Origin of the sequence: Brachyspira pulli (genome assembly GCF_036997785.1) — a bacterium.
Taxonomy (GTDB): domain Bacteria; phylum Spirochaetota; class Brachyspiria; order Brachyspirales; family Brachyspiraceae; genus Brachyspira; species Brachyspira pulli.
In genome coordinates this window covers 1-42,394 of sequence record NZ_JAWLQI010000026.1, presented here as the reverse complement: position 1 = coordinate 42,394, position 42,394 = coordinate 1, and the positions used below count along the sequence as shown (strand labels likewise).

Genomic DNA, 42,394 nt, shown 5'->3' with positions numbered 1-42,394 from the left:
TCTGTTTGAAAATTGACAAAATATATTTGTTTAGGTATATTATAATTTATAGTTCTATTTTTCCACCATTTTGTAAAGTATTTACAAACATTTCTTTTGCCTGAGCTAAAGGAGAAGCTTGCACTATAGATGTTACATTTTGCATTCCAGCTAATATCATATCAATATTATTTGTAGCTATTCCCTGATCTATAACATTAAAAAATTTATTTAATGATTTATCTCTTTCTTCAAATACTTTATCAAATAAATATCTATACGCTTTATATTTTGTTTTAATTTCTGCTAGACGAACTTCTTTTTCAGCTCTAATAGCTTCTATCTCTTTTTGAGTCTTTAATAATTCTTTAAAAGCATCAAATACTTCTTTACTATCAATTATGGCACCTAATCCTTGTACAGAAGTAGGAATTTTTGTAGGTATTTTACTTACCTTAATTAATTTTGTAGCTTGAGATATATTTTTTGACATAATGTATCCTTTTATTTATCTATTATTGGAGTATCTCTTATTTTTAGTAATTCCTGTGTTATAGCAATTAAAGAAAATATTTCTTTACTTTCTTTAGAATCTTTATTATTAATAATATATTCAACAGTTAAATTTTTATTGCATCTATTAATTGTATCTTTTGTTTTTTTATATTGATAATTAAATGCTTCAATTCCTTTATTTATTGATGATATGAGTTCATATGAGCTTTTTTTATATATTTGATTTTTTTGAATTGCTTCTTTTATTTTATCAATTGCATTTATTATTTTATATTCTTCCTCTTCTATTTCTTTTATCTTTTTATTTGCTGAAAGATGTGAAAATATAGGCATAACAACTAAACCAACACCAACACCAACTATAGGCCCTAAAGCTCCAAGCACAGCAGCACCTGCGGCCATTCCACCTCCGCCTGCTGCTACAGCACCTCCACCAAGTGCTGCTAATGCGGCATTAGCAGCGGCAGCTCCTGATAATGAAGATATTGCAGCTCCAGTTGATGCTGTTCCAAACGTACTAACTAACCATAATGCAGCAGGAGCAGCAGCAGTTCCTGCACTTAATGCTATACCGCTTTCCTTCATAGCATTCATTATAACATCTCCTGCTTCTAAACTGTTGGTTATATAATTCATATTTATACTAACTGCGGATAATTTTTCTTTTTTGGATTTTATTAATAGTTTATTAGAACTTATCATTTTGTTTATAATATCAATTTTAGTTATTGTTTTAGCAACGTTTTGAGCATTAATTTTAGTTTCTACTACATTTTGAAATATTGAAGTAAGTTCTTTATTTAATTTTTTATATTTATTTTCTAATCTTTTATATTTATTAAATGTTTTTTTATATCGTTCTTGAGCATTTTCTATTCTACCTGCAGCACCAAATGTAATTATATTCTTAAAACTCATATTAATCTCCATATTTACAATAAATCAAACATAGTTTTTAGTATATACAATTTATTTTGTTTATCAATGTTTTTAGCATATTTTTTTGGATTGTATATATTAATTATTTTTTCTTATGTCGTTAATAAAATAACCGATAATGTTTCAGAATAAGTATAACTAAACATAACTATTGAAATTTATCATTAATTATATATAATACTTATTCAAATTATTTAAAATTTTATAAAAAATGGATTATTATTAGATGTCAAATAAAAAGTTTAATTTAAGAATTCTTACAATCGCTTCTTGGGTATTATTATTTTTTGCTTGGATTTTCTTTTATGCTGTTACTCAAACACCAACAACAGTGTTTTGGGTAGTTTTAGCAATATCTTCTATTATTACTCTTATTACTTTAATAGTAGATAGGAAACATATTATATCTCTATTAAAGATGCGTTTTGTACATAAGGCTTTTTTTGGAATATTATCTTTAATAATAATTTTGGCAATACTTGTTGGTTTGTATATTATAAGTATAAACTTCCCAATGAGATTCGATTTAACTCAAAATAAATCGTATACAGTTTCACAGCAAACTATGGACGTTTTATCAAGAATAGACAGCCCTCTTTCTATTGTTGTGTTAAGATCTCCAAGTACAGATCCTACTTCACCAGATTGGAGAGCTGATTTATTATTAGAACAATATAAAAGAATAAATAAACATATCACAGTTGAATATATAAACCCTATAGAAAAACCTTCTGCTAAAAGTAAATATCAAATGACACAAGTTGGAGAAATAGTATTTACTTATGGTCAAAGTAAACAAGTTAGAGTTTATAGAAAAGATTTAACTACTCAGTCAAAAGTTACTTCAGACCCATTGTTTGTAGGTGAAGAAAAATTCACTCAGGCAATATATACATTATTAGACAATGAATCTTATGTAATATATTTTACTGTTGGACATGGTGAAAGACAGATACAAGACAGAGGCGGAGAAGGTTTATCTTACGTTAAAACTTATTTAGAAAATGAAAACTACAAAGTTAGAGAATTAAATATAATACTTGAAAATATTCCAACAGATGCAGCTTTGATTGTTATAGCAGCACCAGTTGAAACTTTCAGTGATTTTGAAATAGAGAAATTAAATAACTATGTAAAAACAGGCGGTAAATTACTTGTTTTATATGATAGTTTTATGGATAGAAGTAAGTTTAATTCTAATTTAGGTAATTTCCTATCAGATTGGGGATTCAAAACTAAAAACGATTATATAATAGATCCAGCTTCAAGTGTAGTTATACCAGTTAACGTTGTTCCTCAATACACTTCTCACCCAATAACACAAACACTTAAAGAAGGAAATGTATTTGCTTGTTTAGTTGTTGCTAGAAGTATATTAAGCGGTGAAAATCAATATAACGGCAGCTTTGAAAATATAATTACAACAAGTCCTAGAGGTTATGGAAAAGAAGAAGCTACTTTCGATTTATCAAGAGCTAGATTCAATCCTAAAACTGATATAATGGGGCCTGTACCTTTGGCTATTGCTGGTACTTATGAAATAGAAGGAAGAAAAGCTCCTGCAAGAATAGTTGTATTTGGTGATGCTACTTTTGCTTTGAATGCTTATATCAATCCTGAACAAGGTCAGTCTGTAGATGTAGCTTTTGCTGGTAACAAAGATTTATTTATGAATACTGTTGCTTATCTTTTAGAAGCTAGACAAAAAATTACTATAAGACCTAAAGAAGCTAGTATTAAGAATCTTACTCTTACAACTACTGAAACTAACTTCATAAGATACGTTGCTCAAATAGGTTTGCCTTGTTTATTTGGTATACTTGGCATATTAATATGGTTCTTAAGAAGAAGATAATTATTGATATAAATAACATAAAGGCATGCAGTTAATATAATATGAATAATATAAAAAAATTATATAAAAGATATTCATATTATATTAATTATGCATTATTAGTATTTATAAATGGTATATCCAGTGTATTAAATTATGTTTCTTCCATTTATGTAAATAGAAGTTTATCAATAGAAGATTTCGCTCATTATAATGGTATCATAAATATATATTCTATTATTGTTTTAACTGTTTCTAGTTTTAGTTATTATATAATGCATCATTATAGAAATGAAGAAGACGGTAAAACATATTGGTCTTACGGTTATTTCATGGCTTTTGTAATAACTATACTTTATATATTCTCAATACCATTAATGGATATATTTTTCAATATCAAAAATTATACTGCTCTTTTTATAATATCTATTGGTATATTTGCAACTATTTTAGGTATAGTATCACAGTCAATATTAAAAATTAATAATTATATAGCTTATGATTATATTGCAAGTTTAATAGCGATATTCATAGCTAAAATTATATTGCTTGCATATTTCATTATAACAGGATTAACATTAGAAAGAGCTGTAATATCTGTATCTTTATTTTGTATTTTATATTTGATTATTAATTTAATAGAATTAAAAAAACTTAAACTACCCTATTATATTAAAATTAATGAAATAAGAACTTATTTTTCAATTACAAACTTATCAAGATTTTTAATATATTTAATAAACATTGTTATTATAAATTTTATATTTAATTGGATATCATTAAGCGATGTTCTTATGGCTAATAGATATTTGGATAAGACAAGTGCAGGATACTACTCTACTATATCATTAGTAATAAAAATGTTTTTCTATATAGGAACTCCTATAGCTTCAGTAATGTTTTCTTATATATTAATAGCTAAAAAAGATAAGAAAAATAAAGAAAATAAAATACTTTATTATTCTATTGCACTTTTTGTATTTGCTTCATTTTGTTTATCAGTATTTTTAATTGTATTTGCTAAACAAATTGTGTTGATACAATTTACAAATAGATACGAAGCTATTATTCCATTAATTCCTCAAGCTGTAATTTTTGGATTTTCTTTAGGATTTACTGTGCTTACATTTAATTATGGTCTTGCTTATAAATTGTTTGCACCATTCTATGGATATTTAGTTATATTTTCTTATGTTTATTTTTCATTAAGAAATGGTCTTAGAACTTTTGAAAATTTTATGTTCGTAATGAAAGTATTTTTTATAGCATTACTTATATATAATATTCTAATTATAATAATACATAGAATAATTTTAAAGAGTAAAGAAAATAAAAAAGTAGAATAGAAAATTATTTATTATTATTCAGCACCTTTTTCAATAAGCATTTGAACTATTTTAGTATTATTATTTCTTTTTGCATAATATAAAGCAGTACGTCCATATCTATCTTTTATATTAACATTTGCCCCTGAATTTATTAATACTTCTGCTTTGGCTGTATTATCATTAAAAATTGCCAATATTAAAGCTGTAATATTTTCTAAATACATATTTTCCATATAAGATTTAAAATCTGCTTGAGCATCAATATTAACTCCAACTTCTATTAATTTTTTAGCTATTTCAGGATTTGTAGTAAGCATTAAAAGAGTAACATTTTTCACGTCCAAGTATCCTGTTTTTACTGTTATTTTAACATGAATATCAGCCTTGGAATCTATAAGTATTTTACTCATTTCATCATTATCATGTAAAAGTGAATATGCTAATGCTGTAAGTCCTAAATTATCTTGTAAATCAATATCAGCACCGCTTTTTATAAGTATTTTAGCTATTTCATTTTGTTTATGCAAAATAGATAAAATTAAAAATGTTAAGCCTCTGTCATTTTTTGCATTTATATTTACTTTTTTATTGTTTATGTAATTTAAGACTTCTTCTTTATTTCCACTTACTATATATGATAAAAATTCTTCTTCGGTTACATTATAAGAATAAAGGGAAGTAAAACTAAAAAATATAATCATTAATATAACTTTTTTTCATAGTCATGCCTTCATAAAAAACATATATATTTAAATATATACAAATGTAAGTATTTTTTCAATATATTATTTAAATTAATTTTCATATTATTAAAAAATAATTACTTATGTTTTAATAATAAATTTTATATTTATAGAAAATATATTAATGTTAAAAAATATTTTAATATTACAAAAATATTTTTTAATGTTTTGCTTTATTATTTTAAATATAAAAGAAAGTATTAAAAGTTTTTATTTATAGTAATATTTTTATTATTTAGCACCTTTTTCAATAAGCAGCTGCTCTATTTCGCTATTATCTCTATATCTTGCATAATCCAATGCTGTGTTTCCGTCTTTGTCTTTAGCATTAATATCAGCTCCCGATTCTATTAATAACTTAGCTAGTTCTGTATTATAATCAAAAATTACCCACATTAAAGGTGTAATATTTTCTAATTGTATATTTCTTGAATCATCATTTATAGATAATCTAGTATTAACTTTAGCACCAGCTTTTATTAATAACTCAGCTACTTCTTTATCTACATTAAATGTCAAAGGAGTAAAACCTTTTAAATATAATCCATCTGTCTTGAATGTTATTTTTGTATTTACATCAGATTTCTTTTCTATAAGCATTTTTGATAAATCTGTTTTCTCACTTTGTATAGCATGTATTAAAGCTGTAAATCCGGAATTGTCTTTTATATTAACATTAGCACATTTTTCTATTAGTATCTCTGCTATTTCATATCGCTCATAAAGAATAGATAAGATTAAAGGTGTAGCACCGTCCATAATATCTAAATTTATATTTGCTTTTTTATTATTTAAAAAATCTAAAACTTCTTCTTTATTACCATTTGTTATATGCGATACAAATTCTTTTTCATCTTTACTAAGTTCTGGATACAAAGCTTGAAAACTAAATAAAGTATACAATACTACCATCAATACAATTTTTTTCATATAAACCTCTTATTTAATATTCTATGCAAAATATATACTAATTGCATTGTTTTGTCAATTATATACTTCATTAGGGTATATAATTTTACGATGCTCGCATTTAATCACTTACACTATTTTTTGTATAGTAGTAATATTTGTATATTTAACTTTTATAGTTATTATAACTTCTAAACCGATAAACAATTAGCTGAAAACTTTAATTTAAATGACTTACAAATAAAAAAACTCTATCAGCTTTAGCTCATAGAGTTTTTAAAACTATATATTTTTTATTATTTAGCACCTTTGGTTATAAGTAACTGCTCTATTTTACTATTGTTTTTTTCTTTCGCATAATCTAATGCTGTTTTTTCGTTTTTATCTTTAGCATTGATATCAGCTCCGGATTCTATCAATAACTCAGCTATTTCAGTATTATCAGTAAAAATAAACCATATTAAAGGTGTAATATTTTCTAATTTTATATTTTTTCCATCATGTTTAAAAGAGAATTTAATATTAATGTCTGCACCAGCATTTATTAATAATTGAACTACTTCTTTATTTTCATTAATTACTAAAGGAGTAAAATTTTTCATATATACTCCATTTTTATTTAATGATACTTTTGTATTTACATCAGCTTTTTTTTCTATAAGTATTTTTGATACTTCTGTTCTATTGTACATTATAGAATATATTAAAGCTGTTAATCCTGGCTTGTCTTTTATATTAATATTTGCACCTTTTTCTATAAGCATTTTTGCTATTTCATCTTGCTCAAAAAGAATAGAAAATATTAATGGTGTAGCACCATTTTCTATTCTAGCATTTATATTAATTTTCTTATTATCTATAAAATTTGAAACTTCTTCAATATCACCAGATGCTATATACGATAAAAACAGTGCTTCATTTTCAGCTTTTTCTGGATACAGTGCATTAAAACTAAATAAAGTACACAATACTGCCATTAATACAATTTTTTTCATATAAACCTCTTTTTAAAAATATTTTAATATATATTATTATTTTCTCAATTTTATATTTATTAGTTATTATTTAAGCAATACAGAATTTATACTTAATTACTGTATTGCCTATAAATTATTTACACTATTGAATTATATAACAACTAATAAAAATTATTTATAAACTTTTTAAAGTGATAAATAAGTAGTTGATAACTTTAGTTGTCAGCTAGCTATCTTTCAGTAAGTTTATCGCTATAAATAATAATAGATTATTAATTAGCACCTTTTGCTATAAGTAACTGCTCTATTTTAGTATTGTTTTTTTCTCTAGCATAATCTAATGCAGTTTTTCCGCTTTTATCTTTAGCATTGATATCAGCTCCAGCTTCTATCAATAACTGAGCTATTTCAGCATTATCATTCAAAATAAACCACATTAAAGGTGTAGCATTTTCTAATTTCATATCTTGTCCAGGATATTTTGCAGTCAATTTTATATTAATATCAGCACCGGCATTTATTAATGATTGAGCTACTTCTTTATCTTCATTAAGTAATAAAGGAGTAAAATTTTTCATATATATTCCATTTTCATTTAATGAAAGCTTTATATTTACATCAGCTTTTTTTTCTATAAGCATTTTTGATACTTCTGTTCTATTTTTCATTATAGAATGTATTAAAGCTGTAAATCCTGATTTGTCTTTGATATTAAGATTTGCACCTTTTTCTATAAGCATTTTTGCTATTTCATCTTGCTTATAAACAATAGATAATATTAATGGTGTCATACCATCATCTAATTTGGCATTTATATTGATTTTTTTATCATCTATATAATTTGAAACTTCTTCAATATTACCAGATCCTATATACAAGAAGAACTGTGCTTCTGTTTCAGCGTTTGCTGGATACAGTGCATTAAAACTAAATAAAGTATACAATACTGCCATTAATACAATTTTTTTCATATAAACCTCTTTTTAAAAATATTTTATAAAATGTATATATTAATTGTATTATTTTGTCAATATGAATATTTTATTATCGATAATAAAATTCTGTATTATATATATTAATATGATAATATTGTGAATTATTATGTTATTAATATGCGTTTTTATGTAAATATAGTTAAATAATTAATGAAAAATAAATATTTTTTACATGATTATAATGTTATTAATAAAATAAAAGCTGACAACCGAAATAATCAGTCATCAGCTTTTTTATCAAGTTTTATAGAAAGAAATAATTTTTTAATTATGATTTCTTTCTTTTTAAGTCAATTTGTCTTTGAATTTCTTTTAAATTTTTTACATAAATTGTATTAGTTTTAATATCAATTTTACCTGTTTTTACCAAGTTATTCAATACTTTTTGAACATCAACTACTTTAACACCGCACCAGTTTGCAATATCATTTATAGTAGCATTTAATTCCTGAGGTTCATAATAATGATCTCTAGGAATGTTTTGAAGTTCAGCAAGTAAAAGCAAACAGTCATAAACTCTTAGATCTGTTTCATTTAATTGTAATATTAAAAGTCTTCTTTTAGCATCGAATATTCTTTTAGCGAACATTTTTGAAAGTTTAAGAGCCATTGCTGTATTATTTGCTAATATATTTTGGAAATTTTCTTTTCTTAATTCTAATAAAACAGTGGGTTCATTAGCTATTGCAGATGCACTTCTAGTAGTGTCTTCAAGTATGGCCATTTCACCAAAAAAATCACCTGGATAAACTATGTCTAATAATTTTTCAACATCTTTAATAACTTTAGTAATCTTTACAGAACCACTTTGAACCATGTAGAATTTATCGCCTTTTTCATATTCCAAGAATATAACATCATCAGTATTGTATTTTTTTGTATGAGAAGATAAATTATTATCCATATCAATTTTCCTTAATTAAAATTATAACCTAGAAGCATTAGCATAAGCCTCTTTAGAGAAATTATCCATAGGAGGCATTGAAATAACTTTTTGATAATATGCTTTGGCTTTAGTTTTATCACCTTTAGCTTCACAAGTTTTAGCCAAAAAGAGTATAGCTTCTTTTACATTTGCAGATTTAGGATATTTCTTTATAGCAGAAAGAAGCACTGTAGAAGCATTGTCATATTTATTTATATTGTAATAACATTTTCCCATATAGAAAATAGCATTCTCAGCTACAAGAGCATTTGTACTCTTTAATAAGCTATTAAATATTTTAATAGAATTAATATAATCATTATTATTGTATAATTCTACTGCTTTATTGTAATTTGGATCATTAATAGTAACATTCTGAGATTTTGCATCAGGTTTAGCACTTGATGAAATAGGTGCAGAAGTAGGAGGAGCTATATCACTATCATCAGTTATATCTAATTCTTCCTTACATTCTTCTATTTTCTCTTTAGCAGTATTATAGAATGATGAATCTTCATCAGCATATTGTATGTATCTTTTATAGGCATATAAAGCATTTCTATATTTTTTATTTTTGAAATAAAACTCTCCAATACCATACAAACCTTCTAAAGTATCAATAGTACCTTCACTTGTATCATTTTCAACTAATTCTCTAACCCTCTTATTTATCCTTCTAAGCTGAGTAGAAAAAACTTTTAACATTTTTATAATGATAGGTTTATTCTTTTCAATCAGACTTTCAAATTCTTCATAAGTAATAATAATAACAACACAATCTGTCAAACATTGAACAGTATCTTCTTGCGGATATGTTCCCAGTATACTTTTTACACCAAAAAACTCACCAATATTGATAAGTTCTCTAGTTTCATAGCCTGTTTCTTCTGACAAAAATATGCTTTGAGCCTGACCTTGTTTTAATATGTAAACTCTATCAGAAGTATCCCCAGTAAAGTATACTATAGAGCCTGCTTTATATACTCTTGTTTGCATTTAATTTGTCCTCAATTAATATTTATTCTAATTAATATATTTTAGAATAAAAGAGATAGTTTTTTACCTTAACTTTTATTCTATCACTTATAATACTTTTTTCAAGTTATTTTTTCTATTTTCTTGTTTTATTTATCATGTCTACTGTTTCTACATCAAGTTTTGTTCCCCTTGTTTTTAGATCATCAATTATAATTTTTATTTCATCATCAGACATATTCTGACCAAATTTGGCTTTTGCTGTGATGTTTTTTATATTTATAATACCTATTAACATGTTATTTTGGGCATAGTCAAACATTTTATCATCTATTGATAAATTATTATTATTTGGTTCATATTTCTTTACCAATTCATACAAAATACTCCTTCTTTCTTCTGTATCTTGTATGGTTTCAAATTTACCTTCAATAAATACAGAAAAGAAAAATTGAGTAGGTATCATTTTATTGTTCATAAATGTAGATGGTATATATGAATATACTTTTGAAGCTGTGAAAGAAATATTAGGATTATTTTTTAGAATTTCATATTTTCTTCCAGACATAGCACCATGAAAATATATTTTATTATCTTTGTAACAAAAACTAATTGGTACAGCATAAGGTATAGTATCTGGTAAAGCCATAACACCAAATTCTATATTATTTAGCATAGTTTCTATTTCATTCATATTTTCAAATATAAAATCTTTCCTTCTCATTCCATTTCCCTATTTATATTTTACATATAGTAATAAAAAATAATATATATTATATATACGGTTTATTGTGTTTTTTCTTTAATTATATTATTATAGTTATTGATTGTAATAAAACATATTTGGAGATTTATTGTGAAAATAGCTATTGCTCAAATTGAAATAATACCATCGATACCTTGTGATAATACAGTTAGAATCATAAGTGCTATAAGTTCTGCTAAAAAAAATAAAGCAGATATAGTAATATTTCCTGAATTAGCTGTATCTGGATATATGCTTGGTGATATGTGGGAAAGTGAAGGATTTGTAAGAGAATGTGAGGAGCTTGGTGAAGAAATTATCAAGGCTTCTAATGGCATATATGTTATTTTTGGAAATGTAGCATCAGATAAAACTAAGAAAAACTTTGATGGAAGAATAAGAAAATATAATGCCTTATTTGTAGCAAAAGATGGAAAGTTAATACATAACAATTCTACTTCCTACCCTTTTACAATAAAATCTTTACTTCCTAATTATAAGGAATTTGAAGATCCAAGACATTTCTTTAGTTTAAAAGACTTAGCTTTTGAAAATAATGCTGATATAAAAGAATATTTAAAACCATTAGAAATAGAATGCAATGGAGAAAAAATTAAACTTGGTTTGACAATATGTGAAGATGCTTGGAGCAGTAATTATTCATTTTCTCCTATAGATATAATAAATAGCAATAAAGATGTTGATTTATTTGTTAATATATCAAGTTCTCCATATACTTTAGTGAAAGATACTAAACGTCATAAAATGTATGGAGATATATCAAGTAAACATAATATTCCTTTAATATATGTTAATAATGTAGGAATACAAAATAATGGAAAAACAGTTTATACTTTTGACGGCGGAAGTTCTGTTTATGACAATAATGGTAAATTATTAATAACTGCGGATAGATATGAAGATAATTTGTATTATGTAGATATAGATGTAAAAAATAAAATATTCCCAAATCCTATAGAAATAAAAGAGGAAAATGAATATAAATTAATATACGATACAGTTATTTATGGTATAAGAAAATTTATGAAATCTATAGGAATCAATAAAGTAGTTATAGGTGTATCAGGCGGAATTGATTCAGCATTATCATCTGCTATGTATGTAAATGCTATTGGTAAAGATAATGTTCTTTTAGTAAATATGCCAAGTAAATTTAATTCTAATACTACAAAAAATCTTGCAAAAACATTAGCTGATAATTTAGGCTGTGCATATATGGTAGTTCCTATACAAGAATCAGTAGATTATACAGTAAAACAATTAGAAACCTCCCCTATTATAAAAGATGGAAAAGAAAGTAATTTAACAGTATCATCTTTTGTTATAGAAAATATACAAGCAAGGGATAGATCTTCAAGAATTTTAGCTTCTATTGCTGCTAGTTTTGGAGGTGTATTTACATGTAATGCTAATAAGACAGAAACTATGGTAGGATATTCTACTATGTATGGTGACGGAGCTGGCTTCTTTGCATGTCTTGCTGATTTATGGAAATATCAAATATACGGACTTTCTAATTATGTTAACAAAGAAGTATTTAAAAAGGAAATTATTCCTGAAGGTACTATAAATATTGTTCCAAGTGCAGAATTATCTACTGCTCAAGCTGTTGATGAAGGCAAAGGTGACCCTATAAAATATGATTATCATGATTATTTATTTAAATATTTAATGGAATCTTGGAATAGAGCCATATTAGAAGATATTGCTGATTTGTATATTAAAGGCGAACTTGAAGAAAAAATAGGCTGTCAAAAAGGTATTTTGAATAAATATTTTAAAACTGGCAGTGAATTTATAGATGATTTGGAAAGATGGTGGAAGCAATATATGGGAATGGGTATATCAAAAAGAATACAAGCTCCTCCTATACTTGCTGTAAGCAGAAGAAGTTTTGGGTTTGGAAATAGAGAATCACAAAATAGAGTTTATTATACAGCAAAATATTTAGCCTTAAAAAACAAAATACTTGATTTAAATTAATATTTATGTAAATTTTATTTTAAAATTATTGAGTATATAAATTTTTACTTGCAAAAAGCGATAATAAATGTTATATTTATATAGAGTAATTTATTTAAACTATATAAAAAAATAAATAGGAATTATATATAGTGGCAGCAAATATAATAGATAATAATATACGACAGGATATCCTTGATTATTCTGCTATACTTGAAACTACCGTGAAAGATATACATTCTTTCTTGGAAGAAGTAGGAAGAGTATATAGTTTTATCGGTGAAAAATTTCCTATGATAGAACAGGAAATGAAAAATGAAAACGAAAAAGCTAATAATTTGTTGTCATATTTTACTAATAAAGATAAGGGTGTAAAAAACTTTTCTAATGATTTGGAAGAAAACCAGGAAGATTTCTTTATGTCATTTGATAGAATGCAAGGGTTTATAGCTCAAGATAATGAGTTATCAGATTCTCTTGTTGAAGATGTTGGTAAGACAAGTAATATAATGGATTCTATAGAGCAAATAAGAATGCTTGCAGATCAAATTAAAGTATATTCTTTGAATGCCATTATAATATCATCTAAATATGGTGCCGGCGGTAGAGCTTTTGGAGAGATATCTAAAAACATCATTAAAATGTCTGAAACATCAAATGAACAAGCTGATCAGATGAATAGAATTGGTAAAGAGTTATTTGTAAGATTTGAGTCATTTAAAACTGAAATTTTAAAGACTAATGAATTACAAAGACAAAACTTTACTATCATGAGAGAACAGCTTGATAAAGAACATAATAATATGGTTAATTCCTTTGCTGTTTTTTCTAATATTATATCAGATATCATTTCAAGAGTAGATAACACTTATGATTTTATATTTGAAATAATGATGGTTCTTCCTCGTGAAGATATAGTTAGACAGCAGACAGAACATATAGTTGAGTCTATAAATTCTATAGTTTATGAAAACAGGAATTTCATTGATTTTTATGGTAAAGAAGTAGAATCAATGGATGCTGAAGAGCTTGAAAAAGAAGAAAATCAGACTTTAGAACACAAATTACTTGACTTATTGACTTTTGACGATGTAGTTTTGACATTAATAATAGAAAACTTTAAATCTATACATGAAGAAATAGATTTAACAAACTCTGATATTTATAAAAGTTTGAAAGGTTTAAAAGACGCTTTATCAGATATAACTTCAGATAGAACTACTATAGTTGAGTATATGATTGGAGGAGAAAGCGGTAAATCAGAATTTCCATTTACTGTTTCAGAATCATTGTTTAATGAGTATATGGGATTTATTAAACTTTATTTAGAGAATTTTAAATTATTCCTAACAAATAAATATAGAATATCAGACAGTAATATAGCTATTATAGACTCTATTGAAGAATTAGAGAGTATGTTCTTAGAAACTAAAAACATTGCTAAAACATTTAACTCGATTAACTTTTTGGCAAAAATAGAACTAGAAAAGAATAGCGATATATTCAATAACTCTCAAACTTTCTCAATAGAAAGCGTTGAATCAATAGCTACAAACATTACTGAAACAGTAGATGCTTGTTTGGAGCAATTCCATAATATTAAATCAGCAATATTTAGCTCTATTAATAAATTTAAATCTAACATTAATCAACAATCTACAGAGCATTCATTTATAGAATCTATGACAGAGAGTGTTAGTAAGCGTTTAGATGAATCAAAATATATTATTAATAATAATATTAAAAGATTAGATAGTTATGCTGATGAATTATTTGGACTTATAGATAAAACTTTAATAGATTTAAGTACATTAAGTACATTGCTTACAAAGATTAATGAAATAATAGAAATCTTTAATAGCATGAGAAATGTTATAAGAGATAAGAAAAATGAGTACTATAAAATATTAGGTATAGAAAACTGGAAAATAGAAAGTGATAAATATTTGGACATAGTTAATTCATATACAATTAAGAAAGAAAGAGCTATCGCAAACAGTATTTTATCTGGAGAAGAAGCTCCTAATGTCGATATAAGTATAGATGTAGGAGCAGATAGCGGTGACTTTACTATGTTCTAATAAAAGTAATGGAGGTGTTTGTCTATGTCAGTTATAGAAATAAATGACAATCTTAATATAAGAACTATGAGTAAATATTTTAAGAATGTTATAAAAAGTGCAAATTACAATGATGATATTACTGTGAAATTTAATTGTGAAGGTGATGCCCATATAGATTTAGCAGGTCTTCAAATATTGTATGCTATGAAAAAAGAACTTGCGAAAAATCAAAAAAATCTTATAGTAGAAGGCATGGATAATTTGTTTGTAGAATATTTAAAAATAATTAATGATAAAAATAATTAATGATATAAGAGGTTAAATGTATGGCTAAAACAATACTAATTGTAGACGATTCAAATACAGCTAGAGCATCTGTTGAATATACCTTGAAAAAGGGCAGTTATACTGTAGTGTCTGCAGATGATGGTACTACAGGATTGGAGGTATTAGGTAAAACTCCGAATGTTGATATGATAATAACTGACCTTAACATGCCTAAAATGGACGGTATAGAATTTATTAAGCATGTAAGAAAGGTAGATCAACATAAATATACCCCTATTCTTATGCTTACAACAGAATCTCAAGATGAGAAAAAAATGGAGGGTAAGGCTGCTGGTGCTAGTGGTTGGCTAGTAAAGCCATTTAACCCAACTCAACTTTTGGACGTTGTAAAACGTTTCTTAAATTGATTGTCAACCGTCTTATTATGAGCTAATAAGAATTTTATTAAAGGTAGAGGTGTAATACATGTTTGATAGTGATGAATTTATATCCATATTCTTAAGCGAAGCGAAAGAGATTGTAGAAGGGCTTGAGAATGATTTAGTTTTATTAGAGGATAATAAAAGTGATGAAGATCTTTTAAATAAGATATTTAGAAGTGCTCATACTCTTAAATCTTCAGCAGGTACAGTTGGTTTTACCACAATGAGTGAATTAAACCACGTTGCTGAAAATTTATTGGAGAAAGTAAGAAGTGGTAAATTAGATGTAACTCCACAAATGATAACAGTGTTATTGGAATTCTTGGACACTGTTAAATTGATGTTGCAAAATATCGTTGATGGAAAAAGTGAAACAGAAGGTGTTAATAATATAGATTCTTTAAAGGCTAAAATTAAAGCTATAGCAGATGGAAATGATCCTTCAACAGTATCCTCTACTCCAGCTCCAAAAGCAGCTGCAGCACCTGAACCTAAAAAAGAAGAGCCAAAGAAAGAAGAGGAAGCTCCTAAAGCAGAAAAGGAAGAGCCAGAAGCTGTTAAGAGCGGAAGTAATTCTTTCCATATTGATATGGGATTTAAAAATACTATTTTCGATAATGGTATAGACCCTCTTATGTTCTTAAATGACTTAAGAGCTATTGGTACTATCAGTAATTTGAAAATAGAATGTAATAGTCTTCCAAGTATTCTAAATCTTGAAGACCCTTATGTTTGTTATACACAGTTTTCTTTGGATTTTGATACTGATGCTCCAGAAGAACAAGTTCAAAATATATTCTTATTTGTAATAGATGATAATGATATTAATATCGTTAATACAAAAGCAGAAATAAAAGATGATGATGCTAAACCTGCTGAAGCAACTCAAGAAGTTCAAGAAACTCCAGCAGAAGAACAAAAGCATGAAGAAGCTCAAAAAACAGAAGAAAAAACTGCTGAAGCACCAGCTGCTGCATCTACTAATCAGCCAGCTGCTACTGCTGCACCAAAAGCTAAAGTACAAGCTCCTTCTACTGTAAGAGTTGATACAAGAAAACTTGATAGTTTAATGAACTTAATTGGAGAACTTGTTATAGCTCAGTCAAGAATAATGCAGCTTACTCAAAGTTTAGATATAGATAATGGATTAAAAGAGGCTGTAAGTTCAATGGATAGAACTTCAAGACAAATACAAGAAGAAGTTATGAATATCCGAATGATGCCTATAGGCCCTATATTTACTCAGTTCCATAGATATGTTAGAGACCTTAACTTGGAATTAAATAAAGAAGTTAAGTTAGTATTAAAAGGTGAAACAACAGAAATAGATAAAAATATGTTAGAGCAGTTATCTGACCCTCTTAAACATATTATAAGAAACTCTATGGATCATGGTATAGAAAAAACTAAAGAAGAAAGAATAGCAAGAGGTAAACCTGAATATGGTACTATTACTATGTCAGCTGCTCACCAAGAAGGTCACGTTGTTATAGAAGTATCTGATGATGGTAATGGATTAAATAAAGAAAAAATATTTAATAAAGCTGTAGAAAAAGGTTTGCTTTCAAGAGATGGAAAATATTCTGATATAGAAATATATAGAACTATATTCGCACCTGGTCTTTCAACTGCAGATAAAGTTACTGACATATCTGGTAGAGGTGTTGGTATGGACGTTGTTAGAGCTAATGTTGAAAAGATGAAAGGTAAAATAGAAATTAAATCAACAGAAGGTAAAGGCAGTACATTTATTATTAAACTTCCTTTAACATTAGCAATCATTGAAGGTATTACTTTTGCTTTGGGTAAACAAATATACATTATGCCTCTAATCTCTATCATAGAACAAATTAAAGTTAAAAATGAACAAGTTAAACCTTTTGAAGGTAAAGGTGAGATGATAAAAATTAGAGAAGAATACTTACCTTTAATCAGATTACATAAAGTATTTGAAATAGATACACAAGTTGAAAATATAGAAGATGGTATTGTTGTTGTTGTTGAAGCCGGTTATAGAAGATGTGCTATATTTGTAGATGAACTTTTGGATCAGCAACAAGTAGTTATTAAGTCTTTGGATTCAGCTTTCAGTAAACATGCTGGAATAGCTGGCGGTACTATACTTGGAGATGGTAGAATAGCTCTTATTATAGATATACAAGGGCTAGTTAATATGTCTTTACAAGGAAAAATAAACAACGGTGTAAAATAAAGGATTGAAATATGTTAGATAATCAAAAAATAAATGCTGCTAATATACCTCAAGTTGGTGGTACTGGTTTAGACCATGAAGAAAATCTTTCTACTGAACCAAGTCAACAATTTTTAGTATTTAAAATTGATAATGAAGAGTATGCTCTTGATGTTTTAAGTATTGATGGTATTGTTGGTGTTACTAATATCACTCCTGTACCTGGAAGCCCTAAGTTTATGAGAGGCTTAATGAATTTAAGAGGTAATATTTTACATATTGTTGATATAAGAATAAGGTTTGGATTGGACAGAAGAGACGATCACTCAATAGAAGATGATGTAATAATAGTAATATCAACTACTAATAGAAAATTCGGAATATTGGCAGATATGGTTAGTGATGTTATAACTGTTTACGAAAGTCAAATGACAGAAACACCAATAGATAATATGAGAGGTCTTCAAATCTCTAATGTTATTAGATTAGAAAATAAAATTATTATGGTTTTGCCTATAGATGAAATAATTAAATCTAATGATGATAGCAATAAAACAGTATAAAAGTAGTTAATGGGGTATGAAAATATGGATGATATGAATGCTAATATGCCTGCTTTAACTGATTCAGAATTTAATGAGTTAGTTAAAATTATTTATGATAAAACTCGTATACAGATGTCTAGTCATAAAAGGGCTTTAGTTACTTCTAGACTAAGTAAAAGACTTAGAGCATTGAATATGGATTCTTTTAGAGAGTATATAGATTTCGTAAAAAATGCTAAAGATGAGGAGTTAACAAATTTTGTAAATGCAGTTACTACAAATAAAACTGATTTTTTTAGAGAAAATAAACATTTTGAATATATGAAAAGTACTTTACTTCCAGAATGGGAGAAAAACTTTAAAGATGGAAAAGTTAAAAACCTTAGAATCTGGTCAGCAGCTTGTTCCACTGGTGAAGAGCCATATACAATACAAATGACACTTCACGAGTATTTTGGAAGTAATTATGATAGATATGATATAAAGGTTTTAGCTAGTGATATAGATACAAATGTACTTGCTCATGGAAGGGCTGGTATTTATAAAGAAGAATCTGTGGAACCTATTAACCCTAACCTTTTAAGAAAATATTTTTTGAAAGGTACTGGCGATAATGATGGATTATATAAAGTAAAAGATATACTTAAAAAGAATCTATTTTTCAGACAATTGAATTTCAAAGATGAAGATTTCGATATACATACTCAATTCGATTTGATTTTTTGTAGAAATGTTATAATTTATTTTGATAAAGAGTTTCAAAAGGAATTATTTAATAAATTCCATAGATATCTCAAGGATGATAGTTTTGTATTTATAGGACACTCCGAAACTTTATTTGGAGTATCAGATAAATTCAAATATGTGGCTAGTAATATTTATAAAAAGATTTAAGTAGGGGTAATAATAATGATAGATTTTCCAGCAGCGGCTAACAGTAATTTTAAAAGAATAACTATATACATAGGTGGATATTATGCATCTAAAGAACCCGCTGTAATTAAAACAGTTTTGGGTAGTTGTATATCTGTTTGTCTTTTTGAAAATAAGTTAAAATTTGGCGGTATGAATCACTTTATGCTGCCAGAAATGAGGGAGTGGGAAAACCCAGCAGAAGATTACAACAATACTAGATATGGTGTTTTTGCTATGGAGGTTCTGATAAATGAAATTATTAAACTAGGTGGTAAGAAAGAAAACCTTACTGCTAAAATATTCGGCGGCGGGCATGTTCTTTCTGGTATGACTAGTAATATTCTTCAAGTACCAGATAAAAATATTCAGTTTGCTAAAAAGTTCTTAGCAGATGAAAAAATACCTATAGTAAGTGAAGATATAGGAGGTTCTTGGCCTAGAAAAGTATTTTTCTTTAATACAGAAAATAGAGTTTTAATGAAAAAGCTTGAAGGTAAAACTAAAGAATTCTCAGCAGAACAAGAGATTAAATATTCTAAAAACTTACAACATAAGCTTGAGGAAAAATCAGATATCACATTGTTTTAATATATTAATAATTATTAAGGATTTTTTATGGCTACAAAAATTAAAGTATTAGCTATTGATGATAGCGCATTAATTAGACAATTACTAACAAAGATAGTGAACTCAGATCCTGCTTTGGAAATGGTTGGTACAGCAGCTAATCCAATTTTGGCTGAAAATAAGGTAAAAAATCTTAAACCAGATATTATTACCCTAGATATTGAAATGCCAGAAATGGATGGTATAACTTATCTTAAAAAGTTAATGTTAAACAACCCTATTCCAGTAATCATGTTCAGTTCTTTGTTGGATAAACATAGAGAGTTAGCTTTAGACGCTTTAAATATAGGTGCTTTTGATTATGTTATCAAACCTACAGCTAATGTTAGATATGCTGTTGAGGAATTAGCTACTGACTTGGTAGAAAAGATAAAAAATGCTTATGCCAATAGAGCTAAATTCTATAGGAAGCATGGAGTTTCTATGCCTACAGAAACAACTTCTACTGTTACTGAAAGAACTCCTATAAGTTTGGAAGCTCCAAAAACTCCTGGATTTAAAGTTTATCAAAAAAATACTGCTGACATAATATTACCTCTTACACCTTCAAGAGAAACTCCTATGGATAAAATTATTCTTATAGGTTCTTCTACAGGTGGTACAGAGGCTTTAATAGAATGTCTTAAAAATGTTACACCTTCAGCTCCTCCTATTGTTATAACTCAGCACATGCCTGAACACTTTACTACTTCTTTTGCTAAGAGATTAAATAGTATTCTTAAAATTGAAGTATTTGAATCTGAAGATGGTATGCCTATAGGCAGAGGTCAGGCTGCTTTGGCTCATGGTGGAAGACACACTATGATTAAAGTAAAAGGCGGAAAATATTACTTAGAAGTAAGAGATGGAGAGCCTGTTACTAGACATAAACCTTCTGTAGACGTATTATTTAGAAGCGGTGCAGTTTATGCTAAAAATAAAGCTATTGGTATTATCTTAACTGGTATGGGTGATGATGGTGCTAATGGTATGAAAGAAATGAAAGATGCTGGTGCATACAATATAGCTCAGAATGAAGAAACTTGTACTGTATTTGGTATGCCTAGAGAAGCTATAGCAAGAGGTGGTGTAGATGAGGTTTTACCTTTAGATAAAATACTTGCTGCAGCTTTGAAAAGAGTATAATCTAAAATGAAAGAAAATATAGATTTATACAAGTATATGAATAAATGGGTAGGTAATTCCACTACTTACCCTTATTATAAAATTGATGCAAAATTAGATTTAATATCAAAATTAATATCTTCTCATAAATCATTTCAAAATATTTCTATTGTAGCATCTGGAGCTAAAAGAAATCGAACAGATGTAAACTATATGGAGTATTTAAATGTATATCTAATATTAGATGAAAATCAAAATTCATTAGATACAAGAAAATTTAAAACTTCTATTCTAAATGCAATAAAAACAAATAAAGCATATTCTGATAAAATTAATGAAATAGCTTATTATTTGATATTACAAGATGATAATGAGAAGATATTACTTCTACCCTCTTTCAAAAATATTGAAAATAATGTGGAAGGTGCTTTAGTTACTACTTCTGATGGTTCTAATGAAATATTTTATCCCAAATTAGATAATAAAAATTTTGATAAGAAAGAACAGGAATGCGGAGTAAATTTTATTAATTTAATAAAAATATTTAAACATATATTTTTGACTTTTGCTTCTGAAATTAAATCATTAAATGAGCTTTCTTCTAGTATAATTGAAGCCCTTATATGGAACCTTCCTAATGAATATTTTAGATTTAGGGATTATGATGAGGCTGTATTGAAAGCTATTGATTATATATACGAAAAAATAGCTAGTGATGATTATATGTCTCTTTCTGAAATTAATGATATTAAAGTATTATTTTCTACTAGAAATAATCTTCACAGAAAAGAAATTTTGCAGGCTTTATACAAAATAAAACAAATCATACAAGAAAATTTATAAAAAATTCACTTTTTTTGTCTTTTTTAAAATAACTACTAACAGTAATATTGTATTAATTCTAACTAATGATATAATATTTGCAATTATTATTTATAATAATACTTTATGGGAGAATAAAAATGAAAAAAATACCAGAAATATTCGGTAGTATGGTTTTTAATGATAATGTAATGAAGGATAAACTTCCTAAAGATATCTATAAAAAATTAATAAAAACCATAAAAAATGGAGAGCGTTTAAATTTAGAAGTTGCTAATGTTGTTGCTCATGCTATGAAGGAATGGGCTATAGAAAAAGGTGCTACACATTTTACTCATTGGTTTCAGCCTATGACAGGTGTTACTGCTGAAAAACATACTAGCTTTATAACACAAACAAGTGACGGCGATATACGTATGGAATTTACTGGTAAGGAATTAGTACAGGGTGAACCAGATGCTTCTAGTTTTCCTTCAGGCGGACTAAGAGCTACATTTGAAGCTAGAGGATATACAGCTTGGGACCCTACTTCTTACGCTTTTATAAAAGGTGATACTTTATGTATACCAAGTGCTTTCTGTTCTTATAGTGGCGAATCATTGGATAAAAAGACTCCCCTACTTCGTTCTATGCAGGTAATAGAAAAAGAGACTAAAAGAATATTAAAACTTTTCGGACATAACAATATTAATAGAGTATTTACAACAGTAGGAGCTGAACAGGAATATTTTTTAATAGATAGAGAACTTTATTTACAAAGACCAGATTTAAGATATTGTAAAAGAACATTGTTTGGAGCTTGTCCTCCTAAAGGTCAGGAATTAGAAGACCATTATTTTGGTGCAATAAAACCAAGAGTTTCAGAATTTATGAAAGAATTAGATAATGAACTTTGGAAATTAGGAATAGTTGCAAAAACTGAACATAATGAAGTAGCTCCAGGTCAATATGAATTAGCTCCTGAATTTACAATTACAAATATGGCAACTGACCAAAACCAAATTACAATGGAGCTTATGAAAGTAATAGCTGAAAAACACAATTTGGCATGCATACTTCATGAAAAACCTTTTGCAGGTGTTAATGGAAGCGGTAAACATAATAACTGGTCTATAGCTACAGATACAGGATTGAACCTATTAGATCCTACTGATAATCCTGCTAAGAATAAACAATTTTTATTATTCTTAGTTGCTATTATTAAAGCTGTTGATGAGTATCAAGATTTACTTAGAGTAACTACTGCAAGTGCAAGCAATGACCATAGACTTGGTGCTTCTGAAGCTCCTCCAGCAATAATATCTATGTTCCTTGGTGATGAACTTACTGAAATACTTGAATCTATGGAAAATGATACTAAATATACTGGAAAAGAAAAAGTTGAAATGGAAATGGGAGTTAATTCATTAGCTAGACTTACTAAAGATACAACTGATAGAAATAGAACTTCTCCTTTAGCATTTACTGGCAATAAATTTGAATTTAGAATGGTTGGTTCTAGTCTTTCTGTTTCTGGGCCAAATATTATAATGAATACAATAGTTGCTGAGGCTTTATCTCAATTTGCAGATATATTAGAAAAATCATCTGATTTTGATAAAGATGTTGATGAGCTTATAAGAAATACTATTAAAAAACATAAAAGAATAATATATAATGGCAACAATTATTCAGATGAATGGGTTAAAGAAGCAGAAAAAAGAGGACTATTCAATTTAAAAACAACTCCTGAAGCATTACCTCATTTCATATCTAAAAAGAATATAGATGTATTAACAAAACATAAAGTATTAACAGAAACAGAAATACATTCAAGATATGAAATAAGTATGGAAGAATATGTAAAAGAAATTAATATAGAAGCTCTTACATTGGCAGATATGGTTCATAAAGACATATTACCAAGTTCTATAGAATATTCTGGAGAAGTTGCATCTATAGCTAACAAAAAAAGTCATTTACAATTAAAATGCGATGTTGAAAAAGATTTAGCAAATAAACTAAATGATTTAATTGAAAGTCTTTATACAAAATTAGGAAAATTAGAAAACTATATTGTAGAAGGAAAGAAAATTACTGACATATCCCAATCTGCTATGTTTTATAGAGATAAAATATTTGCTTGCTTAGAAGATATGAGAGTAACAATAGATGAATTAGAAAAGATAGTATCTAAAAAATACTGGAAACTTCCAACTTACGGTGATATGTTATACAGCTTATCATAAATAATTATTATCTAAGAATCAGGTATGTAATAAAATAAATATTCATACCTGATTTTTTTTAATTATCATTCATAATATTTAAAGAATCATTCAAATATTTGATAAAATCATCATTAAATTTTTTAGGCGATATAATTTTAAAGAATCCAATCCAAGGACTTAAAAATATTCTAAGTTCTGTAAAAGATGAAAAATCAAAACTAATTAGTATAGAACCATCTTCTAATTCTTTTTTTACTTTCTGATTAAAACCATAGTCCCTATTTTTGAAATAATGAGCAACATCTGGAAGAAATTTAACAGTTGTCTTTGTTAAACTATTTCTATCCCAATAAATGCTTCTTTTCTTTTCTAAAAATTTTATTAATTCTTCCCTTTTGGCTGATCTAATTTCATATTGTTTATCGTATTCATCTTTTTCTTTTTTATTTGAGAATTTTATTTTTTTTATGACTTCTATATTTGAAATATTATTAACTATATATGTTTTTATTTTATCTTTTTTATTATCATTGGCAACTAAATACCATATTCCTTGAAAATAATAAATAAGATAAGCTACAGCCTCTACTTTAAAATTAACATCAGAACTTTCAAGATAATAATTAAAAGTTATATCATTTAAATTTTTAGCACAAGATAATAATTTATCTATATTCTCACTATTTCCTGATATATTGTTTATATCATTACTTGCAATGACTATTATATCATAATAATCATTATCTACATTATTCGGCAATAATTTTGATATAGTAGAATTAGGAATTAAAGATAAATTACTGCTTACTTTTTTCATAAAAACAGAAAATAGTATATCTAAATTCTGTTTGAGATCATTTTCATTTAAATGAAATCCTCTCCTGAGTTTTTTTAAATCTTCAGGCTTTATTATATATCTATCCTTTTCCGATACAAGTTTAATTTTTAAATATCTGTTAATTTCTTCTATGTCTCTTTGAGCCGTCCTTACAGACATGTTATTTAACTCTACAAGTGTATCTTTTAATACAAAACCATCTAATATTAATGAAGTATATATTTCAAATAGTCTAACAAATTTTTTATTTTCAGCCATATTTCCTCACATCAAAATACACTATGAACAAATTCTCTTACAGCATTTCCATTAATTTTAAATTGTTCATCACCTACGGTAAAATATCCGTCTAATACCCCTTTTGTAGTTTCTAAATCTAATTTAGTAAAACTACCAAAATCATCATAAGAATAGTCGCTTGTTACTGTAAATACGAAGCTAAATCCTTGTTCTTTTGAATAAAAATCTATAACATCTTTATATTCATGAGAATCAACATTTTTATATACATACCATTTATTTTTTAATAAAAACTTTACCATTCTTGAATTTTGAGATTCCGGTTTAGCATCATAAATAAAAACTGGTATAGGTTCAGTATTATAAGAAGTATATACTAATGCAGCTATTATATTATGTGTATATCTTGATGGATTTCTTCCAACTGTATTGATTGCCAAAACAGAACTTGTATCAGTAATAGAATTTTCACTTCCCGGAACTACTAAATATCCAGAAGGAAGTCCATAATAAAAAGATACATATAAAGCCCTATTAGCTGCCCAGTTTACCATAGAAGCACTATAATTAGTAAATTTGAATGAAAATTCTGTTTCTATTAAATCATTTATAGAAGTTTTTACATTAATTTTTGTATTATAAAAATTAGGTATTTCTAAATCCAACTGACCTACACTTTTTCTAAACTGAGATCTTATAAAATTATCATAAAAGTCTAAAAAGTCTTTTTCATTTTCTTTTATTATAAACTTTTGAGAATCTCCGTCTAATATATTAAATGCATAATAAGAAAAATATCTTTTTAATCCATATTTGTATAATTTCCAAAATATAATATGATTATCATGAAATAAATACAAATATAAATTTTCAACCATTTTATCATTTATTTGTATAGATTGAGGTATACTACTGAAATCACCAGTATAATATACCCCATTATTATTTGTTATAGTAACTATAGAAGAATTGGTATCTAATACAGGAGTATCATTTCTCATATATGATTTATTGGGAATGACTCTGTAATTAACATGTATAAATATTAATGTAAATAATAAAATTATTAAAGCCGCAGAGATTAAAACAATATACTTCCTTATATAGCTAGAAGAATATTCGTAATAATCATCTTTCTTTGCTACAAGACGTTTTCTTATATACATAACTTTTCTTCTGTATTATCTTCTTTCGTATTATTATTTTCTAGGTTTGCTTTAATATCCGCTTGAACTTCTTCTTCTGTTCTGTTTCCTACTGAATCATCTATTAGTTTATTTAAAGCAAATAGTGCAACTTCAATTTCGTCATCTTTAGGTCTTCTTGTAGTAATTTTTTGAAGTAATAGACCAGGTAATATTGCTATTCTCATAAGAGGGAAATTGTAGAATTTGAAACCTAATTTTAATATTTCATAAGATATACCAGAAACAATAGGTAATAATAATATATTTATAGCAAGTACTGTTAAATTTCCAACAATTTTTGCTGGTGTATAAGAAGCATATATATAAGTATATACAAAATAACTTGTAAACATATATAGTAATATAGAAACAGTTAATACTAAAAACATAAATGTAGTACCGCATCTAGGGTGTATAGTAGTATATTGTCTAATATTTCCTGTGTCTGGGTTTAATCCATGTTCATAAGCATTAACAACCATATGTTCTGCACCATGATATTCAAATACTCTTTTTATATCTTTAAAAAATGATATTACTAATAAATATAAAACGAATATTGCTAATTTTATTCCGCCTCTAGCCAAATTAAAAATAACAAAATTTTCTTTTTCATTTATACCTATAAGTGTAGTTATGAAATAGGGCAAAGCTATGAATAAACCTACAGCAAAAGCTAAAGATACTAACATACTTAAAGTCATAGCAACACTGTCATTTTTATCTGATTTTTGATTATTTTTTTTATTTTCTTCTTCTTCAAGTCCTGCAGTATTTGCTGAGAATACTAAAGTTTTATATCCTAATTTCATCATATCTATAAAATTAACAACTCCTCTTACAAAAGGCATCTTTGTTAATTTATTTTTATTTTCTGGAATAGATGCTTTGATAAAATCTATTTGTTTATCAGGTTTTCTTACAGCAACAACATAATGACTTTTATTTCTAAGCATTATGCCTTCTATAACAGCCTGACCGCCTACTCCTTCTTTTATTCTATTTTCATCTAATTTTTTACTCAAATTATACACCTCATCTATTTTAAAGTTAAAGTAAATATATAATATACTAAATATAATATTCTTTCAAGTATAAAAAAAACTTGAATTTGTAAAATAAATTTATATATTATATGATATGAAGCCCTTACTAATATTAATTATCAATTTTATTATTCTTGCTTTTATTTCATGCAAAAGCACAAATGTACAAATGAAAGAAGTATCAGAGCACCATAATAAGGAAACAAAAGAAGTAGTAGCAGAAAAACCAAAAGCAACTACTTTAAAGGATAGAGCCGGATATTATAAAAGTAAAAGTCCTTATTTTACATTTGATGCTGATTTAAAACAAAATGGATTTGCTTATGTAGTATTAAAAGGCTGGATGGTTTACAGAGGTTATGTAAAAGTTGGAGACCCATCATCTGAAGCCACAAAATTTAGACTAGATATAGATAATATTACTTATGTTATATTAGAGTTTAAAGATCTAAATAATGCTCAAGCCTCTATAATATTAAAAAATGTAGTACAGCAAGTATTACCAATGACAAAAGTACAGCAGTAACAAAAAATACTATTAAAAGAATCCCTCACTTTTAGCATCTTTGCTCATAAGCTCAGTTAAAGTATCTTGTATATTGGCATTATTAAAGAGTATATTGTATATAGCTTCAGTTATAGGCATATAAATATTATTTTTTTGAGCATATTCATAAGCAGCAGTAGCAGCATATACTCCTTCAGCAACCTGTCCATGATTTTCAGCTATTACCTCTTGATACTTTTTACCTTTTGCCAATTCACGTCCAAGTCTGTTATTTCTACTAAGTCCGCTGGAACAAGTTACTATTAAATCCCCTATTCCTGAAAGTCCGTACATAGTATCGGTTCTGGCACCTTTACTCAATGCAAATCTTACTATCTCATGCAATCCTCTAGTTATGAGTGCTGCCTTTGTATTATCACCAAGTTTAAGTCCGTCTACTATACCGCCGGCAATAGCTATAATATTTTTTAAAGCTCCGCCTATTTCAACGCCTTTTTGGTCTGTAGAGTTATATATTCTAAATTTAGGTGGTACTGTTAATGTATCTCTTACATATTCAGAAACACCTTTTTCACCGCCTACAACTACAGCAGTTGGAACACCTTTAGCAACTTCTTCAGCATGAGAAGGGCCTGAAAGAGTTAATATAGATAAATCCCCAGATATTATACTTCTTGCTACTTCGCTCATAGTTTTACCTGTATTTCTATCTAGTCCCTTTGTAGCAGAAACTAATATTTGTTCATTACTTATATATGGTTCTATATTTGTACAAGCTTCAGAAAATGCAAAAGATGGTGTTACTATTATAACTATTTCACTATCATTTACAGCTTCTCCTATATCCATTGTAAAATTTATATCTTCATTCAATTTGATATTTTTTAAATAATTATCATTTTGATGTGAAGAATTTAATAATTTATAGCTTTCTTCACTATGCACCCAAACTTTAATATTGTGTTTCTCTGAGAAAATATTAGCAAGTGCAAGTCCCCAACCGCCAGCACCTATAATTCCAACATTTGCCATACTATACCCCACCTATTTATTATGATATTAGTATATATAAAAAATAACTATTATCAAGACATAATTATAAAAATATTATGTAAACTATTCTTTTAATGATTTTTCTAATAGGATGCATATATTATTAAGTAAATCTTCTTTTTTAATTTTATTATTATCCTTAACCCAGCATAATATTACAGAAACTAAAGCACCAGAAAAGAATTGGGAAGTTATTTTTGTGTTTTCAATATTATCAGTTTTCATGGTTTCATCTAAATATTCTGTAAATATTTTGTATAATGATGAAACAAAAAGTAATGTATTGTTATAATCTATTAATGATACATTGAAATATTGTTTATTATCATCGAAGTAATTAAGAACTTTTTCTAATATTTTTCTATAATTTTTTTTGAAATCATATATTGAATTATCTTTCTTTAATTCTTTTATAATATCTTGTTTAATATCTTCTATAATAGAATTTAGTAATTCTTCTTTATTATTGAAATGATCATAAAATGTAACTCTATTTATCATAGCATTATCGCATATTTCTGTTACACTTATATCTTTTAATGAATTAGTTTTTAAAAGTTCAAGCAAGGATTCTTTTAATAATTTTTCAGTTTTTAATATTCTTAAATCTTTTTTATCGTTCTTCATTTGTATAGTATGCCATATATTAGAATAAAAATAAAGTTTATAGTTTTTTAACTGTACAATAAATATATAATGACATATATAAAAAATGTATTTTACGCATAAATATATTTTATATTTTAATAAAAAAATTAATAAATTTACTTGTAAAAATAATTATATGTATTATGCTAATAATAGCTTTTTTAATTTCAATGTTAAAAAACCAGTTTTTAATATTATTTTATAAAAAGTTTTACATTTGTAAAATAAGTGTTTATTTATGATAAGTTCATTTGTTAAATAATAAAAGCTAAAAAATTAAATAATAACAATAAATGGAGATATAATTATGATAGGTACAATAATTTATTTTCTTACTCTTAAAAAGAGAATAAAAAAAATCAAAGAAGCAGCTTTAGATATAGCGATTAAAGATGCTATTGAAAATCCATCAAAAGAAAATTTTGATGCGGTTATTGACATGAGTATGAAAATGGAAGATAAAAAAATTAAAAAGATAATGGATAAAATAAATAAAAAATAAATGGTTAAATTATAATCTTTTTTAAATGTAAACCTATAACTATATGAATATACGATCATCAAAAATTGTAAGTGTATAACATATAAAAATCGTATAAAATTATAAACAAGTAAATTCTTATTTACATATCTATGCTAAGTTGTAATAAAAAACTTTATCATTAATAATAAAAAATATTTTTTATTCTTCAATAAAATTATTTTTTATATTGACATACTGTGTATTACACATTATAATGTATTATATCATATATAAGGATTTAATATTGAACTATGATGATATAGTGTCAAATTTGATGCAGGAACTAAGACGAGGAACATTGATAATAGTTGTTCTAAGTCAATTAAAAAAAGAAGAATACGGATACAATTTGATTACTAAATTAAAAGAAAACGGCATCACTGTTGAAGCTAATACTTTATACCCTCTTTTAAGAAGATTAGAAAATCAAGGTCTTTTAAAGAGTGAATGGAACACCAAAGAAGATAAGCCAAGAAAATATTATTCTATAACAAAAGATGGAAAAGAAGTTTTGAAAAAATTTATTCATCATTGGAAGGATTTTTCATCTAATGTTAATAAAATAATAGATTAATAATTTTTTGATAATAGGAGTTTGTATGATTCAAAATAAAGAAAATAAAAAAGCAGAAGATATTATTGAAAGATATATTTATACCGTTACAAAATCAATGCCCGATAAAATTAAAGAAGATGTTTCTAATGAAATAAGAACTCTTATTGATGATATAATCAAAGAAAGATTTTCAAACTCAGACTATAAAATAAATGATATAAAAAATATTTTAATGGAAATTGGAAATCCTTATGAACTTGCATGCAAATATGATAATGATTACAATAAATGTTTAATAGGATATCCTTATTATATATATTATAAACTTGTATTAAAAATTGTATTATCTTCAACATTGCTTGGAATAATAATTTCATCAATGATTAATATACTTATAAATAATGAAGCTGTAAATTTGATTAATATAGCAAGTAATATTTTTACGGCATTGTTATTAGCATTTTCATTTGTAACATTAATATTTGTATTTATTTCAAATAAGAATATAGATATTTCCAGCATAACAGTAGATTTTGATAATCTTCCAAAACTTCCCAATAAAAAAATAAATTTATATAATTCAATTATTAAAATATCAGCAGCAATTATATTCTTATTGCTTTTATTTTTATCTCCAAATATATTTTCAATAAAAATCAATAATGAATATTTTGCATTCTTCAATATAGACATTATAAAGAATAGTTTTTTATTTCCTTTAATATTTATTTTAATGCTTATATCAAGAGAAATTATAAAAATGTTTACATACACTTACAATAAAAAAACAGTTACATTGTTTATTGGTATTGATATAGTATCAGCTATTGCATCATCATTATGGCTATTATCATACAATGTAATTAATATTAATTTTATAGATGCTTTGACAAAACTAGAATCAGAAAATTCTGCTGCTTTTAATATATTTAATAATTTTCAGTTATTTTGTTTAATATGTATATTATTTGCTTTATTGCTTGATGGTATATATGTTTTATTAAAATTAAAAAATAACCTTGCATATAAAGGCTGATATATGCAAGGCTTTTAATAACGATAATAAAAATTTATATGAAGGATCAATCTGCAATTAATTATTATATAGTACTATAGATTCATAAGGTCTTAACTTTAATGTATTATCAAGTACTGCCTCATCATAATTTGAAAGAAGGCATTTTGATTTTTTTATGTCGAAATCAATATTGCTTAAATCTATAGTGCACTCATTACCATAAAAATTATTTATTACTAAAAGTTTTTCATTATTATATTCTCTTATAAAAGCAAATACATTTTTATCATCTTTTAGTATAGGTATAGTTTTACCTTCTGAAATAACTTTATACTCTTTTCTTAATTTTATTAATTTTTTATAATGATTAAATATAGAGTTTTCATCTTTAATATTATTTTCTGCATTAATCTCTTTATAATTATCAATAACTTCTATCCAAGGCTTAGCATTTGAAAATCCTGCATTCTCTTTATCATTCCATTGCATAGGAGTTCTTGAATTATCCCTTGATCTGCTTTGAAGTATTTTATATATTTCTTTTTCTTCTATGCCATTATTTTTAAGTATATTGAAATAGTTTATTGATTCAACATCTTTATACTGATTAAAATTATCAAAATAAGCATTAGTCATACCTATTTCTTCTCCTTGATAAATATAAGGAGTCCCTCTCAAACAATGCATAACTGTAGCAAGCATTCTAGCAGATTCTTTATGATATTTTTTGTCATCACCAAATCTTGAAACTATTCTAGGCTGATCATGATTGCACCAAAATAAGGCTGACCATGCATTATTATCCTGCATTCCTTCCTGCCAAGTAAATAAAAGATTTTTTAATTCCTGAAAATCAAAATCCATTAACTGCCATTTATCTTTATTTTTATAATCAACTTTCAAATGATGAAAACTAAATACCATGCTAAGTTCATTTTCTTTTTCACCGGAATATTTAATGCAGTTTTCTATACTTGTTGATGACATTTCACCTACAGTAATAGCATTATCATATTTTCCGAAAGTATTTTTATTTAATTCTTTTAAATATTTATGTATATTTATTCCATCTGTATAGAAACGTCTGCCGTCGCCTTCAAAATCATCTTCAAAAACTTCCGGCTTTGATATAAGGTTTATAACATCAAATCTGAATCCGTAAACTCCTTTTTTTATCCAGAAGTTAACTATGTCAAAAATTTCTTTTCTTACTTCTTCATTATCCCAATTCAAATCAGCCTGACTAACATCGAATAGATGCAAATAATACTCATCAAATTTTTCTACATACTGCCAAGCATTGCCTCCGAATTTAGATACCCAATTTGTAGGAGGTTCTTTTTTCCCGTTAACTACTCTGCCCTTTTTGAATATATAATAATTTTTATATTTTTCTTCTCCATTAATAGCCTTCTTAAACCATTCATGTTCTGTAGAAGTATGATTGAATACCATATCAAACATTATATCTATATTTCTTTTTTTAGCTTCTTTTATAAGTTCTTCAACATCTTCCATAGTACCATAAGAAGGATCAACATTATAATAATCAGCAACATCGTACCCATTATCTTTCTGAGGAGAAACAAAGAAAGGAGTACTCCAAATAATATCTACACCTAAATTTTGTAAATAATCTAATTTTGATATTATTCCTCTTATATCTCCAAATCCATCATTGTTGCTGTCCATAAAAGATTTCGGATATATTTGATAAACAACTTTATTTTTAAAATTCATAAATGATTCCTAATTAAATAATTTTATAATAATATTTATAAGTTTCATAACGGCAGCCAATAATTATTGTTAACTGCCGTGTATATAATAAAAACCTATAAATATTTACCCCGCTTAATTATTTTATTTCTATAATTTTACCTTCACCGTTTTTTATGATAGTATTTTCCTTTAATAAATTAATTTTAGTTCCATCTGTGAACACAACAGGAGATACTAAAGATTTACCATGATTTTTTACGTATTCTAAATCAACCTTAGCTATTTTATCTCCTTTTTTCACTTTATCTCCCACTTTTACAAAAGATTCAAAACCTTCTCCATTAAGTTCTACAGTATCCATTCCAATATGAATAAGTATTTCATTTCCTCCTGCTGTTTCTATACCATAAGCATGTTTGGTAGGGAAAGCTGCTATTATTTCGCCATCGCAAGGAGAAGTTACTATAGTATCAGCTAATTCTATTGCAAAACCTTCTCCCATAGCACCGCTTGAAAATGCCTCGTCTGCTATATCTGATAATTTATAAACTTTTCCATTCATAGGTGAAACAAAATTATCATCATCTAAAGTTATAGCTTCTGCAGCTGATGCATTATCTGAAACAATTTCTGTTTTTTCTGAAATATCTGTATTATCAGTTAAATCTTCTGGTTTTAATTTTTTCTTTCCTACTATAAAAGTTAATACTAATGGTATAGCTATAGCAAAAATCATGGCAACAGCAAACATTAACATATGCTGAGGCTGTATTGAAAGTATGCCAGGTATACCGCCAATACCAATAGATGTAGCCATAACCTTAGAACCAACTGATATAATTGCAGCCACACAAGAACCTATTAAAGCACATATAAATGGGAAACCATATTTTAAATTTACACCAAATAATGCAGGCTCTGTAACTCCTAAATAGCATGATATAAATGCAGGTATATTTATTTGTTTAGCTTTGTTATTTCTTTTCTGAAGTATAGACATAGCAACTACGGCAGAACCTTGTGCTATATTTGATAAAGCTATCATAGGCCATAACATAGTACCGCCGAACTGACTCATAAGCTGCAAATCAATAGCATTAGACATGTGATGAAGACCAGTTATTACTAAAGGGGCATAGAAGAATCCGAATACACCAGCAAATAAAACTCCGAATTTTGATGTTAAGCCAGTATATACAACATAAGAAACAGCCTCACCTATTTTCCAACCTATAGGGCCAACAACTGCATGTGCTATAATAACTGTTGGTATTAATGAAGCAAATGGTATTATAACCATAGAAACATATTCAGGAACAACTTTTCTCCAAAACTTCTCTAAATAAACCAATATAAATCCAGCCATTATAGCCGGTATAACTTGAGCCTGATAACCAACCATAGGCATTTTAAAAATTCCAAAATCATAAAACTTAGGATCAACAGTACCAACCAAATAAGCATTAACAAGCTGAGGAGATACCAATGTTATACCTAAAACAATACCTAATATTTGAGTAGTTCCCATTTTTCTAGTAATGGACCATGTAATACCTACAGGAAGGAAATGGAAAATTGCTTCACCTATTAACCATAAAAAATCATTTGTTCCAGCCCAGAACTGAGATATTTGAGTTAAGCTCTTTGTACCTTCTTCAAAAAATTTTATATCTGATATTACGCTTCTAAAACCTAATATAAAACCTCCGCATATAATAGCTGGAATAAGAGGTGAAAATATTTCTGCTATGTTAGACATTAAACGCTGCAAGAATGTTTGATTGCCTTTTGCTGATTCTTTTACAGCATCTTTGCTCACTCCTTCTATACCCGAAATTTTAACAAATTCATTATAATATTCTGAAACCTCATTACCTATTATAACTTGAAATTGTCCTGATTGAGTGAAAGTACCTTTAGTAGATTTTAAATTTTCAATAGCTTTAATATCTGCTTTTTTAGGGTCTATTAAAACAAAACGCATTCTTGTAACACAATGAGTTATTGCCTTAACATTTTCTTTTCCGCCAACATATTTTAATAGAAGTGTGGCGTCTTCGGTGAATTTTCCCATAGATATGCCTCCATAGCTTTATATATTTTTATTATCATTAACTTGTACGTACATATTAACATATACGTACAAGTTTGTCAATTATATACTTGTATTTTTTACAAATTTTATAAATAAAATATTAATTGATAAAAAACGCTTACAATATTTAATTAGAATAAATTTTAATATAGATAATTCTTCATAATTTAATAGTGTTTTTATATTTGAAATTCTAAAAGTGTGTTGTAGTTTTATAAATAAGATAGAAAATAGTATATCCTGAAAATTTTTAAGTTTGTCAACCGATGCACTTTATGTAAATTTTCTCTACTTTTTTGCCACGACTTCGTCAAAGTTGCCAAAAACGCAATTGCTAGAACTTTATATTAAAAACATGCCTATTAAATATAGGATATATCCTAAATTTGGTTCTTTGTGCCAACAAAAGAACTGGGGGTGTGGGGGCAAAGCCACCACAAGCAATAAAATTGAAAAAACTAAAATTGACAAAATATAGTTGTTTAGGTATATACATCGATAAAATATATTTTTAAGAAATTATCTTCTTGCAAAATCTCTGAATTTAAATTTATCTGGTCTATGTCTTGCAGATGTGAGCTGAAAAACTCTCGTATCTGATAAAAAAGTCCTAGATTCTACGTTTATAACCATATCATAATCTTTTAAATCTAAAAGCTTTTTATCATTATTATTTATTTTTTCACATGATATTTCTCTTTCAGCATAAGATATTTTTAACTGAAGATTTTTTTCTATATGTTCATATAAAGAGTCTTTTAAAATATTTTCATCTATAAACGGTATAATAGATGCATTGATAAAGTCTATATCAAGTATAATATTTTCTCCGTCTATATTTCTTATTCTCTCTATAGCCCATACTTTATCATCATCATTTAGTTTCAATGCTTTTTTTACTAATGCATCAGGTTTTATGCATTCACATCTATGCACTATAGTTTCTACTTTACCATACATTTTTGATGCAACTTCTTTAAAACTGAATATTCCCCCAAATTCAAAATTATATATATTTGAATTTATAACTATAGAACCTTTTCCTTTATGTTTTTGAATGCATCCATTATTAGATAAAAGCTGCAATGACTTTCTTATGGTATCCCTTGAAGCATCATATTCTTTCATTAAATCATATTCGCTTGGAAGTATATCGCCTTTTTTATAGTATCCAAATCTTATTTTATCGAGCAAACTATTATAAATTTCTTCGTACTTTGATGCCATAACAACCTCTATTTTGAATTGAAATATTATAATATAAAAAGTTATGTTTGTAAATATATGTTTTTTATAGGCTTAATTTACAAAAAATAAAAAATGTAGTTTATCATACAATAGTAATTTTATTGTACTTGATAAAAAAAACAAAAATAATAAAATATATACAATATTTTTAATAGGTGTTAGAAAGTGTTAAGGAAATTGATATATATTATTGTTTTGCATTCTGTTCTTTTTAATTTTTTTATTTTCGCACAAACTAATGAAACTGCCATATTACCTTATACTCAATATATGGAAAGAATAAAAGCACTAATACCAGAGATGAAATTAACTGCATCTCAGGAAAGTAATGCAGCAAATAATTTAACAAAGGCTAAAAGTTCCGGAGATGTTAAATTTGATTTGCAGGCTGGTGCTATAGGAATGCAAAGTCATTTTGATGAATACAATTTTGTTCCTACATCAGATTTTAATTATAATGGTTTTAGAATAGGTGCCGGATTCAGCGGACTTGTACCATACTCTGGAACTAGATGGTCTGTAGAAATAAAGCATGACAGTTTTTTCGGAAACTTTAATACGGGAGATATTTCTTTACCAGTTGATACTCCTTTTGGCACAATAAATGGAAAACTTCCAAATTTAAGTACTAATAATTTTAAATACTATTATCCAAGCATTAAAATACAAATAGCACAGCCTATATTAAGAGATTTTTTCGGTAAATTGGACAGATACCCTATAAAAGATGCAGAATATCAGCTTACTATAGCAAAATTAAAAAGAATAATAGATGATAATAGTGTATTAACATCTTATCAGAAAATTTATTATCAATGGATAATGGCAAGAAAATTAATAGCCTTGTATGATGAAATGATAAGAGAAGCTAGAACATTTGAAAATCAAGTTTATAAAAGATATACAAGCGGTGTTATAGATAATGACTCATATCAGAATGCAAAAAGACAAACACTAAAATATATAGAAGCAAAAGACAAATCAGAATTAATGTTAAAAAAGATAATTAGAAATATTCAATTCTTTATACCGGAAGAAAATATTATACCAAATGAAGATGATTGGACTCAAACACTTGATACTTCAATAAATGCTAAAATAGATATAGTACCATTTTTAGAAAGTGCTCAAGGTCAAATGGCTTATCAATTAAAATTGAGAAGTGAATATGCTTTATCAATAATGAAAAATAATGCATTGCCTGATTTATCTATAGTAGGAAGCGTATCATTATCAAGTTTAGATGACAGCGGATATTTTAAATCTTTTTCTAGTATGACTAATGTTGATTATTTTGTAGGGCTTATGTTCTCCTACCCTATAGGCGGACGTGATGCTAAGGCTAAAATGGAAGATGCTTATGCTGCTTTGAATGCAGTTACTGCTGATTTTGACAGAGTTAATAGGGATTTTGATGTTCAAATAGGAACTTATTATGATGAGTTTGAGGCATACAAAAAAATGCTTGAGAATAAAAAATTAGAAGTAAATGCAATAGTATCAAGAATAAGAACACAGAATACAAAATTCAGACAGGGACGACTCCCTATAGATGAAATAATAAATGCAAGGCTTGATTTAGCACAGGCAAGAGCGGAACTCCTTAATTTGGAATATATGATAATAAGTACTGTTATGGATTATAATTCTCTAGTACTTCTAAGTAATTAATAGATTAATAAAATATGACAAATAAAGAAATATTAAAAATAGCTTTAAATCAATCTGCATTTGACTGCAATTGCAATACTCAAGATTTTGAATGTAATGAAAATAAAATATTTATCTCAAAAGAAAATAAAAATGCTAAAAAATATTTTCAATTACCGTTTCTATGTCATTTTGTATCTTATGGAAATAATATAATTGCATCAGTGTCAGAAAAAGTTTATCAAACTATAGTTAAAAATATAAAAGATTATAATACATGCAATTTTTTTGATATTGCTAATATAGAACCTATAATAAAAGAACATAAAATAAATAGTTATTATATGGTTCAATATTTTTTACCTGATATAGAAACTATAAAACCATTAAATTGTAACTATGAATGTAAACTCTTGAATAAACAAGAATTTGAAAAATTGTATTTGCCTGAATGGTCTAATGCTTTATCTAAAGAAAGGTCTTATTTAGATAAATTAGCTATAGGTGCTTATGATAATGGAAAACTTATAGGACTTGCAGGCTGTTCTGCCGATTGCGATAATATGTGGCAGATAGGAGTTGATGTTTTACCTGAGTACAGAAAACAAGGTATAGCTTCATCTCTTACAAGCAAACTTGCATTAGAATGTTTAAAAATTAATATAGTGCCTTTTTATAGCTGCATTTGGTCAAATATTAAATCATATAAAAATGCTGTAAAAAGCGGATTTAACCCCTTATGGGTAGAAATGAATTTATTAAATAAAAAATAATTAAATTAATTGGAATTGAAATATGGATAGAATAATAGAACTATTTGCAAAAAACAGATTATTAGTTAATGTTATTATTTTGGTTACTTTAGCTGTCGGAATATACTCTTATCTTAATATAAAGAAAGAAGCTTTCCCATCAACTAACTTTGATGTTATGATAGTTCAAGTTATATATCCGGGTGCTTCTCCAGAAGACGTTGAACAATATGCTATGATTCCAATAGAAGATGAGCTGCAAACTATAGCAGGCATTGATGAATTTTATTCTATAATAATAGAAAATGCGGGAATACTTACTATAAGAATAGACATGAATCTTAAAGACTCAAGACCTGTAAAAGATGAAATATTCAGACGTCTTCAGAATGCTCCTAATGTATCAAAAGATGTTTCAGAGATAAAAATTTTTGAAGCTAATGCTAACAGACTTCCTATATACAATCTTGGTTTAAGATTCAAAAAAGGAATGGAAGGCAGTGAAAAAGAACTTTATGATATATCCAAAAGATTTGAAAAAGAATTAAAATATGTAGATGGAGTTGCAAATATTGAAGTATATGGAAGAACTGATCCGGAAATTCAAATACTAGCTGATCCATATAAATTAAATGAATATTATACTTCATTAACAGAAATTATACAGGCATTATCTTTAAGAAATATACGTTCTACAAGCGGAAATATGAAGCCTGATGAAAATGCTGATTTAGAAGAAAAAAATAAACTTCTTGTAACTACAGGACAATTTCAAGATCCATTATCTATTACAAATGTTATTATACGTTCTATATTTAATGGTCAGCCGGTAAGAATTGGAGATGTAGCAAGAGTTGAAGAATTATTTGTTGATAAAAGTGTATATATGAGAGTTAATAGTCAGCATGGATATTCAATAAATATAATAAAAAAAGAAGATGCTGATATATTAAAAACTATAGACAATGTTAATAAATATTTTGAAAATAACAAAGCAACTATACCAAATAATATAGAAATAGTCCCTATGGCTGATAATTCAAGAACCATTAATGATTTGCTTAATGCCGTTTCTTCAAATATTATAACAGGATTCATAATCATATTTATAATACTTATAATATTTTTGGATTTCAAAAGTGCAATATTTACTTCGCTTGGAATGCTTATAGTTATTTCTGTTTCTCTTATTTATATGACATACTCTGGCATAACATTTAATATAATTTCTTTAGGCGGTATTATAACGGTTTTGGGTATGATAGTTGACAACTCAATAGTAGTTTCAGAAAATATTTTTAATTATCATCAAAGAGGAATAAAAGGACTTGATGCTACAAAAAGTGCCGTAGGAGAAGTATTTATGCCTATGCTTGTTTCTACTCTTACAACTGTTGCATCTTTTGCTCCTATAATATTTGTTACTGGAACTATGGGAAGATTAATAAATCAATATCCTAGAGTTGTAATTGTTGCTTTGATTGTAAGTATATTTCAGGCTGTGCTTCTTTTACCTAATAACTTAATTACTAAAGAAGAACTTACAGGAGAGCATAAAAGAAAAAGATTTAATTTCAAGAATCCGCTTGATTTTGATAAGGATAAATTATTCGATAAATTAAAAATACCTTTCGTTAAATTTTTAAGATTCATATTAAAATTTAGATATATTGTATTTATCTTTTTTGTAGTTACATTGCTTATCACTTTAGCAATAGCAAGAGTAATATTTGCAAAATTTACTTTAGTTTATGATACCAGTGCTGATGTTATAGTAGTTAATCTTGATACAGGTATTGGAAGTTCTATATACAAAACAGAAAAATATCTTCAGCAGGTAGAAAATATTATTTATGATACAATAGATACTAATGATATAATAGCGGTATACAGTTTATTAGGAAAGCAATTAGATAAAAACACCGTAGAAGTATCAGAAGAAATGGACAATCTTGCCGGTACTATGATATATTTAGTTCCTGCTAATAACAGAAAAAAAATAGCTTATGATATAGTTGATGATTTAAATCTTGCTATAGAAAAAAGCGGAATAAAAGATGAATTAGAATTAATAACAGTTAATACTAAACTCCCAATAAACCCTGGTAAAGCAGTTGATATAAAAATAATAGGAAATGATACTGCTATGGTTAAAGAAGTAAAAGATAAAATGAAAGAACATCTTTTAAGTTTGGACGGTATAATAAACTATGATGATGATGATAAAATCGGACAGGAAGAATTAAGAGTAATATTTGATTATGATAGAATGTCAGAACTAGGTGTTAATGTTGCCTATGCTGCAAGAGAATTGAGAGCTGCTTATGCAGGAGTAGTTGCTACTTCAATTCAGCAGTTTGAAAATAAATTGGACTTCAGAGTAAGATTAGATAAAAAATATACTTATGATACAAATGTATTAAATAATCTTTATATACCGAATACATATTACAGACTCATACAATTAAAAGATATAGCAGACATATATATTACAAATAATCAATCAAGCATAAAACACTATAATGGAAAGAAATCAATAACTATGACTGCAGATATTGAACAGGGAAAAAATACTGCGATACAAGCAACTTATGCAATGCAGGATTATTTTAATTCTATATCAAAAGATTATCCTAATATAAGTGTAGAGTTTGCAGGTGAGGTAAAAGAAACTAGAGGATCTATTATTGGTATTGCTTGGGGATATGTTATTGCTATAATTGCTATATATGTAATACTTCTTCTTCAATTTAATAAATTCGTTCAGCCTTTCATGATTTTGGGTATAATACCATTTGGAATAATAGGAGTTATACTAGGATTTGCTGCACATAGAATGCCTATGTCATTTGTTGGTGCTGTTGGTATAGTTGGGCTTGCTGGAGTAGTAGTAAATAATGGTATTATAATGGTTGATTTAATAAATAGAATACTTGAACAAGGAAATATACATACAAAAGAAGATGTACTTAATGCAGTAGTTGAAGGTGCAGGCGACAGATTCAGAGCTATATTTTTAACAACAGTTACTACAATATTCGGACTTCTCCCAACAGTTTATGGTATAGGAGGACGTGCTGATTTGATAGTACCTATGGTTATGGCGATGGCTTACGGACTTTTATTTGCTGCCCTTTTAACATTGATACTTTTACCATGTTTATTTATGATATCAGCAGATTTGAAACTTATTAAAATAAATTATAAAAACTGATCGAATATTTATAGTTTTATAGTATATACTGAAAATTTTTAAGTTTGTCATTTTTTTTAAT

37 protein-coding genes are annotated in these 42,394 nt (G+C 26.7%); 20 read left to right on the top strand and 17 right to left on the bottom strand.

The genetic code is table 11. The features are described from left to right. Positions 1-46 precede the first annotated feature (46 nt). Together R4K56_RS07590 and R4K56_RS07585 are read right to left on the bottom strand one after the other, a co-directional pair. Complete coding sequence (locus tag R4K56_RS07590) at positions 47-472, bottom strand: hypothetical protein (RefSeq protein ID WP_335772264.1); 426 nt, start codon at positions 470-472, stop codon at positions 47-49. An 11-nt stretch (positions 473-483) separates the two neighbouring features. After that, positions 484-1,413, bottom strand: coding sequence for a hypothetical protein (locus R4K56_RS07585; RefSeq protein ID WP_335772263.1), 930 nt, complete (start codon positions 1,411-1,413; stop codon positions 484-486). A gap of 247 nt (positions 1,414-1,660) precedes the next feature. On the opposite strand from R4K56_RS07585, the gene R4K56_RS07580 reads away from it, so the two are divergent. Then, positions 1,661-3,289 (top strand): GldG family protein, encoded by a 1,629-nt coding sequence (locus tag R4K56_RS07580; RefSeq protein WP_335758483.1) that lies wholly within the window; start codon positions 1,661-1,663, stop codon positions 3,287-3,289. Between the two features lie 41 nt (positions 3,290-3,330). Continuing rightward, on the top strand, positions 3,331-4,614 hold the full coding sequence (locus tag R4K56_RS07575; protein WP_335772262.1) for an oligosaccharide flippase family protein: 1,284 nt from the start codon (positions 3,331-3,333) through the stop codon (positions 4,612-4,614). A 14-nt stretch (positions 4,615-4,628) separates the two neighbouring features. Here the strand turns inward: R4K56_RS07575 and R4K56_RS07570 are convergent, their stop codons facing one another. The 7 genes from R4K56_RS07570 to R4K56_RS07540 all read right to left on the bottom strand — a co-directional run bounded on the left by R4K56_RS07570 (position 4,629) and on the right by R4K56_RS07540 (position 10,844). Beyond that, positions 4,629-5,297 (bottom strand): ankyrin repeat domain-containing protein, encoded by a 669-nt coding sequence (locus tag R4K56_RS07570; protein ID WP_335772261.1) that lies wholly within the window; start codon positions 5,295-5,297, stop codon positions 4,629-4,631. A gap of 273 nt (positions 5,298-5,570) precedes the next feature. After that, positions 5,571-6,269 (bottom strand): ankyrin repeat domain-containing protein, encoded by a 699-nt coding sequence (locus R4K56_RS07565; protein WP_335772260.1) that lies wholly within the window; start codon positions 6,267-6,269, stop codon positions 5,571-5,573. 275 nt (positions 6,270-6,544) lie between these two features. Next, positions 6,545-7,243 (bottom strand): ankyrin repeat domain-containing protein, encoded by a 699-nt coding sequence (locus tag R4K56_RS07560; protein WP_335772259.1) that lies wholly within the window; start codon positions 7,241-7,243, stop codon positions 6,545-6,547. A 254-nt stretch (positions 7,244-7,497) separates the two neighbouring features. Then, complete coding sequence (locus R4K56_RS07555) at positions 7,498-8,196, bottom strand: ankyrin repeat domain-containing protein (RefSeq protein ID WP_335772258.1); 699 nt, start codon at positions 8,194-8,196, stop codon at positions 7,498-7,500. A gap of 292 nt (positions 8,197-8,488) precedes the next feature. Further along, entirely contained in the window at positions 8,489-9,124 is a 636-nt protein-coding gene (locus tag R4K56_RS07550; RefSeq protein ID WP_297295215.1) for a Crp/Fnr family transcriptional regulator, read from the bottom strand. Positions 9,125-9,145: 21 nt separating this feature from the next. Then, the gene (locus R4K56_RS07545) at positions 9,146-10,141 is read right to left on the bottom strand and encodes a cyclic nucleotide-binding domain-containing protein (RefSeq protein WP_335756659.1); all 996 of its coding nucleotides are present in this window, start codon (positions 10,139-10,141) and stop codon (positions 9,146-9,148) included. Positions 10,142-10,256: 115 nt separating this feature from the next. Beyond that, positions 10,257-10,844, bottom strand: coding sequence for a pyridoxamine 5'-phosphate oxidase family protein (locus tag R4K56_RS07540; protein WP_335772257.1), 588 nt, complete (start codon positions 10,842-10,844; stop codon positions 10,257-10,259). A 132-nt stretch (positions 10,845-10,976) separates the two neighbouring features. On the opposite strand from R4K56_RS07540, the gene nadE reads away from it, so the two are divergent. From nadE to R4K56_RS07485, 11 genes are all read left to right on the top strand, one after another. Continuing rightward, positions 10,977-12,869 (top strand): NAD(+) synthase, encoded by a 1,893-nt coding sequence (gene nadE / locus R4K56_RS07535; protein WP_335772256.1) that lies wholly within the window; start codon positions 10,977-10,979, stop codon positions 12,867-12,869. Between the two features lie 131 nt (positions 12,870-13,000). Beyond that, complete coding sequence (locus R4K56_RS07530) at positions 13,001-14,929, top strand: chemotaxis protein (RefSeq protein WP_297295208.1); 1,929 nt, start codon at positions 13,001-13,003, stop codon at positions 14,927-14,929. 24 nt (positions 14,930-14,953) lie between these two features. Continuing rightward, positions 14,954-15,217 carry an anti-anti-sigma factor gene (locus tag R4K56_RS07525; protein WP_297295206.1) on the top strand — a complete coding sequence of 88 codons (264 nt, stop codon included), beginning with the start codon at positions 14,954-14,956 and terminating at the stop codon, positions 15,215-15,217. A 20-nt stretch (positions 15,218-15,237) separates the two neighbouring features. Continuing rightward, positions 15,238-15,606 carry a response regulator gene (locus tag R4K56_RS07520; protein WP_008725288.1) on the top strand — a complete coding sequence of 123 codons (369 nt, stop codon included), beginning with the start codon at positions 15,238-15,240 and terminating at the stop codon, positions 15,604-15,606. Between the two features lie 58 nt (positions 15,607-15,664). Then, positions 15,665-17,833, top strand: a complete 2,169-nt coding sequence (locus R4K56_RS07515; RefSeq protein WP_335756655.1) for a chemotaxis protein CheA — start codon at positions 15,665-15,667, stop codon at positions 17,831-17,833. Positions 17,834-17,844: 11 nt separating this feature from the next. After that, a complete protein-coding gene (locus R4K56_RS07510; RefSeq protein ID WP_297295201.1) occupies positions 17,845-18,375 on the top strand; it encodes a chemotaxis protein CheW in 531 nt (176 codons plus the stop codon). 24 nt (positions 18,376-18,399) lie between these two features. Continuing rightward, positions 18,400-19,251 (top strand): CheR family methyltransferase, encoded by an 852-nt coding sequence (locus R4K56_RS07505; RefSeq protein WP_335756654.1) that lies wholly within the window; start codon positions 18,400-18,402, stop codon positions 19,249-19,251. A gap of 171 nt (positions 19,252-19,422) precedes the next feature. Further along, the gene (locus R4K56_RS07500) at positions 19,423-19,860 is read left to right on the top strand and encodes a chemotaxis protein CheD (RefSeq protein WP_335756653.1); all 438 of its coding nucleotides are present in this window, start codon (positions 19,423-19,425) and stop codon (positions 19,858-19,860) included. Positions 19,861-19,887: 27 nt separating this feature from the next. Next, positions 19,888-21,024, top strand: a complete 1,137-nt coding sequence (locus R4K56_RS07495; protein ID WP_335772254.1) for a protein-glutamate methylesterase/protein-glutamine glutaminase — start codon at positions 19,888-19,890, stop codon at positions 21,022-21,024. Between the two features lie 6 nt (positions 21,025-21,030). Further along, positions 21,031-21,846, top strand: a complete 816-nt coding sequence (locus R4K56_RS07490) for a nucleotidyltransferase-like protein (RefSeq protein ID WP_335772253.1) — start codon at positions 21,031-21,033, stop codon at positions 21,844-21,846. Between the two features lie 119 nt (positions 21,847-21,965). After that, positions 21,966-24,053 (top strand): glutamine synthetase III family protein, encoded by a 2,088-nt coding sequence (locus tag R4K56_RS07485; protein WP_335756650.1) that lies wholly within the window; start codon positions 21,966-21,968, stop codon positions 24,051-24,053. A gap of 58 nt (positions 24,054-24,111) precedes the next feature. Here R4K56_RS07485 and R4K56_RS07480 read toward each other — a convergent pair whose 3' ends face one another. The 3 genes from R4K56_RS07480 to R4K56_RS07470 are packed head-to-tail and all read right to left on the bottom strand — an operon-like array spanning position 24,112 to position 27,325. Continuing rightward, a complete protein-coding gene (locus tag R4K56_RS07480; RefSeq protein WP_335756649.1) occupies positions 24,112-25,131 on the bottom strand; it encodes a WYL domain-containing protein in 1,020 nt (339 codons plus the stop codon). 11 nt (positions 25,132-25,142) lie between these two features. Further along, the gene (locus R4K56_RS07475; RefSeq protein ID WP_335772252.1) at positions 25,143-26,279 is read right to left on the bottom strand and encodes a hypothetical protein; all 1,137 of its coding nucleotides are present in this window, start codon (positions 26,277-26,279) and stop codon (positions 25,143-25,145) included. Next, complete coding sequence (locus R4K56_RS07470) at positions 26,270-27,325, bottom strand: DUF1385 domain-containing protein (protein WP_335772251.1); 1,056 nt, start codon at positions 27,323-27,325, stop codon at positions 26,270-26,272. The genes R4K56_RS07475 and R4K56_RS07470 overlap by 10 nt, the downstream gene beginning before the upstream one ends. Before the next feature lie 115 nt (positions 27,326-27,440). Between R4K56_RS07470 and R4K56_RS07465 the strand changes: the two genes are divergently transcribed. Further along, complete coding sequence (locus tag R4K56_RS07465) at positions 27,441-27,872, top strand: hypothetical protein (RefSeq protein WP_335756646.1); 432 nt, start codon at positions 27,441-27,443, stop codon at positions 27,870-27,872. A 12-nt stretch (positions 27,873-27,884) separates the two neighbouring features. Here R4K56_RS07465 and R4K56_RS07460 read toward each other — a convergent pair whose 3' ends face one another. Continuing rightward, a complete protein-coding gene (locus tag R4K56_RS07460) occupies positions 27,885-28,886 on the bottom strand; it encodes an NAD(P)H-dependent glycerol-3-phosphate dehydrogenase (RefSeq protein ID WP_335756645.1) in 1,002 nt (333 codons plus the stop codon). Between the two features lie 84 nt (positions 28,887-28,970). Continuing rightward, entirely contained in the window at positions 28,971-29,534 is a 564-nt protein-coding gene (locus R4K56_RS07455; RefSeq protein WP_335772250.1) for a TetR/AcrR family transcriptional regulator, read from the bottom strand. Positions 29,535-29,862: 328 nt separating this feature from the next. Here R4K56_RS07455 and R4K56_RS07450 point away from each other — a divergent pair, with 328 nt between their 5' ends. The 3 genes from R4K56_RS07450 to R4K56_RS07440 all read left to right on the top strand — a co-directional run bounded on the left by R4K56_RS07450 (position 29,863) and on the right by R4K56_RS07440 (position 31,670). Next, on the top strand, positions 29,863-30,057 hold the full coding sequence (locus R4K56_RS07450) for a hypothetical protein (protein WP_335772249.1): 195 nt from the start codon (positions 29,863-29,865) through the stop codon (positions 30,055-30,057). 265 nt (positions 30,058-30,322) lie between these two features. After that, a complete protein-coding gene (locus tag R4K56_RS07445; protein ID WP_335756641.1) occupies positions 30,323-30,652 on the top strand; it encodes a PadR family transcriptional regulator in 330 nt (109 codons plus the stop codon). 25 nt (positions 30,653-30,677) lie between these two features. Next, entirely contained in the window at positions 30,678-31,670 is a 993-nt protein-coding gene (locus R4K56_RS07440) for a hypothetical protein (RefSeq protein ID WP_335772248.1), read from the top strand. 57 nt (positions 31,671-31,727) lie between these two features. Here R4K56_RS07440 and treC read toward each other — a convergent pair whose 3' ends face one another. The 3 genes from treC to treR all read right to left on the bottom strand — a co-directional run bounded on the left by treC (position 31,728) and on the right by treR (position 36,696). Continuing rightward, on the bottom strand, positions 31,728-33,392 hold the full coding sequence (gene treC, locus R4K56_RS07435; RefSeq protein WP_335772247.1) for an alpha,alpha-phosphotrehalase: 1,665 nt from the start codon (positions 33,390-33,392) through the stop codon (positions 31,728-31,730). A gap of 118 nt (positions 33,393-33,510) precedes the next feature. Beyond that, the gene (gene treP, locus R4K56_RS07430) at positions 33,511-35,448 is read right to left on the bottom strand and encodes a PTS system trehalose-specific EIIBC component (RefSeq protein ID WP_335756638.1); all 1,938 of its coding nucleotides are present in this window, start codon (positions 35,446-35,448) and stop codon (positions 33,511-33,513) included. Between the two features lie 540 nt (positions 35,449-35,988). Further along, entirely contained in the window at positions 35,989-36,696 is a 708-nt protein-coding gene (gene treR, locus R4K56_RS07425) for a trehalose operon repressor (RefSeq protein ID WP_048594372.1), read from the bottom strand. A gap of 186 nt (positions 36,697-36,882) precedes the next feature. On the opposite strand from treR, the gene R4K56_RS07420 reads away from it, so the two are divergent. The 3 genes from R4K56_RS07420 to R4K56_RS07410 are packed head-to-tail and all read left to right on the top strand — an operon-like array spanning position 36,883 to position 42,333. Further along, positions 36,883-38,388 (top strand): TolC family protein, encoded by a 1,506-nt coding sequence (locus R4K56_RS07420; protein ID WP_335772246.1) that lies wholly within the window; start codon positions 36,883-36,885, stop codon positions 38,386-38,388. Between the two features lie 14 nt (positions 38,389-38,402). Further along, on the top strand, positions 38,403-39,140 hold the full coding sequence (locus tag R4K56_RS07415; RefSeq protein ID WP_335772245.1) for a GNAT family N-acetyltransferase: 738 nt from the start codon (positions 38,403-38,405) through the stop codon (positions 39,138-39,140). 22 nt (positions 39,141-39,162) lie between these two features. Then, the gene (locus R4K56_RS07410; RefSeq protein ID WP_335772244.1) at positions 39,163-42,333 is read left to right on the top strand and encodes an efflux RND transporter permease subunit; all 3,171 of its coding nucleotides are present in this window, start codon (positions 39,163-39,165) and stop codon (positions 42,331-42,333) included. The last annotated feature ends 61 nt before the right edge of the window (positions 42,334-42,394 follow it).

Excerpts from the sequence above, each read along its gene's own strand:
- R4K56_RS07440 (WP_335772248.1), top strand. The coding sequence starts at position 30,678 with ATGATTCAAAATAAAGAAAATAAAAAAGCAGAAGATATTATTGAAAGA.
- treP (WP_335756638.1), bottom strand. The coding sequence starts at position 35,448 with ATGGGAAAATTCACCGAAGACGCCACACTTCTATTAAAATATGTTGGC.
- R4K56_RS07585 (WP_335772263.1), bottom strand. The coding sequence starts at position 1,413 with ATGAGTTTTAAGAATATAATTACATTTGGTGCTGCAGGTAGAATAGAA.
- R4K56_RS07455 (WP_335772250.1), bottom strand. The coding sequence starts at position 29,534 with ATGAAGAACGATAAAAAAGATTTAAGAATATTAAAAACTGAAAAATTA.
- R4K56_RS07540 (WP_335772257.1), bottom strand. The coding sequence starts at position 10,844 with ATGAGAAGGAAAGATTTTATATTTGAAAATATGAATGAAATAGAAACT.
- R4K56_RS07555 (WP_335772258.1), bottom strand. The coding sequence starts at position 8,196 with ATGAAAAAAATTGTATTAATGGCAGTATTGTATACTTTATTTAGTTTT.
- R4K56_RS07500 (WP_335756653.1), top strand. The coding sequence starts at position 19,423 with ATGAATCACTTTATGCTGCCAGAAATGAGGGAGTGGGAAAACCCAGCA.
- R4K56_RS07480 (WP_335756649.1), bottom strand. The coding sequence starts at position 25,131 with ATGGCTGAAAATAAAAAATTTGTTAGACTATTTGAAATATATACTTCA.
- R4K56_RS07475 (WP_335772252.1), bottom strand. The coding sequence starts at position 26,279 with ATGTATATAAGAAAACGTCTTGTAGCAAAGAAAGATGATTATTACGAA.
- R4K56_RS07515 (WP_335756655.1), top strand. The coding sequence starts at position 15,665 with ATGTTTGATAGTGATGAATTTATATCCATATTCTTAAGCGAAGCGAAA.
- R4K56_RS07460 (WP_335756645.1), bottom strand. The coding sequence starts at position 28,886 with ATGGCAAATGTTGGAATTATAGGTGCTGGCGGTTGGGGACTTGCACTT.
- R4K56_RS07575 (WP_335772262.1), top strand. The coding sequence starts at position 3,331 with ATGAATAATATAAAAAAATTATATAAAAGATATTCATATTATATTAAT.
- R4K56_RS07570 (WP_335772261.1), bottom strand. The coding sequence starts at position 5,297 with ATGATTATATTTTTTAGTTTTACTTCCCTTTATTCTTATAATGTAACC.
- R4K56_RS07520 (WP_008725288.1), top strand. The coding sequence starts at position 15,238 with ATGGCTAAAACAATACTAATTGTAGACGATTCAAATACAGCTAGAGCA.
- R4K56_RS07485 (WP_335756650.1), top strand. The coding sequence starts at position 21,966 with ATGAAAAAAATACCAGAAATATTCGGTAGTATGGTTTTTAATGATAAT.
- R4K56_RS07495 (WP_335772254.1), top strand. The coding sequence starts at position 19,888 with ATGGCTACAAAAATTAAAGTATTAGCTATTGATGATAGCGCATTAATT.
- R4K56_RS07415 (WP_335772245.1), top strand. The coding sequence starts at position 38,403 with ATGACAAATAAAGAAATATTAAAAATAGCTTTAAATCAATCTGCATTT.
- R4K56_RS07560 (WP_335772259.1), bottom strand. The coding sequence starts at position 7,243 with ATGAAAAAAATTGTATTAATGGCAGTATTGTGTACTTTATTTAGTTTT.
- treR (WP_048594372.1), bottom strand. The coding sequence starts at position 36,696 with ATGGCATCAAAGTACGAAGAAATTTATAATAGTTTGCTCGATAAAATA.
- R4K56_RS07490 (WP_335772253.1), top strand. The coding sequence starts at position 21,031 with ATGAAAGAAAATATAGATTTATACAAGTATATGAATAAATGGGTAGGT.
- R4K56_RS07465 (WP_335756646.1), top strand. The coding sequence starts at position 27,441 with ATGAAGCCCTTACTAATATTAATTATCAATTTTATTATTCTTGCTTTT.
- R4K56_RS07450 (WP_335772249.1), top strand. The coding sequence starts at position 29,863 with ATGATAGGTACAATAATTTATTTTCTTACTCTTAAAAAGAGAATAAAA.
- R4K56_RS07580 (WP_335758483.1), top strand. The coding sequence starts at position 1,661 with ATGTCAAATAAAAAGTTTAATTTAAGAATTCTTACAATCGCTTCTTGG.
- R4K56_RS07565 (WP_335772260.1), bottom strand. The coding sequence starts at position 6,269 with ATGAAAAAAATTGTATTGATGGTAGTATTGTATACTTTATTTAGTTTT.
- R4K56_RS07590 (WP_335772264.1), bottom strand. The coding sequence starts at position 472 with ATGTCAAAAAATATATCTCAAGCTACAAAATTAATTAAGGTAAGTAAA.
- treC (WP_335772247.1), bottom strand. The coding sequence starts at position 33,392 with ATGAATTTTAAAAATAAAGTTGTTTATCAAATATATCCGAAATCTTTT.
- R4K56_RS07525 (WP_297295206.1), top strand. The coding sequence starts at position 14,954 with ATGTCAGTTATAGAAATAAATGACAATCTTAATATAAGAACTATGAGT.
- R4K56_RS07545 (WP_335756659.1), bottom strand. The coding sequence starts at position 10,141 with ATGCAAACAAGAGTATATAAAGCAGGCTCTATAGTATACTTTACTGGG.
- R4K56_RS07510 (WP_297295201.1), top strand. The coding sequence starts at position 17,845 with ATGTTAGATAATCAAAAAATAAATGCTGCTAATATACCTCAAGTTGGT.
- R4K56_RS07550 (WP_297295215.1), bottom strand. The coding sequence starts at position 9,124 with ATGGATAATAATTTATCTTCTCATACAAAAAAATACAATACTGATGAT.
- R4K56_RS07505 (WP_335756654.1), top strand. The coding sequence starts at position 18,400 with ATGGATGATATGAATGCTAATATGCCTGCTTTAACTGATTCAGAATTT.
- R4K56_RS07410 (WP_335772244.1), top strand. The coding sequence starts at position 39,163 with ATGGATAGAATAATAGAACTATTTGCAAAAAACAGATTATTAGTTAAT.